This is a genomic window from Pseudomonas sp. Root562, assembly GCF_001427125.1.
Classification (GTDB): Bacteria; Pseudomonadota; Gammaproteobacteria; order Pseudomonadales; family Pseudomonadaceae; genus Aquipseudomonas.
In genome coordinates this window covers 112,146-169,816 of the sequence record NZ_LMGK01000020.1, presented here as the reverse complement: position 1 = coordinate 169,816, position 57,671 = coordinate 112,146, and the positions used below count along the sequence as shown (strand labels likewise).

The following is a 57,671-nucleotide window of genomic DNA, read 5'->3' as shown; positions in this document are numbered from 1 at the left end:
CACGGTGAATTTTGGCACCTTGGCGCAAGCCACGGCCGTCACCAGCTTCGCACCGTGCTTGGCGATGCCTCCCGCCTCGTATTTCTGGCCGACCATGAAGCCGGTGATGTTTTGCAGGAACAGCAACGGAATGCCGCGCTGGCAGGCCAGCTCAATGAAATGCGCGCCTTTTTGCGCGGCTTCAGCGAACAGAATGCCGTTGTTGGCCAGGATTGCGATCGGGTAACCGTGCAGATAAGCGAAACCGCAGACCAGGGTCGTCCCGAACAGCGCCTTGAATTCGTCGAATACCGAACCGTCCACCAGTCGCGCGATGACTTCTCGCACGTCGAACGGCTGCTTGGCATCGGCCGGCACCACGCCGTACAACTCGTCACTGCTGTAGAGCGGGGCGATTGGCGTGCGCTGCTGAACTTCGCCTTGCTTGCGCCAGTTTAGGTTGGCGATGCTGCGGCGGGCGATTGCCAGAGCGTGTTCGTCGCTTTCGGCGTAATGGTCGGCCACACCGGAAATCTTGCAGTGCACATCGGCACCGCCGAGATCCTCGGCGCTGACCACCTCACCGGTCGCGGCTTTCACCAGCGGCGGGCCGGCGAGGAAAATTGTTGCCTGTTCGCGGACCATGATCGCTTCATCGGCCATGGCCGGTACATAGGCGCCGCCAGCGGTGCATGAGCCCATGACCACGGCAATCTGCGGGATGCCCATGGCGCTCATGTTGGCCTGGTTGAAAAAGATCCGGCCAAAGTGCTCGCGGTCGGGAAACACTTCATCCTGGCGGGGCAGGTTGGCGCCGCCAGAGTCCACCAGGTAAATGCACGGCAGGCGGTTCTGTTGGGCGATGGTCTGCGCGCGCAGGTGTTTTTTCACGGTCAGCGGGTAGTAGGAGCCACCTTTAACCGTGGCGTCGTTGGCGACGATCATGCATTCGACGCCCTCCACACGGCCGATCCCGGCAATCACGCCAGCGGCGGGAACGTCTTCGCCATACACCTCGTAAGCCGCCAGTTGGCTGATTTCAAGAAACGGCGAACCCGGATCGAGCAGGCGATTGATGCGCTCGCGAGGCAGCAGTTTGCCCCGCGAGGTGTGGCGTTCTTGCGCTTTCGGACCGCCACCTTGCGCGACTTGGGCGAGCAGGGTGTGCAGTGCGTCGACCTGTTTGAGCATCGCCGCGCTGTTGGTCGCGAACTCCGCTGAACGGGGGTTGAGCTGGGTATGCAGGATAGCCATGGACAGCTCCGTTTAGCGGGTTTCGTTGAACAGTTCGCGACCGATCAGCATGCGACGGATCTCACTGGTGCCCGCGCCGATTTCGTACAGCTTGGCGTCACGCAATAGACGACCGGCGGGGAATTCGTTGATGTAACCGTTGCCGCCGAGAATCTGGATCGCGTCGAGGGCCATTTGCGTAGCACGCTCGGCGCTGTAGAGGATCACGCCGGCGGCGTCCTTGCGCGTGGTTTCGCCGCGCTCGCAAGCTTGTGCTACCGCATAAAGGTAGGCGCGGCTGGCGTTGAGCTGGGTGTACATGTCGGCAACCTTGCCCTGGATCAGCTGGAACTCGCCGATGCTTTGACCGAACTGCTTGCGGTCATGGATGTACGGCACGATCAGGTCCATGCAGGCTTGCATGATCCCGGTCGGGCCACCCGAGAGCACCACGCGCTCGTAGTCGAGGCCGCTCATCAGCACCTTCACGCCGCCATTGAGTACGCCGAGGATGTTTTCTTGCGGCACTTCGACGTCATCGAAGAACAGCTCGCAAGTGTTCGAACCACGCATGCCGAGCTTGTCGAACTTGTTGCTGCGGCTGAAGCCTTTCCAGTCGCGCTCGACGATGAACGCGGTGATGCCGTGAGGGCCTTTTTCCAGGTCGGTCTTGGCGTAGATCACGTAGGTGTTGGCGTCCGGGCCGTTGGTGATCCAGGTCTTGCTGCCGTTGAGCACGTACTTGTCACCGCGTTTGTCGGCACGCAGCTTCATAGAGACCACATCGGAACCGGCGTTCGGCTCGCTCATGGCCAGGGCGCCGATGTGCTCGCCACTGATCAGCTTCGGCAGGTATTTGGATTTCTGTTCGTGGTTACCGTTGCGGTTGATCTGGTTGACGCAAAGGTTGGAGTGGGCGCCATAAGACAGGGCCACCGAAGCCGAGCCACGGCTGATTTCTTCCATGGCGACCACATGGGCCAGGTAACCCAGTCCCGCACCGCCGTACTCTTCCGGGACGGTAATGCCCAGCAGGCCCATGTCGCCGAATTTGCGCCACAGGTCCGCGGGGAACAGGTTGTCGATGTCGATCTGAGCGGCGCGCGGGGCGATCTCCTTGGCGACGAAGGACTGAACCTGATCGCGCAGCATGTCGATGGTTTCACCGAGGGCGAAGTTCAGGGATGGGTAGCTCATGGGTCACCTTTTGGCTTTTTTGTCGGTTGATGAGACTGTCATTTGGTTCTCACCTTTACGTTAACGTAAGCCTGTGACGAAAGGCTGTCAATCACCCTTTACGTTAACGTCAACTTGAGCGAGAGTAGAGGCAGTTCTGAAAAGACCGGCGTCGCTTTTCCGTGGCGAGGGAGCTTGCTCCCGCTCGGGCGCCAAGCGGTCGCAAATCGGCAGGCAAGGTGTGTCAGAAAGCACCGGGTTGCAGATTTCACGACTGCTGCGCAGCCGAACGGGAGCAAGCTCCTTCGCCGCATGAGCCTCGCTCCTACAATAAAGACAATAGGGGTCGTCATGGATCAACCCAATGTAAGCCCGCAACGCAGTTACACTCGTGGTTCCCAGGACAAAGCCTTGCTGGCGATGACTATCGGCCAGGCGTTCGATAATACGGTCGCGCAGTACCCGGCCGGGGAGGCGCTGGTCGTGCGCCATCAACAGTTGCGCTACACCTGGCGACAACTGGCGGACGCCGCGGACCTGCACGCCAGGGCATTGCTGGCATTGGGGCTGAAGGTCGGTGACCGCCTCGGCATCTGGGCGCCGAACTGCGCACAATGGTGCATCACGCAGATCGCCACGGCGAAAATCGGCGTGATCCTGGTCAACATCAATCCTGCCTATCGCAGTTCCGAACTCGAATACGTATTAAAGCAATCAGGCTGCCAATGGCTGGTGTGTGCCGGCGCGTTCAAGACCTCCGACTACCACGCGATGTTGCAAGGTCTGGTGCCGGAACTGGCTGAACAATCCATCGGTAAGCTCAGCTGTGAAAAACTGCCGGAGCTGCGCGGCGTGATCAGTCTGGATGCTCAGCCGCCCAGCTGTTTCCTGCCGTGGTCGCAACTGGCTGATCTGGCGGGCAGTGTGTCGGCCGAGCAACTGCGCGAGCGCCAGGACAGCCTGCATTTCGATCAGGCGGTCAACATCCAGTACACCTCTGGCACGACGGGTTTTCCCAAGGGTGCGACTCTCAGTCACTACAACATTCTCAACAACGGTTACATGGTCGGCGAGAGCCTGGGCCTGACCGCCGCGGATCGCCTGGTGATCCCGGTGCCGTTGTATCACTGCTTCGGTATGGTCATGGGCAATCTCGGCTGCATCACCCATGGCAGCACGATGATCTACCCCAACGATGCGTTTGATCCGCTGTTGACGCTGCGCACCGTCGCGGATGAAAAAGCCACGGCGCTTTACGGCGTGCCGACCATGTTCATCGCCATGCTCGATCAGCCGCAGCGTGCCGAGTTCGACCTGTCGAGCCTGCGCACCGGGATCATGGCCGGGGCGACGTGCCCGATCGAAGTCATGCGCCGGGTCATCAGTGACATGCACATGAACGAAGTGCAGATTGCCTACGGCATGACGGAAACCAGCCCGGTGTCGTTGCAGACCGGCCCTGCAGATGACCTGGAACTGCGCGTCACTACCGTCGGCCGCACTCAACCGCAGCTGGAAAGCAAGATTATCGACGAAGCAGGCAACCTGGTTCCGCGCGGCACCATTGGCGAGTTGTGCACCCGTGGCTACAGCGTGATGCTGGGCTACTGGAACAATCCGCAAGGCACCGCTGAAGCCATCGATCAGGCGGGCTGGATGCACACCGGCGATCTGGCGAGCATGAATGACGAAGGTTACGTGTGCATCGCCGGACGTAACAAGGACATGATTATTCGCGGCGGCGAGAACATTTATCCGCGAGAACTGGAGGAATTTTTCTTCACTCATCCGGCTATCGCCGACGTGCAGGTCATCGGCATTCCTTGTTCCCGTTATGGCGAGGAGATAGTCGCCTGGGTCAAATTCCACCCCGGGCACAGCGCTACCGAAGAAGAGCTGAAAGACTGGTGCAAGACGCGCATCGCGCATTTCAAGACCCCGCGGTATTTCAAGTTTGTCGACGAATTCCCAATGACCGTGACCGGCAAAGTCCAGAAATTCCGCATGCGCGAAATCAGCATTGAGGAATTGGCCATTCCTTGAAAACGGGCGCATCAAATATTGCTGGAAACGTCATCGGTGCCGTTTGCCGATGACGTTTCGGGTTTCAAGTCCGTGGTTTTCGAGAGGGTGGTAACTATATATATTTCACATTCGATTAATGGTTTTTGTTCGAGGTTGTTTCTTCGGGTGCTTGCAGTTTTTTAGTCTTTTTTAGCGCCGTGAAGGCGCGTAGTTTTTCTGCCTGGGTATTTTATTCAAGGCGGAAATACGATGACACAAACATTGGCTGACGTGGGCAATTGGCAAGAAAAGCCCGAAGTAATTGGCGACAAGAGCATTCATATAGACTTTATAGAAAACAGTCTGCCGGAGTGGTTGGTGCGCAGCCCTCTGCACAGAATCGGCGCTCTGAAACACGCCCGATTGGAGATTCCGCAATGGTACAAGTCTGCATCTACGGACCAGCATCAGGCAGTGGCCAGCGCTCTGAAAGAAAGCTGGGATTCACAAAACGCTATCGATGAAATCGTCACCAGCCAAGAGAATGTCTATGCATTCGGTAAACGATTACTCCAAACCAGGTTGAAATCCAGATACGGTATTGAAGAAGACGTCGAACAGACGTTTGTACGTCTTTATTGGCGCAAAGGACACATCGTCCACGGCTTCAAGATTCGTACAGTTTCCTTGTTGGATGCGGCACTGCATAACTTCGCAAGTTCCGAAGTTTTTCATTCTGATTCGATGTTCATCACTTCTCCCGACGCCCGTGGTCATTTTGATGTAAAGGGCGCGACGCTTGGGGCGATGGGGATTGCGCAGTTTGTGGAACTTTGCCGAAATCTGGATATTGGCGCCAGGCACAGTCGATATCTCAGAAGTTTGTTACTTCCTCTGGATGGCTTGGGTGAGCGAATACTTCAACGGAAAATCATCAAAAGTCAAAAAGCCGCAATGAGCACTGCGGCGCACCTCGCGTTGATGAAACGGGACATTGATGAGAGTGCCCACGCGGTGGTCATGGGCATCATCAACGAACAGCGCAATGTGTATTGGGCTGGCAAGAGAATAAGCACTTACAACTTGGAAATGCTCGGCGTAGTGCTGAGCCAGATTGTCGTCATTAGCGCCACAGAGCGTTCCTCAAACCATCTTGATCCTGTCATTGCCTACGTTCCCCATGATCCCGAACATCCGCTGAAAATGTATGCATCGGGAGCAGACTTTACCGGCGAGTTGATTCGCCAGTTTCGCGACAAACCTGCACCTGGACGGCAAGGCACTGCGCTCAGCGTGACCTCCGCCATACAGCAACCTGCCCGGGCTGAAAGTTATCAACATTTCTTCACTCAATTTGTTCCGCACAAGCAGCGAGGGCATTTTCTCGCACTGCTCAATTATCGCCTGCGCGGGATTAAATGGCATGAAGTGCAACCGGGTGAGGGGCAGCCTGCCTGGCGCGAAGAGGACATCGCTCAACCTAATCTGGAATATAAATTTCACCCGTTCGAGGCCGACACCGAAAATCGCTTTGATGGCAATGTCTGGCCATACCTCTATCGGATGTCGATCAACCGGGTTCTCAACGACGCCCGCGAAATTGCGATATCCACGGCCTACGCTGACCGGATGGCGCGCTGGGACTGGTGGGACAACCTGGAAAAGTTAGCTTCCCAGGCGCTCAATGTGGCGCTGCTGGTGGTAACGCCGTTTGTGCCGTTTCTAGGCGAGTTGATGATGGCGTATACCGCCTATCAACTGACCAGCGACATCATCGAAGGCGTCATGGACCTGGCGCTGGGACTGGGCACCGAGGCCGCCGAACATTTGGTCGGGGTGGTGGAAAGTGTCGTTCAACTGGGGATGTTTGCCGCGGGAGCAGAGATCGGGAAGTTGATCCTCCCCAAGCTTTCGCCTGTCATCGAACAGGCCATTGTTGTCGAGTCGCCGAAAGGTAAAAAGTTGTGGTATCCAGATCTGGATCCCTATACCCAGCGCAACCTGGCGCTGCCGGAAAATTCCACACCGGACGAATTGGGGATGCATCGTCACCAAAACAAGAAAATCCTGCCCCTCGATGGCAAGCATTTTGAACTCAAGGATGAGCCCCAGACAGGACACTACCGATTGCAGCACCCTGATCGAGCCGAGGCTTATCAACCGGTCGTCAGGCATAACGCGAACGGTGCACTGGTCATCGAGGGCGAAAAGCCCAGGTCCTGGGATGAGCAAACCCTGATGCGGCGACTCGGGCCAACGGTTGCGCCATTCAGCGACAGCGAGCTAGCGGACATTCGTGCCATCAGCGGCACCGATGAAGGAGAATTGCGCAGGATCTACACCCGGAATGAGCCCGCGCCGCCTCTGCTGGAAGACACCATCAAACGCTACAAGGTGCTGGAAGACATCGATCTGACCAAAGATCGAATTCGCGCGGGGCAACCCATGGATCCTTCGTCTAACTGGTTTGCACAGTTGGTGACCGATTTTGACGGATGGCCGAGTGACAGAGCGTTGGAGGTCTTTCAACAATCCGACCTGAACGGACCCTCGCACAAATACGGAAAAGCCGATGCCAATGCGGACAATACCCTCAGGATCAGCCTGGCCGATGTCATGAATGGAAAGTTGCCGGAACGCGTGGTGAATTTTCTCCAAGAGGGCGAACTGAGGGCGCTGCTGGGAGGGGAGTTCTCCCGGGACCAACAGGTGCAACAACTGCGCAATCAACTGGCTGATCACGTTGAGGGGAGGCGAGGCAGTGTGTTCAATAATATCTATCGTTTTCGCGAGCGACCTGGCAATACGAATTCCCGGCTTGTGCAACGTGAGTTTCCGAACCTTCCGCGCAGCGTCGTCGAGCAAGTGCTGGCGCGTGCCGACGCGACCGAGCAAGCGGTGATGACCAACGAAGGCCGGATGCCGTTGCGGTTGAAGAACCTCGCTCGCGAACTCGAATTTGAAGCCCGTGCCGTCCGTGCTTACGAAGGCTTTTATCAGGATGCGTTGTTCACGCCAGAAACCGAAAAGCTGAACCTCAGGGCGCTCGCCGTCTACAGCGATGCATTGGCTGATTTGCGAATCGAAATTCACTCCGGCACCTGGGATGGACCTTTGCGCAACAGCGTGGGGGCTGAAAAGGCTTCCACACTCAAGCATTTGGTGCGCGACGAGAACGGCCTTTACGAAGTCTGTGATGCGCAAGGTCGCAAGCTGCGGGACGCCACTGATTTTTTTGAGGCGATTTTATATGCGCTGCCGGCACAAGAAAGGGCTCAGTTGGGCTTGCGTCCGGGCCAGGGGCCGCGGCTCAAACAATGGCTGATGGAAAAGTTGCTGCCGCCCACTGAGCGTCGAATCGCTCTGGCTGAACCCCCTGTGCGCATCACGCCAGACCTGGAGGACGCCAGCTTACTCAAGGGACCGGTCTACAGCAAAATCAGTAAATGGCATCAGGACCGGGTCAGGGAGCAACGACTGCGGGCGCTGTATCCGGGTCATAGCCCTGAGGAATTGAACGCGGTCGTGCAGGCCTTGAGCACCGATACGTCAATCACCCTGGAAATGCTCGAACAGGAGAAGCTGCAGTTGGCAAGCCAATTGAACGGGTGGGAAAGATCATTCCGGGACAGCGGTTTCTGGCCTGAAACGCGTCGCCGGTTTTGCGCCGAACTGCTCAAGGCCTGGGAGTCGCCGTCCAGAGTGTTCAGGGACGAAACCGGTGATCGGCGATTCGGTGTCAGGCTGCAGGTGCCGAATGTTGAGATGGATTTACTGTTGCTGGAGTTTCCGCAGTTGACGGCTAACTTCCGTAAGGTGACCAGCCTGAATCTGTCGGGTCGCAATTTCAATCAGGCTCACAACGCTTTTCTGGAGTTGTTTCCCAAACTCGAGGCGCTCGGTTTGGCGGGCAATGAACTCGAACGGGTGCCCGATGCCGTCGGAAAACTGCGTAACCTGCAACATCTGGATCTTTCCTCAAACCAAATTGCACTGTCTGCGCAAGACGTGGCTCAGCTCAGGGAATTGCGGCGTTTACGGGAGTTGCGCCTCAACGGCAACCCGCAGTTGACGGCTGTGCCGGACATCAGCCAGATGCCGGATCTGCGAGAACTCGACCTCAGTGGCACCGGTGTACAAGACTGGCCGGTCGGTCTCTTTGCCAGTCCCCGTGATCAGTCATTCCGATTGGAATTGAACAACACCGCGATCAAACACATACCCGAAGTTGCACCGGGCTCCGCCAAAGCAGAAACCATTGCTCGCACCAGGCTCGATCGTAAAAAGCTCGAGTTCGATGATCAGGCGCGTTTTGCAGACTACAGGGAATCAGTCGGGCTGGACCCTGAACGCACTTACGAGCCCAAGGGGGACAGCAGTTTCTGGCTGGAGGAGGTCGACGTCGCCGAACAGCCAGAACTTCAGGAACTCTGGGATAGCGTTGAACGTGAGCATGGCTCCCAAGGTTTTTTCGAGGTGATCAAGCAGCTGGAGGAATCCGAGCATTTCGAGACGATCGAAGACCAAGAGGCTTATGAGGACAATCGGCACGACCTTACTCGTCGCGTCTGGCGCATGCTCGAAGCCGTTTCCTATGATGATGTGTTACGCGATCGATTGTTCAAGAACGCGAGCTTTCCAGGGCTGTGTGCGGATGGGGGCGCGGGAATCTTCAATGATATGGGGATCGAGGTGCTGGCGTCGGAGCACAATCGATACTTCCTGCCCGAGCAACGGGAGCTCAAGCAGGCGGTGTTGGCCAAAGGCGCAGCGCGTCGTAAACATCTCGACGAAGTCATCAAGGGCGATATTGCCCACCGCATCAAGCCGGTTGCAGAAGGCGGTTTGGGGCAGCACTTCAGAGGGCAGATGGTCGATGGCGTGCCTGAAAGACGAGGTTTGCTTGAGGTGGAAATCTATCTCGCCTATCACACCCGGCTCGCAGACGCTCTGGATTTGCCCTGGTTATCCGAGCACATGACATACCGCCGACAGGCGTTGGTCACCCAAGCCCAGATTGATGCTGCCCAAGAGACGGTGCTGGTCATGGGGGAGGGTGACGGCCTGGTCAACAAGATGTTGCTTGAACCCTACTGGGAAAACTGTTTGAAGGAACAGTACAGCACTCAATTACAGGCTTACAGTGAACGTTATGACCAACAGTACGAATCGCTTGATGATTTGCTGTCGGCTCATGACGATTGGATAAACGCACAGCATCAGGCGCCTGAAAGCAACGCGCAACTCAAGAGCCGTCTGGAGACGCTGGCCCTGGAGCTGAGTGATCTTGGTGTTACCCAAGCCGAGATATTGAGCACTGAGCCCATCTCGCAAACGCGCTCCAGCGAACTTCTCAACAAGCTGGGTTATCAACGCGACGAACTGCTGCGCCAGTTGACACGCGACGCATTAACGCGCGCCAAAGGGGTCAGGAATCGCGACTAGGCAATAAAGATTCAAGTGATGGATTGTTCGAAGTGAGCCCGGGCGTGTTTTGCCGGTGCTTCAGACAAGGTTGCATTGTGCTGAAAAGCACAAAGGGGAGCCGAAGCTCCCCTTTAATTTTCGTTGCGCGTGCTCTTTTTTTATTATTGAGGGGCGGTCTGTTTTTGTTTTTGGCAACCGTTGCCCTTTACCGCTGTTTTTGGCGATCCCCATCCGGGATCAAGAGCAAACGTATTTTTTTGAGCGCTGATCTACTTTCTCGCCAAGCGATCCAACCAGTTCGGGAGCTACCTGAAGGTAGTTTTATTTTTCTCTGCCCGGTTGCGGGTTACTCCGAAAAGCACCCTGAAAAGCACATCTTCTCCAAAAAAATCTGTTAGCTGCGTCTCTGCCGTGTTGTTTTTGTTATGTCAGAGTCGTTACGTCTTGTTTTTATTAGGGTTGCCGCAATTTTTTTATTCTTGTTGTGCGATAGAGATAGCAGGAGCCGTGCCAACTTTTGAAAACCCTTTAAAATCAATAGTTTGAGTTGTATGTAAGATTTTTCGCTTCAGGCTGATCCCTACATTTTGTTTCCGTGTTACTCGAATGTGCCCACGCTTCAGCTGTTGCGGTAACACCCGGACACATTCCCCCCACTCATTGTGCGCTGCGAGCTTTGGCCACTCGCGAACCTGTAGGGCGCCCAAGCACAGAGCAAATCTGCTGGCCGGCCAGGATCAACGCGTCCAGGTCAATTCCGGTTTCGATACCCAAGCCATTGAGCAGGTACACCACATCCTCGGTAGCGACGTTACCGCTGGCGCCCTTGGCATACGGGCAGCCACCGAGACCGGCGATGGAGCTGTCGAACACCGAGATGCCTTCCAGCAGGCTGGCGTATATGTTGGCCATGGCCTGGCCGTAAGTGTCGTGGAAATGCCCGGCCAGTCTGTCCCTTGGCACATCGGCCGACACCACTTCGAACATTCGGCGAGTCGCGCCAGCGGTGCCGGTGCCGATGGTGTCGCCCAGCGATACTTCATAGCAGCCCATGGCGTAGAGCTCGCGGGCTACCAAAGCGACCTGCTCCGGCGCCACGTGGCCTTCATAGGGGCAGCCCAGCACGCAGGACACGTATCCGCGCACGGTCACGCCGTGTTGCCTGGCCGCCTCCATGATCGGCACGAAACGCTCCAGGCTTTCGCTGATCGAGCAATTGATGTTGCGTTGGGAAAACGCTTCGGAGGCTGCCGCGAACACCGCGACTTCCTTCACTCCGCTGGCCATGGCGTCTTCAAAACCGCGCAGGTTGGGCGCGAGGGCGCCGTAGGTAACGCCCGGCTTGCGCTGGATCCGGGCGAAAACCTCAGCGGAACCGGCCATCTGTGGCACCCACTTGGGTGAAACGAAACTGCCGACTTCTATATAGCCCAGGCCTGCAGCCGTGAGGGCGTCGACCAGTTGCACCTTGTCGGCGACGCTGATGGGTTGGGCTTCGTTTTGCAGACCGTCGCGGGGGCCGACTTCGACCAGGCGTACGTTGGAGGGAAGGGACATGGGGATTCGACCTGTTGTATTTGTTTTGAGGCTACAACGATCCTGTGGGAGCGGGCTTGCCCGCGATGACGGAGGATCAGTCAGCATCAATGTTTAATGTCATGCCCTTATCGCGGGCAAGCCCGCTCCCACAGGGAATTGTGGCGGGTTATTGAATCGATTCCTGGCTTTTGAGGGTTTGCTCCAACGCCTGCACGCAGCGTTCTTCGGCGGTATCAAGCTCCAGCTTCATCTGTTCGATGTCCAGTAACTGCTGCTCCAGCTGTTCCCGACGCTCGCTGATTTTCGCCAGCATGCTGTGCAATTGCTTGGTGTTACCGCTGGACGGGTCGTAGAGCTCGATCAGTTCGCGGCATTCGGCCAGCGAGAAACCGATACGCTTGCCCCGCAGGATCAGTTTCAGGCTGACCTTGTCACGGGGCGAATAAATGCGTTCCTGGCCACGGCGCTCGGGACTGAGCAGGCCTTGCTCTTCATAAAAGCGAATGGCGCGGGTGGTGATATCGAGCTCACGGGCGAGATCGGAAATGCTGTAGGTCTGGCTGCTCATGGAGGCGCTCGCAAAAGGTCATGGCGCTAAGCTAATGGCAGGTTGACGTTTACGTCAAGGGGCAGGTTTTTTCACTGTCCTTGCTGGCCCCATCGCGAGCAGGCTCGCTCCTACAGGGTGATCTGTGTTGAGCACGAGAATTGTGTCCAATGAAAATCAAATGTAGGAGCGAGCCTGCTCGCGATGAGGCACCTAGGTATCAAGCCCTACACTTTTTCAAGCTTTTTCTCCTGCGCCGTCACCTGCTGGCACAACTCGATCATCTGCTCGCGCATCCAGCGGTTGGCCGGGTCCTGGTCGGTGCTTTCGTGCCAATAGAGGTGGGTTTCCACTGGCGGTACACCGTTGACCGGCAAGTTGAAGGCCTGCAGATCGTTACGTCGGGCGAAGCGTTCCGGCACCGTCATGACCATGTCGGTCTGCTGCATCACCTGTGATGCCATCAGGTAATGTTGCGAGCGCAGGGCGATTTTTCGCTGGATGCCCATTTTGCCGAGGGCCAGGTCGACATAGCCCAGGCCGCTGCGACGGCTGGAGATATGGATATGGGTCAGGCCCAGATACTCATCGAGCGTCAGTTTTTCCTTGCCAGCCAGTGGGTGGCCCTTGCGCATGGCGCAGACGTAGTGATCTTCCATCAACTTGACGTGGCGTACCTGGGGGTCGGTGTTCAGTGGGGCGTCCACCGCGAAATCAAGACGACCGGCCGCCAGTTCCTTGGTGGTTTCCCGGCGTTTGGACAGGAAGCTTTCGATGATCACCGTTGGTGCCAGGCGACGCAGGCGCTGGAACAGCGGTGGCAGGATCACCGCTTCGGTGAGGTCGGTCATGCTGATGCGGTAGGTCTTGTTCGCCTGCTGCGGGTTGAAGATGCGACTTTCCTGTACGGAGATGCGCAGCAGCGACAGGGCGTTGCGCACCGGCCCGATGATGTTCTGCGCCATCGGCGTGGGCACCATGCCCTGGGCGGTGCGCACGAACAGCGGGTCATTGAAGGTCTCGCGCAACCGCGCCAGTGCGTTCGACACCGCCGGTTGGGTAATGCCGACGATCTGCCCGGCACGGGTCAGGTTGGCTTCGGTGTAGATCGCGTCGAAGACGATGAAAAGGTTGAGGTCGACCTTGCTCAGATTCATTACGCGGCTCTCTTATTGTGTTGGCGGACTGACCGTGAAGATCAGCCGATCATATATCGGTGATGAATGTTTATACACGCCGAGAATAGGCTAGGTAAATTATCGACGCTGTTCTAGCATCGATACATGACTTAAAACAACCTCCCCCAAGAAGGTATCTCGCTCATGGATTTCGCTTATTCGCCCAAGGTTCAGGAACTGCGTGAGCGCGTAACAGCGTTCATGGACACCTACGTCTATCCCGCCGAAGCCGTGTTCGAGCGTCAGGTCGCCGAAGGCGATCGCTGGCAGCCGACGGCGATCATGGAAGAACTCAAACTCAAGGCCAAGGCTGAAGGCCTGTGGAATCTGTTTCTGCCTGAGTCCGAGCTCGGTGCCGGCCTGACCAACCTCGAATACGCGCCATTGGCGGAGATCATGGGCCGCTCGCTGCTGGGGCCGGAGCCATTCAACTGTTCGGCGCCGGACACCGGCAACATGGAAGTGCTGGTGCGTTATGCCAGCGAAGAGCAAAAGCAGCATTGGCTTGAACCGTTGTTGCGAGGCGAGATCCGCTCGGCGTTCGCCATGACCGAACCGGACGTCGCGTCCTCCGATGCCACCAACATGGCAGCCCGTGCCGTGCGCGATGGTGACCAATGGGTGATCAATGGCAAGAAATGGTGGACGTCGGGTGCCTGCGATCCGCGCTGCAAGATCCTGATCTTCATGGGCCTGAGCAACCCCGATGCGCCGCGTCATGCCCAGCACTCGATGATTCTGGTGCCGATCGATACCCCCGGTGTGAAGATCGTGCGCCCGCTGCCGGTGTTCGGTTACGACGATGCGCCTCACGGTCACGCCGAGGTGCATTTCGAAAACGTGCGGGTGCCGTACGAAAACGTCTTGTTGGGCGAAGGACGCGGCTTCGAAATCGCTCAAGGTCGCCTTGGCCCGGGCCGAATTCACCACTGCATGCGTTCGATCGGCATGGCTGAACGTGCGCTGGAACTGATGTGCAAACGTTCGGTGAACCGCACCGCGTTCGGCAAGCCGCTGGCCCGTCTGGGCGGCAATATCGACAAGATCGCCGACTCGCGGATGGAAATCGACATGGCGCGTCTGCTGACCTTGAAAGCGGCGTACATGATGGACACCGTCGGCAACAAAGTGGCGAAAAGCGAGATCGCGCAGATCAAGGTCGTGGCGCCGAACGTGGCTTTGCGGGTCATCGACCGGGCGATCCAGATGCATGGCGGGGCAGGGGTTTCCAACGATTTCCCGTTGGCTTACATGTACGCCATGCAACGCACCCTGCGCCTGGCCGACGGCCCGGACGAAGTGCACCGTGCAGCAATCGGCAAGTTCGAAATCGGCAAGTACGTGCCGAAAGAGATGCTGCGTAGCGGGCAGTAAGACCGCGGCGCCCTCAATCGCCAGCAGGCTGGCTCCCACAGGTTCAGTGTGATCCCTGTGGGAGCCAGCCTGCTGGCGATGGCGTCAGCCCATTCAGCACATCACCATCGGATTCAATACACCCAAACCTCAACCCGCCGATTCTTGATCCGCCCTTCATCCGCATTGTTGGCTGCTACCGGCATCTCGGCGCCAAAGCCGCGAACCTCGCGCAGTACCACGCCACTCTTCACCAGCTCCCGGCGTACCGCCATGGCGCGCAGTTTCGACAACAGGTCGGCACGCGCCGGATCGTCCTTGGCATCGCCAAACCCTACGAGTGTTACCTGGCGATCAGTTTTGTCGTGCTGCTCTATATAGTCGAGTACCCGGGACAAGTCCTGCCTGGCCTTGCTGTCGAGATTGGCGCTGCCTTCGTCGAAGCGGAAATTCACCGACAGCCGTTGGGCGTGGCGGCTGAGTGCCTGATAACCCTCGGGCATCAAGGCATTCGGCGAGACGGCCATGGCTTGGACGGTCTGGGCGATAAAACCGTTGGCAGCGACAATCGCCTGGCCTTTGCTGCTTTGAGCGAACGTCACCAGCGCTTGCGCCCAAGGATTTTCTCCAGTGGGTGGCAAGTAAAAGAACAAGCGGCGCGACAACGGATAGTCTTCCGTGGCGATCAGGTTATTGAGCGGCAGCATGGCCTGGGATTGACCATCGACAATCGCCACCGCTTTGGCTGATCGCACGGAGGGCAGGCCAATGAAACCGATACCTTGTGGGTCCGCACTGACCGCATCGGACAGCTGTTCACTGGATTCAAAGCGTTTCGCCGTACTGCTGAGTTTTTTCCCACGACTGCTCAGGAGCAATTCCTTGAAGGTGTCGTAGGTGCCCGACTGATCATCGCGGGCATATAGATGAATCGTCCCGCCGCTGCCGCCGAGTTCTTCCCAGGTTTTCACTTCGCCACTGAAAATCCGCGCCAGTTGCCCGGTGTCCAGTTGATTCAACGGGTTTTGCGGATGAAGGATAATCGCCAGGCCATCGATGGCGATGACTTGCTCGGCGCCGGGACTTTTCAGGTCGCCGAAAGATTCGAGGCTCAGCCATTCACTGTCCTTGATCGGTCGCGAAGAGGCCGCAAGGTTGGCGCTGCCGTTTTTCAGTGCAGCAAAACCGGTGCTGGAACCATGGGCCGCCAGTTCGACTTCGACCCGGTGCCCTTGAATGGTTTCACCGACGATGCGCAATTCATTGGCATTGTCCGGCGTTTCGCGGTGAATCTTGAGCAAGCCCTGTTCGCGCAGCAGCCCTTCGACCAGCGCCGGCCCCAATGCCGCACCAATGGTGTTGGAACCCTGGATGCGCAACACCGGGCCATGGTCGGGGACCGGCAACGCGCCGGCCATGGCCGTGTGCGGCAAGCCGATGCACAGCATCAACAGGAACAATACGCGCAGCGTCATGCCGGCACCTTATATAGCCGAAGGAGGTGCCGGGAGATTAAGTCAGAAAGGTTTCTGAAATATGACGCTTTCCAGTGTGGGAGCGGGCTTTGCCTGGATTTCAGGGATCAGCTCAGCTCAAGCCAGATCGGCGCATGGTCCGAAGGTTTTTCCATGCCGCGCAGTTCGTAGTCGACGCCCGCGGCCTTGACCCGTGGCAACAGGCCATGGGACGCGAGGATCACGTCGATACGCAGGCCACGCTTGGGTTCGTCTTCAAAACCGCGGCTGCGGTAGTCGAACCAGCTGAAGACATCCGCCACATCCGGGTTCAGGTGACGGAAGCTATCGGTCAGGCCCCAGTTTTTCAGGCGGGCCATCCACTCGCGTTCTTCTGGCAGAAAGCTGCATTTTCCGGTTTTCAGCCAACGCTTCATGTTGTCCGGGCCAATGCCGATGTCGCAGTCTTCCGGAGAAATGTTCACGTCCCCCATGACCACCAGCGGCTGCTCATTCTTGAACTGGTTTTCCAGCAGTAGCTGCAAATCGCTGTAGAAACGTTGCTTGGCCGGAAACTTGGTCGGGTGGTCGCGGCTTTCTCCCTGCGGGAAATAGCCGTTCATGATCGTCACCGGCACGCCATTGGTGTCGGCGAAGGTGCCCCAGATAAAACGCCGTTGCGCGTCTTCTTCGTCGGTGGCGAAACCTTTATGCAGGGCCAGCGGCGCCTGGCGCGAGAGCAGGGCGACACCGTAATGACCCTTTTGGCCGTGGAAATACACGTGATAGCCCAGGGCTTTGACTTCTTCAAGCGGGAACTGGTCGTCGTGGACCTTGGTTTCCTGCAGCCCGATCACATCCGGCTGATGCTTTTCGATCAGCGCCGCCAGCTGATGGGGACGGGCGCGCAGCCCGTTGATGTTGAAGGAGACAATCTTCATGGTCGGCAGTCCTGGCAAAAGGGCGATGCTAGCTGACCTGTAGGAATCGGGCCAGTGGCAGGGAAGGGGATTTACCGTGTTCTGTCAGATCTTCGTCGGCAGTTCTGGCCCCATCGCGGGCAAGCCCGCTCCCACAGGTTTCGTGGCTGACGCAAATTTTGTGGGCGACAAAACCCACTGTGGGAGCGGGCTCGCCCGCGATGGGGCCGGTACAGTTCCCACAATGAACGAGTCTGGTCTATACCTGTGGGGGAACTGTGTCGTCGCCCAAAGGCTCGTACCAATAAGAGCGCAGCCATCCGAGCTGTGCCGGGGAGAACAACCGTCATGCCCGAAACCGCCACCGCCATCGCCGATATCCACATGCTCGACAGCGGCTATTCCCGCGAAGCGCGATCCCTGTTGTATCAGGCTTACCGGCACGAGCCGACCTTTGGCTACCTGTTCGAGGCCGAGCGCCCCGGTTATGAACAGCGGGTTCGTGCGACCGTACGCGAACTGGTCAAGCAACACTTTCTGCAGGATTTGCCGGCCATCGGCCTGCTGGTCAATGACCGCTTGATCGGTATCGCCCTGATCGCACCGCCCCAGCGACGGCTGGGCATCACCGAGAGTTGGGCCTGGCGCTTGCGCATGGTGCTCAGCACCGGATTCCGTTGCACCCGGCGCTACCTCGAATATCACGATGCCGTGGCAGCGTGTTCACCGTCCGATTCGGTTCACGTCTTGCCGTTGCTGGGGATTCACCCGCAATTCCAGGGCAAACACTTCGGTGAGCAATTGCTGCAAGCAGTGCACAACTGGTGCGCGGTGGATGAAAACTCCCAGGGTGTGATCCTCGACACCGGCAACCCGCGTTATCTGGAGTTCTACAAGCGTCAGGGTTATGAGGAAATTGGCGAGGTGGCCGTTGGGCCGATTCGCGAACATGTGTTTTTTCACGCCAACCCACAGGTGGTGCAGAGCGCAACCGCGTAAGGTCGAACTTTGCGCGACCTCCAGGCTCTATCACGCTCCCAAGCTCGTGATAGCATCCGCGCCTATGAAGTTTCCAGGAAGAATTACCAGTGGCGTGCTGATGCTGATCACCAGCTGCGCGGCGCTGGCGCAAAGTGAATTGGATGTGCGGATCAAACCGTCCAACGATGAACTCAAAGCCAATATAGAGGGCTATATCGGCAGCCTCGGCGATCGTGACGAAGAAGCCTTGTTGCGCTTCAGTCGCGGCGCCGAGGAGCAGGCGCGCAAGGCCGCCCAGGCTTTGGGTTATTACCAGCCGCAGATCGACAGCGACGTGAAGGGCGGCGACAAACCGCGCCTGATACTCAACATCGACCCCGGCGAGCCGGTGCATTTGCGTAATGTGACCATCCGCATAGACGGCCCGGCGGCCTCGCTGAAATCCTTTCGCGTTCCGCAAAACCATGCGCTGCAAACCGGCGCCGTGCTCAATCATGGTCAGTACGACAACGCCAAGCGACTGATCCAGAATCAGGCTTCGCGGTACGGCTTTTTCAGCGGCCATTTCACCCGTTCGAAACTGTCGGTCGACCCGCGTGCCGGCGTGGCCGATATCGAATTGATCTATGACAGCGGCCCGCGCTACTCGCTGGGCAAGGTCAAGTTTGAAGGCGACACGCCGTTCGATGAAGATCTGCTGCAACGCATGGTGCCGTTCAAGGCCGGAACGCCCTACGATTCCGAACTGATCGCCGAGCTTAACCAGGCACTGCAATCGAGCGGCTATTTCGAGGGCGTGCGGGTCGATGCGGCGCCGACAGCGTCCAGGAATGAAGTGATTCCAGTGGACGTCAAACTGGAAACCCGCAAGCCACGCACCATGGGCCTGGGCCTGGGTTATTCCACGGACGTTGGTCCGCGAGTGAAGGCCAACTGGACCCGGCACTGGGTCAACCCACAAGGCCACAGCTACGGTTGGGAAGCAGAAGTTTCGGCGCCTCGGCAAAACGTCGGCTTGTTCTACGACATTCCGCTGGACCCGCCGCTGACCGACAAACTGCGTTTCGCCGGTGGTTACCAGAGCGAAGAAATCGCCGACAAGGACAGCCTCAGCAAGTTGCTGACCGTCGGCCCGGAATGGCACAGCAAGCTGCCCAGTGGTTGGCAACGAGTGGTTTCGCTCAAGTGGCAGCGCGAGGAATACCGGCTCGGTGACGACTCCGGCCTCAGTACCCTGTTGATGCCGGGCGTCAGCTATTCGTACCTCAAAAGCGACAACCGCATCGACCCGCACAACGGCTATCGCCTGCAATTCGAAAGCAAAGTGGCCAAGGAAGGCCTGGGCTCGGACAACAACTTGCTGTACGGCACCGCACTGGTCAAAGGCCTGACCACCGTCTTCGACAAGCACCGCTTGCTCGGTCGGGTGCAAGTCGGTGGCAGCGCCACCAATGGCTATAAGTCGATACCGCCGTCGCTGCGCTTTTTCGCCGGTGGCGACCAGAGTGTGCGGGGTTACGACTACCAGAGCCTGTCCCCGGAAAACAATGAAGGCGACCGCATCGGCGGCCGTTACATGCTCGCCGCCAGCGCCGAGTACCAATATTCCGTCGCTGAAAAATGGCGGGTCGCAACCTTCGTCGATCAGGGTAACTCCTTCAATACACTCGAACTGCCAAACCTCAAGACCGGGGTCGGTATCGGCGTGCGCTGGGTGTCTCCGGTGGGGCCGATTCGCCTCGACCTGGCCCATGCGCTGGACGACGATGGCGGTATCCGATTGCACTTCTCCATGGGGCCTGAGCTGTGAAGCGTGTGTTTGTGAAGCGTGGCTTGAAAGTCACGCTGCTGGCCGTTCTGGCGCTGCTCATGTTGCTGGTTTTGACCCTGGGCACAGTGCTGGGTACGGCGACGGGCAGCCGCTGGGCGCTCGATTTTGTGCCGGGGTTGACCCTGGATAATTTCCACGGGCGCCTGGGCGGACAGTGGAGCGCCGATCGTGTGTCATGGCAGCAAGACACCAGCCGGGTTGAACTGAGTAAAGTCATCTTCGCCTGGTCGCCGCTGTGCCTGACCCGCATGACCTTGTGCATCGATCAACTGCAGGCTGATCAGGTGAGCCTGCAGTTCCCGCCGGGTGAGCAAGAGCAGGGCAGCGGGCCGATCAGCCTTCCGGATCTGAAACTGCCGGTGGCGCTCGAACTGGGAGATATCCAAGTCGGCAGCCTGCTGTTCAACGGCAGTGAGCAACTCAAGGGGTTGCAGCTCGCGGCGCACTGGACCGAAAAGGGCATGCAGATCGACTCGGTGAAAGTGCAGCGTGACGATCTGAGCCTGAACCTCTCGGGGCATCTGCAGCCCGGTGGAAACTGGCCGCTCAACGCCGAAGGCCAGTTGACCCTGTCGACCCCGGCGCCCTGGACATTGGCGTTGAAGATTGATGGCGACCTGCTGAAAACCCTGAACCTGAAAGCCGACAGCAGCGGCTATCTCAACGGGCAGCTGTCCGGCGAGCTGCAACCTCTGGTGGAAAACCTGCCGGCCAAGGTACGCATCACCGCCGATGGCTTCAAACCGAGTGCCGATCTGCCGGACACCTTGCAACTCAACCAACTGGAACTCACCGGCGCGGGTGACCTGAAAAACGGCTATGCGTTGATTGGCCACGCGACGCTGCCCGCCGAACAGGGCCCGGTCGCGCTGGCGCTGCAGGGCAAGGTCGACGCCAACGGCGCGCAGATCGCTGCACTGGACCTGACGGCCAGCGACAAGCAAAGCCTAAAGCTCACAGGGCAACTGGACTGGAGCAAAGGCCTGAGTGCCGAGGCCAAAATCGACTGGCTGGATTTCCCCTGGCACCGCCTCTACCCGCTGATCGACGAGCCGCAAGTCACCCTGCGCAGCTTCAACGGTGAAGTCTCCTATACCGATGGCAAGTATCTCGGCCACTTCAAGGCGGCGCTCGACGGACCGGCCGGTGCGTTCAGCCTGACCAGTCCGTTCGCGGGCGACCTGACGAAAATCTATCTGCAGCAACTGCAACTCACCGCCGGGCAGGGCAAGGCCGAAGGGCACCTGAACCTGCAATTTGCCGATGGCATCGCTTGGGACACTGCGCTGGACCTGTCGGCGATCAACCCGGCGTACTGGGTCGCGGAGTTGCCGGGAACATTGGCCGGGCCGCTGCGCAGCAAAGGCGAGATGAAAGATGAAAAGCTCAGCCTCAGCGCTGACCTCGATCTGAAAGGCAAATTGCGCGGCCAACCGGCGGTGCTGCAAGCCAAGGCTGACGGCGCCGGCGAGCAATGGAACCTCAACGCCCTGCAGATTCGCCTCGGCGACAACAGCATCAATGGCAAAGGCAGTCTGCAACAGAAGCTCAGTGGCCAGATCGATATCAAGCTGCTGCGCCTGGCCCAGTTGTGGCCGCAATTGCGCGGGCAGCTCAATGGCCGGGTCGATGTCGCCGGCACGCTCAAGGCGCCGCAGGGCAAGCTCGGATTACAGGGCTCGCAACTGGCTTTCGAGGACAACCGCCTGCAAAGCCTGAATCTCGATGCAACCCTAGACAGCGCCCAGCGGGCGAAAATCGACCTCAAGGGCAGCGGCATCCAGGCGGGCGATACGTCGCTGGGCACCCTGGTTGCCAGCGGTCAGGGCGATATCAGGAACCAGAAACTGAGCCTCGACTTGCAGGGGCCGAAACTGAAGCTGGCCCTCGGCCTCGACGGTGCGCTGGACAAAGGCAACTGGCGCGGACGCCTGGCCAGTGGCGATATCCAGGCCGGTGGTCAGGACTGGAAGCTGCAAGGTCCGGCGAAACTGGAGCGCCTGGCGGACGGCAAAATCAACTTCGGCGCTCATTGCTGGGCGTCCGGCCCGGCCAGCCTGTGCGGCGAAGACCAGCGTCTGATGCCTGAACCGAAGCTGCGTTATCACCTCAAGCAGTTTCCAATCGAAAGTCTCGCGCAATGGCTGCCCAAAGACTTTGCCTGGCAAGGGCGGCTTAACGCTGACGTGCAACTGGACCTGCCCGCCAGCGGCCCGAATGGCGAGATCAGCATCGATGCCAGTGGCGGCAACCTGCGTGTGCGCGAGAAAGACCAATGGCTGGACTTCCCTTACCAGACCCTCAAGCTCACCAGCAAACTCACACCCAAACGCATCGACACCGACCTCAATTTCGTCGGCGGCAAGCTCGGTGAATTGATGGTGCAGGCTCAGATCAATCCGTTGCCGAAGAACAAGCCGCTGACCGGTTCGTTCCGCTTGAGTGGCCTGGACTTGTCGGTGGCGCGTCCCTTCGTGCCGATGGTCGAGAAACTGACCGGGCGCCTCAATGGCAGCGGCACGATTTCCGGGGGGCTGCTGACACCGCTGGTCAATGGCAGCTTGTTGCTCAGCGACGGCGAGGTGTCCGGCCCCGAGTTGCCGCTGGAAATTCAAGCCTTGCGGTTGCAGGCGGTGATCGCCGGTGAAACCGTTCAGCTCGACGGCGGCTGGAAAAGTGGCAAGACCGGGCAGGGCAGTCTGAACGGCAACATCGCCTGGGGGCAGGCGCTGGAAGTGGATCTGGCGCTCAAGGGTTCGCGATTGCCGGTCAGCATCGAACCTTACGCCAAGGTCGAAGTGGCGCCGGATCTGACCATCTCGATGAAGGGGGACGAACTGGCCATCGCCGGTAAAGTGCAGGTGCCCAAGGGCGACATCACCATTCGCGAATTGCCGCCGTCGACGGTCAAGGTTTCCGATGACACGGTGATCGTCGGTCAACAGACGGAAGAGGGCAAACCGCCGCTGGCGATGAAAATGGACATCGATGTGGTGGTCGGTGAAGAAAAACTCAGTTTTTCCGGGTTCGGCCTGACCGCGAATGTTCAGGGGCACGTGCACATCGGCGACAACATGGACACCCGTGGCGAGCTATGGCTCAACGACGGCCGCTACCGCGCCTACGGCCAGCGCCTGTCGGTGCGTCGGGCGCGGCTGTTGTTTGCCGGTCCGATCGACCAGCCGTATCTGGATGTCGAAGCGATTCGCCAGACTGACGACGTGATCGCTGGCATTCGCTTGAGCGGCAGCGCTGAACAGCCGACCACTCAGATTTTTTCCGAGCCGGCCATGAGCCAGGAGCAGGCGCTTTCCTATCTGGTGCTGGGGCGTCCGCTGAGTACCAACGGTGAAGACAACAACATGCTTGCCCAGGCGGCGCTTGGTCTGGGTCTGATGGGCAGTTCGGGCGTCACTGGCAGTCTGGCGAAGAATCTGGGTATCGAGGATTTCCAGCTCGATACTCAGGGCAGCGGTAACGCCACCAGCGTTGTGGCCAGCGGGAATCTTTCGGAGAAGCTCAGTTTGCGCTATGGGGTTGGGGTGTTTGAGCCGGCTAATACCATTGCCTTGCGTTACAAGCTGAGCAAGAAGGTTTATCTGGAAGCGGCGGGTGGGGTGGCGAGTTCGCTGGATATCTTTTATAAGCGGGATTTTTAGACTAGGCGGCCTAGTAGCCGACCTGGTTCTTGGTTGGTTGAGTACATATCCGTTTCTTCGGTAACGGCTGCTGGCGGTTTCGCCCTTACGGCGAGTCCCTTTTTCAAACGCCAAAAAGGAACCAAAAGGCTCGCCCCTTACGTACGGCCCCTCGCTAGGGCTCGGGGTACCTTCGTTCCGGCATTCATCCGGGGGCATCGCCTCCGGTCTGCTTCGCGACGACCTCCTCTCGATGTGTGCGGCTGCGCCGCACGGCGCTACGCGCCCACCCCCGGATAAACGCCTCCACTCAGCCTGCCGAGGGGGCGGGTGGATCAAGATCAAAAGCGGCAGGCGAGCTAACGCTCGGCCTGTTGAGTGGTGAGAAGCAACGGTGGTTGTATGGCGTTTTGCTTTTGCTTTTGCTCTCCTGTGGGAGCTGGCTTGTCGGGTCGCCGCATCGCAGCGATGGCGGCCTGCCAGCCAACCAATTTCTGCCAGATGTCCTCTGTCCCTGTGGGAGCTGGCTTGCCAGCGATGACGGCCTGCCAGCCAACCACTTTCTATCAGATGCCCTCTGTCCCTGTGGGAGCTGGCTTGCCAGCGATGACGGCCTGCCAGCCAACCACTTTCTATCAGATGCCCCCCATCCCATTGTAGGAGCGAGCCTGCTCGCGAAAAACGTCCAGACACCGCAATCATCCAGACAGGGCTCCTTGTTGTTGACGATCATCGCCAGCAGGGCTGGCCGGCATTGGGTTTGGGCACCTCGAATTGACTGGTCGAAACAGCCAAAACTCTCCACCACTTGTCAATAATTTACAAAGCAACCTAACTATTACGTTGACATTCACTGTCTAGGCAGTAACATCTCGACATACATTCACTGCCTAGGCAGCTAATCGGTGTTCAGATGAAACATTTCGCGCCAGACGACTTTCACAACTGCCATCTCGGTCTCCTGCTGGGGCGTGCCGCATTGCTCAAGGACCGGATCATTGACACGCACATGGAACCTCACGGCATCACCGCCGCGCAGTTCAAGGTGCTGATCATCATGGCCCAGTACGGTGTCGATTCACCGGGTGAGTTGTGTCGGCACCTGTCGCTGGACAGCGGCTCGATGACTCGCATGCTCGATCGTCTGGAACAGAAAGGCTTCCTCACGCGCCAACGCTCCGAGGCGGATCGCCGGCAAGTGCAGTTGGTGCTGACGGAACAAGGCCAGGCCTTGGCGAATCGTCTGCCGAACATCGGTGCCGAGGCCATGAACGAACTGGCGGGCGCCATCAGCCCGGAAGAACTGAAAACCCTGGAACTGATCCTGAAGAAAATTCTGCTGGCAGCCGGTGACTCAATCACCGTGCTGCGCTTGGGTGGTAACAATGAACAGTAAAACCCTGCGCACCGGCCTGAGTCTGGTGCTGTTTGCCATGAGCCTGGCCGGTTGCGCCAGCTACAGCGGGCTGCACACCGAAGGCGTCAGCCTCGAGGCAAAAAACCTCAAGGCCGGGCAATCCCTCAGCGGCGTGACGCTATCGCCCGCAGCCTGGCCGAAAAGCGATTGGTGGAAGAGCCTGGGTGATCCGCAACTCGATGGCCTGATCCGCGAAGCACTGCGCGACAGCCCCGACATGCAGATCGCCGACGCCCGCACCCATCAGGCCAGCGCCGCCGCCTACGCCGCCGATGCCGCACGCATGCCGACCCTCGATGCCAGCGCCGGTGTCAGCCGTTCGCGCCTGGCGCGGGATCAGGACCCGCTGGGGCAGGGTGGCAACTATTCCACCGTGCGTAACATCGCTGCCAGTTTCAATTACAACTTCGATCTCTGGGGTGGTCAGCGCGACGCCTGGGAAGCCGCGCTGGGCCAGGCTCGCGCCGCTGAAATCGACCAGCAGGCGGCGCAACTGACCTTGTCCGCCGATGTTGCGCGTGCCTATAGCGATCTGGGGCAGGCACACATCGTCTACGACCTGTCCGCCGAAGACCTCAAGCGCACTCGGCAAATGCTCGACCTGAGCCAGCGCCGCCTGAGCTCCGGGATCGACAGCCAGTATCAGTTCCAGCAGACCGAAAGCCTGGAAGCGACCTCCGAAGCCAATCTGATCGACGCCGAAAAACGCCTGCAATCCGCCAAGATCGCCTTGGCGGTGTTGCTGGGCAAAGGTCCTGACCGCGGCAATGAAATCGCCCGGCCGAACATTCTCAAGCCGGGTGCCGTGGCGTTGCCGTCGGTGCTGCCGGCCGAGTTGCTGGGTCGCCGCCCTGACCTGGTGGCCGCGCGCTGGCGGGTCGAGGCGGCGAGCAAAAACATCGACGCCGGCAAGACGCAGTTCTATCCGAACCTGAACCTCAGCGCTGCGGCCGGTGCCGAATCGTTGTTGGGCGATGCAATGTTCGGTTCGGCCAGCCGTTTCTTCAATGTGGCGCCGACCATTTCCGTACCGATTTTCGACGGTGGCCGGTTGCGTGCCGACCTCGACTCCCGCGACGCCGACTACGACCTGGCGGTGGCGCAGTACAACAAAAACCTGGTGAAAGCGCTGGGGGATGTCAGTGACAGCATCAACCAGTTGCGCGATGTCGGCCGGCAGATTGCCGCCCAGCAACACGCCACCGACATCGCCCAGGATTCCTACAACACCGTGGTCCAGCGTTACGGTTCCGGCATCGGTAACTACCTGGACGTGCTCAGCATCGAGCAGCAACTGCTCCAGGCCCAGCGGCAGCTGGCCAACCTGAATGCCGAGCAGATCGATCTGTCGATCCAACTGATACAGGCGCTGGGTGGCGGGTTTCAGCCTGAGGCCATTGCCTCGGCCAACACTGCTCCAGCCACGCTGACTCACTAATTCAAGGTACTTGTCATGGCCACTGCCGATACAACTCAATCCCCGCAAACCACCCCGGCCAATCCCAACGCGGGCAAGCGCAAGTTCCTGTTGCTGGTGCTTGCCATGGTCGTCGTGCTCGGCGGTGCGGGCGTCTGGGCTTACCACGAATTCTTCGGGCGCTGGAGTGAAAGCACCGATGATGCCTATGTGAATGGCAACGTGGTGGAAATCACTCCGCTGGTCACCGGCACCGTCGTGAGCATCGGTGCCGATGACGGCGATCTGGTCCAGGAAGGTCAGGTGCTGGTGAATTTCGACCCCAACGACGCCGAAGTCGGGTTGCAAAGTGCCCAGGCCAATCTGGCGCGCACGGTGCGTCAGGTGCGCGGCTTGTACAGCGACGTCGACGGCATGAAAGCGCAGGTCAACGCCCAGCAAGCCGAAGTGCAGAAAGCCCAGGACAACTTCAACCGCCGGAAAAACCTCGCCGTCGGCGGGGCGATTTCCCAGGAAGAACTGTCCCACGCTCGTGACGACCTGACCTCTGCGCAAAACGCCTTGGCCAACGCGCAGCAGAAGCTCAAGACCACCAGTGCTCTGGTCGATGACACCGTGGTGTCCTCGCACCCGGACGTGATGGCCGCTGCCGCACAGTTGCGTCAGGCTTACCTGAACAATGCCCGCAGCACGTTGATCGCGCCGGTGACCGGTTACGTGGCCAAACGCACCGTGCAGCTGGGCCAGCGGGTGCAGCCGGGTGAAGCGCTGATGGCGGTTATCCCCCTGAATCAGTTGTGGATCGACGCCAATTTCAAGGAAACCCAGCTGCGTGACATGCGCATCGGTCAGCCCGTGGAAATCGAAACCGACCTCTACGGCAGTGACGTGAAATACAGCGGCACCATCGACAGCCTCGGCGCCGGTACCGGTAGCGCGTTTGCCTTGCTGCCCGCGCAGAATGCCACGGGTAACTGGATCAAGATCGTGCAACGGGTGCCGGTACGGATTCACGTCAACGCCGAAGAACTGGCCAAACACCCCTTGCGGGTCGGCCTGTCGACTGTGGTGGATGTGGACTTGCACGACCAGAGCGGCCCGGTGCTGGCGCAACAGCCCCCGCAAAAAGCTTCGTTCAGCACTGGCATTTATGACCGTCAACTGGCCGAAGCCGACGCCATGATCACGCAGCTGATCCACGACAACAGCGCCGCGGTCAGCAAGACCGCCCACCGCTGAGATCACACTTCTCAGGTGCGGGCCTTTGTGGCGAGGGAGCTTGCTCCCGCTCGGCTGCGAAGCAGTCGTAAAGCTTTTAGGGCCGCTTCGCGCCCCGGCGGGAGCAAGCTTCCTCGCCACAAAGGCCCGCTCCAAAGCGTCAATCAGGTGTCAAAGGATTCGCAATGAGCAATAACGCGTCTTTCACCCCGCCCAGTCTGCTGCTCAGCACCATCGGCCTGTCGCTGGCGACCTTCATGCAAGTGCTCGACACCACTATCGCCAACGTGGCGTTGCCGACGATTTCCGGCAACCTCGGGGTGAGTGCGGAGCAGGGCACCTGGGTGATCACTTCGTTTGCGGTGAGCAACGCCATCGCCCTGCCGCTGACCGGTTGGCTGAGCCGCCGTTTTGGTGAAGTGAAGCTGTTCGTCTGGGCCACGCTGCTGTTCGTGATCGCGTCGTTTCTGTGCGGGATCTCGACGTCCATGCCGGAACTTGTAGGGTTCCGGGTCCTGCAAGGGGTGGTCGCGGGGCCGTTGTATCCGATGACCCAAACGCTGCTGATTGCGGTCTATCCCCCGGCAAAACGGGGGATGGCCCTGGCGCTTTTGGCGATGGTCACGGTGGTGGCACCGATTGCCGGGCCGATCCTCGGCGGCTGGATCACCGACAGTTACAGCTGGCCGTGGATCTTCTTCATCAACGTGCCGATCGGCCTGTTCGCCGCGTGGGTGGTGACCCAACAGATGAAGAAGCGTCCGGTGGTCACCAGCCGCCAGCCGATGGATTACGTCGGCCTGATCGCCTTGATCATTGGCGTCGGTGCCTTGCAGATTGTGTTGGATAAAGGCAACGACGCCGACTGGTTCGAATCGAGCTTCATCGTCATCGGTTCGGTGATTTCGGTGGTTGCTCTGGCATTTTTCGTGATCTGGGAAATGACCGACGAGCACCCGGTGGTCAACCTGCGGCTGTTCGCTCACCGCAACTTCCGCTACGGCACCATCGTGTTGATTCTGGGGTATGCCGGGTTCTTCGGGATCAACCTGATCCTGCCGCAATGGTTGCAGACGCGACTGGGCTACACCGCAACCTGGGCCGGTTTTGCCGTGGCGCCGTTGGGCATCTTGCCGGTGCTGCTGTCACCTTTTGTCGGTAAATACGCGCCGAGGTTCGATATGCGCTTGCTGGCAGGGCTGGCGTTCCTGGCCATCGGCCTGAGCTGTTTCATGCGCGCCGGGTTCACCAACGAAGTGGATTTCCAGCACATCGCCATGGTGCAGCTGTTCATGGGCATTGGCGTGGCGCTGTTCTTCATGCCGACCCTGACCATCCTGCTCTCGGACCTGCCGCCGCAGCAGATTGCCGATGGCTCCGGGCTGGCAACGTTCTTGCGCACGCTGGGCGGCAGTTTTGCGGCATCGTTGACCACCTGGATCTGGATTCGCCGGGCGGACCAGCACCATGCGTATCTGACCGAAAGCATCACCCAGTTCGACCCGGTAACCCGCGAGACGCTGACGCAGCTGGGCGGGGCAGGGGCCAAGGCCTACACGCAGCTGGATCAGATGGTGATCAGCCAGGCGTACATCATGTCCACGGTGGATTACTTCACCCTGCTGGGCTGGATGTTCATGGGGCTGATACTCATCGTGTGGCTGGCCAAGCCGCCGTTTACCGCCAAGGCCGGGCCTGCGGCGTCTGCCGGGCATTGAGTCAAACACGAAACAGATCGTTCCCACGCTCTGCGTGGGAACGCCTCTACGGACGCTCCGCGTTCGGCTTTTGATCGGGGACGCGGAGCGTCCCGGGCTGCATTCCCACGCAGAGCGTGGGAACGATCATTGCGCTGGCGGGGTGAAATCAAACGGCGCCAATGCAAAGCCTTGCTCATCGACCTGCAACGCCCAACCCTGACGATCCCAATCCCCCAGCACAATGCGCCGTGCCGCCTGGTCGCCCAGTTGCAGCTTGTGGATGGCGGGCCGGTGGGTATGGCCGTGGATCAGCGTTTTCACGCCGTACTGCTGCATGATCCGCGGAATCTCCAGGGGCGTGACATCGACGATGTCATTGGCCTTCATTCGGGTTTGTGCGCGGCTTTCACTGCGCAGCTTGCGCGCCAGCTTATGCCGGGTGCTCAAGGGCAGATGACGCAGGATGAACAGGGTGATCGGGTTGCGCAGGTAGCGACGCAGCTTCATGTAGGCTTCGTCGCGGGTGCAGAGGCTGTCACCGTGCATCAACAGCACCGGCTCGCCGTTGAACTGCACGACGCTCGGGTCCTTCAGCAAGGTGCAGCCAGCCTGTTTGCAAAAGGCCTGGCCCAGCATGAAGTCGCGATTGCCGTGCATCAGAAAAATCGCCGTGCCGCTGTCGCTCAATTCGCGCAGGGCCTGGCATATGGAACGCTGGAAAGGGCTCATGGCGTCGTCGCCAATCCACGCCTCGAAAAAGTCGCCCAGGATGTACAGCGCACTCGCCGAGCGGGCGCGTCCGGCGAGCAAATCCAGAAACGCCCGGGTAATGTCCGGGCGCTCCTCTTCCAGATGCAAGTCTGAAATCAGCAATATCACTCAATGATCTCGGCTTTCTCGATGATCACGTCGTCTGCTGGTACGTCCTGATGGCCGGCCTTGGAAGTGGTGGCCACGCCTTTGATCTTGTCGACGACGTCGGTGCCGGCGGTCACTTTGCCGAATACCGCGTAACCCCAGCCCTGAACGTTCTTGCCGCTGTGGTTGAGGAAGCTGTTGTCAGCCACGTTGATGAAGAACTGCGCGGAAGCCGAATGCGGCTCCATGGTACGGGCCATGGCGACGGTGTACTTGTCGTTGGAAAGACCGTTGTCAGCTTCGTTCTGGATGCTTGGACGCTTGTCTTTCTTTTCTTTCATGCCTGGCTCGAAACCGCCGCCCTGGATCATGAAGTTACCGATGACACGGTGGAAAACGGTGTTTTCGTAGTGACCGGCTTTGACGTACTCGATGAAGTTGGCAACGGTGATCGGTGCCTTCTCAGCGTTCAGTTCCAGGACGATGTCGCCATGGTTGGTGGTCAGTTTGACTTGGGTCATGATTACTACTCTTTCAAGGAATTCGTGGATTTTGGGACTTCAACGTCCCGTCACCGGTTCAGCCTTTTGCGGCCGAGACGCGCAGTTTAGCGTGACAGACGCGAATTTCGAGGCTGTTTTTCATTTACGGTTCATTAAATGCGACCGTTTGCAGGTGCGCTCTGTCAGGTGCTTGACGGCATCGGCTATGATAGCGGCTTTGTTTTGTCCGGCCTTCATTACGGCCACGCACTTGTACGTTCAAGGATCCTATGAGCAAGCCCACTGTCGACCCTACCTCGAATGCCAAGACCGGCCCAGCCGTGCCGGTCAACTTCCTGCGGCCGATCATCCAGGCAGACCTGGACTCGGGCAAGCACACGCAGATCGTCACCCGTTTCCCGCCTGAGCCCAACGGCTACCTGCACATCGGTCACGCCAAGTCGATCTGCGTGAACTTCGGCCTGGCCCAGGAGTTCGGCGGCGTCACGCACCTGCGTTTCGACGACACCAACCCGGCCAAGGAAGACCAGGAATACATCGACGCAATCGAAAGCGACGTCAAATGGCTGGGTTTCGAATGGTCCGGCGAAGTGCGCTACGCCTCGCAGTATTTCGACCAGTTGCACGACTGGGCGGTGGAACTGATCAAGTCCGGCAAGGCCTATGTCGACGACCTGACCCCTGAGCAAGCCAAGGAATACCGTGGCAGCCTGACCGAGCCGGGCAAGAACAGCCCGTTCCGCGACCGCAGCGTCGAAGAGAACCTGGACCTGTTCGCCCGCATGAAGGCCGGCGAATTCCCGGACGGCGCACGTGTGCTGCGGGCCAAGATCGACATGGCGTCGCCGAACATGAACCTGCGTGATCCAATCATGTATCGCATCCGTCACGCGCACCACCACCAGACCGGTGACAAGTGGTGCATCTACCCGAACTACGACTTCACCCACGGTCAGTCGGACGCCATCGAAGGCATCACCCATTCGATCTGCACCCTGGAGTTCGAAAGCCACCGTCCGCTGTACGAGTGGTTCCTCGAAAACCTGCCGGTACCGGCCAACCCGCGCCAGTACGAGTTCAGCCGCCTGAACCTGAACTACACCATCACCAGCAAGCGCAAGCTCAAGCAACTGGTCGATGAAAAGCACGTCAATGGCTGGGACGACCCGCGCATGTCCACGCTGTCGGGCTTCCGCCGCCGTGGTTACACGCCGAAATCGATCCGCAACTTCTGCGAAATGATCGGCACCAACCGTTCCGACGGCGTGGTCGACTTCGGCATGCTCGAGTTCAGCATCCGTGACGACCTCGACCAGAGCGCGCCGCGTGCCATGTGCGTGTTGCGTCCGCTGAAAGTCGTGATCACCAATTACCCGGAAGGCCAGGTCGAGAACCTCGAACTGCCGCGTCATCCGAAGGAAGACATGGGCGTGCGCGCCTTGCCGTTCGCCCGCGAAATCTACATCGACCGCGAAGACTTCATGGAAGAGCCGCCGAAGGGCTACAAGCGCCTGGAACCGGCTGGTGAAGTGCGTCTGCGTGGCAGCTACGTGATACGCGCCGACGAAGCGATCAAGGACGCCGACGGCAACATCGTCGAGCTGCGTTGCTCGTACGACCCGGACACCCTGGGCAAGAACCCGGAAGGCCGCAAGGTCAAAGGCGTGATCCACTGGGTGCCGGCCGCTGCCAGCGTCGAGTGCGAAGTGCGTCTGTACGATCGTCTGTTCCGTTCTCCGAACCCGGAGAAGGCCGAAGACAGCGCCAGTTTCCTGGACAACATCAACCCTGATTCGCTGCAGGTACTCACCGGTTGTCGTGCTGAACCCTCGCTGGGCAACGCACAGCCGGAAGACCGTTTCCAGTTCGAGCGCGAAGGCTACTTCGTCGCGGACATCAAGGACTCGAAACCAGGTCAGCCGGTATTCAACCGTACCGTGACCCTGCGTGATTCGTGGGGCCAGTGATTCAAGGAAGTTAACGTGCTAACGATTTACAACACGCTCACCAAGAGCAAAGAAGTCTTCAAGCCGCTCGATGGCAACAAGGTGCGCATGTACGTGTGCGGCATGACCGTGTACGACTACTGCCACCTCGGCCACGGCCGCAGCATGGTCGCGTTCGACCTGGTGACCCGCTGGCTGCGGTTCAGCGGTTACGACCTGACCTACGTGCGCAACATCACCGACATCGACGACAAGATCATCAACCGGGCCAACGAGAACGGCGAGTCGTTCGAAGCCTTGACCGAGCGCATGATCGCGGCGATGCACGAAGATGAAGCGCGCCTGAACATCAAGAAGCCGGACATGGAACCGCGCGCCACGGATCACATCCCGGGCATGCACGCGATGATCCAGACCCTGATCGACAAGGGTTACGCCTACGCCCCGGGCAATGGCGACGTGTACTACCGCGTCGGCAAATTCATGGGCTATGGCAAGCTGTCGCGCAAGAAGATCGAAGACCTGCGTATCGGCGCCCGCATCGAAGTCGACGAGTCCAAGCAGGACCCGCTGGACTTCGTGCTGTGGAAGGCCGCCAAGCCGGGCGAGCCGAGCTGGGAATCGCCGTGGGGCGCCGGGCGTCCGGGCTGGCACATCGAATGCTCGGTGATGTCGACCTGCTGCCTCGGTGAGACGTTCGACATTCATGGTGGCGGCAGCGACCTCGAGTTCCCGCACCACGAAAACGAAATCGCCCAGAGTGAAGCGGCCACCGGCAAGACCTACGCCAACGCGTGGATGCATTGCGGCATGATTCGCATCAATGGCGAGAAGATGTCCAAGTCCTTGAACAACTTCTTCACCATCCGCGACGTGCTCGACAAGTACCACCCGGAAGTCGTGCGTTACCTGCTGGTGTCGAGCCATTACCGCAGCGCCATCAACTATTCGGAAGACAACCTCAAGGACGCCAAAGGCGCTCTGGAGCGTTTCTACCATGCGTTGAAAGGCCTGCCGAGCGTAGCCCCGGCCGGCGGCGAAGCTTTCGTCGAGCGTTTCACTCAGGTGATGAACGACGACTTCGGCACGCCGGAAGCTTGTGCAGTGCTGTTCGAGATGGTTCGCGAGATCAACCGTCTGCGCGAGAGCGATCTCAATGCCGCGGCCGGTCTGGCAGCCCGTTTGAAAGAACTGGCCAGCGTGTTGGGCGTGTTGCAGCTTGAGGCTGATGACTTCCTGCAGGCCGGCGCCGAAGGGCGAGTGGACGCAGCCGAAGTCGAAGCGTTGATCGCTGCGCGTCTGGCGGCACGTGCCGGCAAGGACTGGGCCGAATCGGACCGCATCCGCGACCAGCTCACCGCCATGGGCGTGGTGCTGGAAGACGGCAAGGGCGGCACGACCTGGCGTCTGGCTGACTGATGGCTTGATCCGCTTCAAAACGAAACCCGCCTTGTGCGGGTTTTTGTTTTTTGGTGCTGTTCGCGAATTCGGCGCTGACAGGGCGGGCCCCATCGCTGGCAAGCCAGCTCCCACAGTGTCCGTATCGTATACAAAATCGTCGCAGCCCACAGAACCTGTGGGAGCTGGCTTTTTGATCGTTCCCACGCTCCGCGTGGGAATGCATCCAGGGACGCTCCGCGTCCCATTTAGAGCCGAACGCGGAGCGTCCGTTCAGGCATTCCCACGCGGAGCGTGGGAACGATCCCTTGTCACTCAGTCTGGCGCAGTCTTTTGTAAAGGGTGTTGCGGCTAACCCCCAGCCTGCGCGCCAGATAGGAAATATTGCCCCCGGCCGCCTGCAATTGCCGGTTCAAATCTTCGACGTCATTCAGATCCACGGCCAGCGGCTCGGGTGTCTCCACCGGCTCCATCTCCAGATCGACGAAAAAATCATCCGGCAAATGCTCTGGCCGCACCGGCTGTTCCTCGGCCATGGCCAGCGCCACCTGCATTACGCTGCTGACCTGACGTAAGTTTCCCGGCCACGGATGGCGCCCGAACAACTCCAGTACCTCGCGACTCAGGCCGGCCCACTGGCTCGGTTCGCGGTGCTGTTCCCACAAACGCTTGAACAGTGCCTCTTTATCACTGCGCTCTCTCAAGGGCGGCAGCTCTAAAGTCAGGCCGCCGATGCGGTAGTACAAGTCCTCACGGAAACGCCCCAACTGCACCTGCTCGCGCAATGAGCGGTTGGTCGCGGAAATGATGCGGATGTCCACCGGGAACAACTCACTGCTGCCCACCGGTTGCACGCAGCGCTCCTGCAGCACTCGCAGCAGGCGGGCCTGGGTCGGTAGCGGCATGTCGCCGATTTCGTCGAGGAACAGTGTGCCTTTATTCGCCTTGCGGATCAGGCCGATACTGCCTTTCTGGTTGGCACCGGTAAACGCGCCTTTCTCGTAACCGAACAGCTCTGATTCGACCAGTTCAGCGGGGATGGCCGCACAGTTCACCGCAATGAACGCCTGTTTGCTGCGCGAGCTGGCCTGATGCAAAGCCTTGACGAACACTTCCTTGCCAACGCCGGTTTCACCGTGGATCAACAGTGGAATGTCTTTTTCCAGCAAGCGCTCGGCCTGGCGCACAGCTTTTTCTACACGGCTGTCGCCGAAGTGCAGGGTGTTGAGGCTGATAACGGCCGGTGTGGGTACAGTCACAGCCGGTTCGGCGAATACTCGCGGTTGAATCGCAACCTGTTTCGGTCTTTTCAGCAAACACTGGAAACGGTTGCGCCCGGAAGCCTGCAGCGAGAAGGGCAGCCCTTCGGGTTGATTCAGCAGTTCCAGCAGCGAAACCTTGAACAGGCTTTCGACACTGACCCGCGACAGGCGCACGCCCAGCAAATTATCGGCGCGGCGGTTGGCCGAGAGTACTTGGCCGCTCTCATCGAAAATCAGCAAGCCGGCCCATTGGCTGTCGAGGTTGTTCAGGCCGGTGTTGAAGGTCAATTGGAAATGCTGGCCATGGAACAGGTTGAGGATCAGCCGGTTTTCCACGGTCTGGCTCATCATCTTGACCATGCCCAGGGTGTGGGACGGTGGCAGGTAGCTGTCGCTGGACACGTCGAGCACCGCGATGATCTTGCGCTCGGCATCGAAAATCGGCGCGGCGGAACCGGTCATGAAGCGGTTGGCCTTGAGAAAGTGTTCGTCGTGTTCGATGTGTACCGCCTGCTCGCAGACCAGCGCCGTGCCGATAGCGTTGGTGCCGCTGCAGCGCTCCATCCAGCTGGCGCCAGCGCTGAAGCCTCGGGTCAGGCCAGGTTCGATAAAACGCTGGGTGCCCCAGGTCGTCAGCACCTGGCCCTGATTGTCGGCGAGCATGATCAGGCAGTTGGAGTTGCTGAGAATGTTTTCGTAGTACGGCAGCACTTCCTGGTGGGTGGTTTGCACCAATGAATGCTGGCTCTCGAGCAATTGCTTGATGCTCTGCGCCGGAAGTTGATCGAAGGCCGGAGCGCTCTGGTGATCAAGGCCAAACGCACGGCACCGGGACCAGGAATCCTGGATGATGGTGTCGTGGGACAGCGGCGAGGCAGGTGCGGCCATGGCAGTTGATCTCTGAACAGGCTTTTATTGTTTTTATGGGTGTTGCGTTGACATTCAAACACTACAAACCTGTAGGAGCACGGCTTGCCGGCGATGGCGATTTCGAGGGCGCCATCGCCGGCAAGCCGTGCTCCTACAGAGGGAAAAAGCATCCATAGAGTGTTGTTCACTATTGTTCACTGTCAATGGGTGAACTGTTCAATTGTTCATTTGTGATTGTTCATTTGTGTTCAGCAACGAACTTTGGGTTAACGCTTTTTCCATGGTTTTTCAGGTAAATCAACAGGTTGAAATTTCTGGCACGAAAGTCGCTCTAGTGCTCCGGTCGCTTGACTCCAAAAAATAAAAAAGGCCGAGCCATGTCATTAACCCTGGAGCATGTCAGCCGCACCGTCGAGGGCCAGACCTGGATTGACGATGCGTGTCTGCGTTTCGAACCTGGATCCTTCAACGTTTTGCTTGGGCGCACGCTGTCCGGCAAAACCAGTCTCATGCGTCTGATGGCCGGGCTGGACAAGCCGGACACCGGCCGTATCCTGATGAATGGCGTCGATGTCACGCAACGGCCCGTGCGACTGCGCAATGTGTCGATGGTGTATCAGCAGTTCATCAATTACCCGACCATGACCGTCTTTGAGAACATCGCCTCGCCACTGCGTCAGGCCGGTGTATCCAACGAGCTGATCCAGAGCAAAGTGCTGGAAACCGCGAAGATGCTGCGCATCGAGAAGTTTCTGCAGCGCTATCCGCTCGAACTCTCCGGCGGTCAGCAACAACGCACAGCCATGGCTCGGGCGCTGGTCAAGGACGCCGAGCTGATCCTGTTCGATGAGCCGCTGGTCAACCTCGACTACAAACTGCGCGAAGAGCTACGCCAGGAAATGCGCGAGCTGTTCAAGGCGCGCCATACCATTGCGATTTACGCCACCACCGAACCCAACGAAGCCCTGGCATTGGGCGGCACCACGACCATTCTTCATGAAGGCCGGGTGATCCAGAGCGGCAAGTCCTCCGAGGTCTATCACCAGCCGCAGACGGTGCTGGCGGCGGAATTGTTTTCCGAACCGCCGATCAACCTGATGCCGGGCCGCATCGCTGGCAACGAAGTGAGTTTCGCCAATTTCGTGCACTTTCCGTTGAACGTTGACCTGCGCCCGGTGGGCGAGGGCGAGTTTCGCTTCGGCGTTCGTCCCAGCCACATCTCGCTGGTGCCGAGCAACGACGATGACCTCGAACTGGCAGTGACCGTCGAAGTCGCCGAGATCAGCGGCTCGGAAACCTTCCTGCATGTGCGCAACGAACACTTCCTGCTGGTGCTGCACTTGCCCGGTGTTCACGAATACGACGTCGATGCGCCGATCCGCATCTACATTCCGACCCATAAACTGTTTGTGTTCGATGCGCAGGGGCGGCTGGTCCAGGCGCCGGGCCGGCGTGTCGCGAGGGTTGCCTGATGGCCGAAATCCGTTTGCAGAACCTCGCCCACAGCTACACCAAAACCCCGGCTGGGCCGGAAGACTATGCGATCCGGGAAATGGACCACATTTGGGAGCAGGGTGGTGCGTTCGCCTTGCTCGGCCCGTCGGGTTGCGGCAAATCGACGTTGCTCAACATCATTTCCGGGTTGCTCAGCCCGTCACAGGGGCATGTGCTGTTCGACGGCAAAGCGGTCAATGACCTGACCCCGGAAAAGCGCAACATCGCCCAGGTTTTCCAGTTCCCGGTGGTCTACGACACCATGACGGTATTCGACAACCTGGCGTTCCCGTTGCGCAACCAGGGCATGGCAGAGGCGAAAATTCACACCAAGGTGCAGGAAATTGCTGAAGTCCTCGACCTGCAGAACCTGCTGAGCAAAAAAGCCCGCAACCTCACCGCCGACGAGAAACAGAAAGTCTCCATGGGCCGTGGGTTGGTGCGCGACGACGTGTCGGCGATCCTCTTCGATGAACCGCTGACAGTGATCGACCCGCACCTGAAGTGGAAGCTGCGGCGCAAACTCAAGCAGATCCACGAGCAGTTCAACATCACCATGGTCTACGTCACCCACGATCAGCTGGAGGCATCGACCTTCGCCGACAAGATCGCGGTGATGTACGGCGGGCAGATCGTGCAGTTCGGCACTCCAAGGGAATTGTTCGAACGGCCGAGCCACACCTTTGTCGGCTATTTCATCGGCAGTCCAGGCATGAACCTGATCGATGTGCAGCCGCAACCGGGCGGCGTCGGTTTCGCTTCAACGCATTTGCCGCTGTCCGAGGCCATGCAGCAACGCATTGCCGAGTCCGAGTGGAAAACCCTGAAAATCGGCATTCGCCCCGAGTTCGTGCACGTCTGGGACGAGCCTTTTGATGAGGCGATGCGGGCACAGGTCGTACACGTCGAAGACCTCGGCACCTACAAGATCATGACCCTGAACCTCGACGGCGCACCGCTGAAAGTACGCCTGGCCGAAGATAAACCGGTGCCGGAAGGCATGGCCTACATCAGTTTTCCGGCGCAATGGTTGATGGTCTATGCCGACGAATTCCTGCTCGAAGCACAGGCCAACAATGAGGTGCAGCCATGAACAAGGTGCAGAACAACAAGGCCTGGTGGCTGGTGCTGCCGGTGTTCCTGCTGGTGGCGTTCAGTGCGGTGATCCCGATGATGACCGTGGTCAACTATTCGGTGCAGGATATCTTCGATCAATCCAGCCGCTACTTCGTCGGTGCCGACTGGTACAAGCAGGTGCTGCTCGATCCACGACTGCATGATTCGCTGTTGCGTCAGTTCATTTATTCGGCCTGCGTGCTGCTGATCGAAATCCCGCTGGGGATCGCGATTGCACTGACCATGCCGACCAAGGGCCGCTGGTCGTCGGTGGTGCTGATCATCCTGGCGATTCCGCTGCTGATCCCGTGGAACGTGGTCGGCACCATCTGGCAAATCTTTGGCCGGGCCGACATCGGCCTGCTGGGCTCCAGCCTCAACGCCATGGGTATCAGCTACAACTATGCAGCGAACACCATGGACGCCTGGGTCACGGTGCTGGTGATGGACGTCTGGCACTGGACTTCGTTGGTGGCGCTGTTGTGCTTCTCCGGTCTGCGGGCGATTCCGGATGTGTACTACCAGGCTGCGCGAATTGACCGGGCCTCTGCCTGGGCGGTGTTCCGGCACATCCAGTTGCCCAAGCTCAAAAGTGTGTTGCTGATCGCCGTGATGCTGCGCTTCATGGACAGTTTCATGATCTACACCGAGCCGTTCGTACTGACCGGCGGCGGGCCGGGCAATGCCACGACGTTTCTCAGCCAGACCCTGACGCAGATGGCGATCGGGCAGTTCGACCTGGGGCCGGCGGCGGCGTTTTCGTTGGTGTATTTCCTGATCATCCTGTTGGTGTCCTGGCTGTTTTACACCGCCATGACTCACTCTGACGCCAACCGCTGAGGCCATCATGAGCAAGAGAAAGCTGATCCCACTGCTGATCTACATCCTGTTCCTGCTGGTGCCGATCTACTGGCTGCTGAACATGTCGTTCAAGAGCAACACCGAAATCCTCGGCGGGCTGACCCTTTTCCCACAGGACTTTACGCTGGCGAACTACAAGGTGATTTTCACCGACCCGAGTTGGTACACCGGCTACATCAACTCGCTGTATTACGTGAGCCTGAACACGATCATTTCCCTGACCGTGGCTTTGCCGGCGGCGTATGCGTTTTCGCGCTACCGCTTCCTCGGTGACAAGCACCTGTTCTTCTGGTTGCTGACCAACCGTATGGCGCCACCGGCGGTGTTCCTGTTGCCGTTCTTCCAGCTGTATTCGTCGATTGGCCTGTTCGACACGCACATCGCGGTGGCCCTGGCTCACTGTCTGTTCAACGTGCCGCTGGCGGTGTGGATTCTGGAAGGCTTCATGTCTGGCGTGCCGAAGGAAATCGACGAAACCGCCTACATTGACGGCTACAGTTTCCCCAAGTTCTTCGTGAAGATTTTCATCCCGTTGATCGGCTCCGGCATCGGCGTCACGGCGTTTTTCTGCTTCATGTTTTCCTGGGTCGAACTGCTGCTGGCGCGAACCCTCACTTCGGTGAACGCCAAGCCCATCGCGGCAGTCATGACGCGCACGGTTTCGGCGTCGGGTATCGACTGGGGTGTGCTGGCGGCAGCGGGGGTACTGACTATTCTTCCGGGCATGCTGGTGATCTGGTTTGTTCGCAACCACGTGGCCAAGGGCTTTGCCCTGGGCCGGGTATGAGGAACTGATGATGGAATGGATGAGCTGGACCGTCCCGACGGCGGCGTTTTTCGGTGTTATCGGTTTGATCCTGGTGGGTATGACCACTTGGGAATTGCGTTCGCCAAGTGTCCTTCGGCGTGGTTTTTTACCGATTGCCACCACCCGTGGCGATCGTTTGTTTATCGGTCTTCTCGGCAGCGCCTACCTGCATTTGCTGGTAATCGGCGTCACCGACTGGAGCATCTGGGTAGCGTTCGCGTTGTCCCTGGTGTGGCTGTTGGCTGTGATGCGTTGGGGCTAGTCGAATCGCTCGGCAATGTTGCTCCGAAACTTAAACAGGAGGTCTCTATGTTCGACAAAAACAATAAGCTGCGACATAGCATTTCATTGGCAGCCATGCTGGCACTCAGCGGTTTGAGCGCTTCGGCCTGGGCCGATGCCTACGAAGATGCCGCAAAGAAATGGATCGGCAGTGAATTCAAGCCGTCCACCCTGACGGCCGATCAACAACTCGAAGAACTGAAGTGGTTCATCAAGGCCGCGGAGCCGTTTCGCGGGATGAGCATCAAAGTGGTATCGGAAACCATCGCCACTCACGAGTATGAGTCCAAAGTGCTGGCCAAGGCTTTCAGTGAGATCACCGGGATCAAGCTGACCCACGACTTGCTGCAGGAAGGCGACGTGGTGGAAAAGCTGCAGACCCAGATGCAGTCGGACAAGAACATCTATGACGGCTGGGTCAACGACTCGGACTTGATCGGTACGCACTTCCGCTACGGCAAGACTGAATCGATCACCGACCTGATGGCCAACGAAGGCAAGAACTTCACTTCGCCGACCCTGGATATCAAGGACTTCATCGGCATCTCCTTCACCACCGCACCGGACGGCAAAATCTACCAATTGCCTGACCAGCAATTCGCCAACCTGTACTGGTTCCGCGCCGACTGGTTCGAACGTGCGGACCTCAAAGCCAAGTTCAAGGAAAAGTACGGCTACGAATTGGGCGTGCCGGTGAACTGGTCAGCCTATGAAGACATCGCCAAGTTCTTCACTGAAGACGTCAAGGAAATCGACGGCAAACGCGTCTACGGGCACATGGACTACGGCAAGAAAGACCCGTCCCTGGGCTGGCGCTTCACCGATGCCTGGTTCTCCATGGCCGGTGGTGGCGACAAGGGTATTCCGAACGGATTGCCGGTGGACGAGTGGGGTATCCGCGTCGAGAATTGCCATCCGGTCGGTTCCAGCGTGACTCGTGGCGGCGACACCAACGGCCCGGCGGCGGTGTTCGCGACCACCAAATACGTGGACTGGATGAAGAAGTACGCGCCACCGGAAGCGGCGGGCATGACCTTCTCCGAGTCCGGGCCGGTGCCATCCCAAGGCAACATCGCCCAGCAGATTTTCTGGTACACCGCATTTACCGCCGACATGACCAAACCGGGTCTGGCGGTGATGAACGCCGATGGCACGCCGAAATGGCGCATGGCGCCGTCGCCACGCGGACCGTACTGGGAAGAGGGCATGAAGCTGGGCTATCAGGACGTGGGTTCGTGGACGTTCATGAAATCCACGCCTGAGAAGCAAAAACTGGCGGCCTGGCTGTATGCGCAGTTCGTGACTTCGAAAACCGTCTCTCTGAAGAAAACCATCGTCGGCCTGACGCCGATCCGCGAGTCGGACATCAACTCGCAGGCCATGACCGATCTGGCACCGAAACTCGGCGGTCTGGTGGAGTTCTATCGCAGCCCGGCCCGCGTGCAATGGACGCCGACCGGAACCAACGTGCCGGACTATCCGCGTCTCGCACAGTTGTGGTGGAGCCACATTGCTGAAGCCGCCAGCGGCGAGAAAACCCCGCAACAGGCACTCGACGGTCTGGCCAAGGATCAGGACGCCATCATGTCCCGCCTGGAACGCTCGAAAGCCCAAGCCACCTGCGCCCCGAAAATGAACCCCGAGCGCGACGCGCAATACTGGTTCGACCAACCGGGCGCTCCGAAACCGAAACTGGAAAACGAGAAGCCGAAAGGCGAGACCGTGAGCTACGCCGAACTGTTGAAATCATGGGAGGCGGCGCGTAAGTAACATGCCTGGACTGTGAAAGGCGAACGGCACCGTAAGGTGCCGTTTTTGTTGGTGCCTGACCCAGCGCTATCGCCAGCAAGCCGGCTCCTACAGTGTGAACACATAACCTGTGGCGAGGGAGCTTGCTCCCGCTCGGCTGCGCAGCAGACGCCAGATTTTCAGGCCAATGAAGTTCATCAGGTACGCCGGATTTAATGGGATTGGGCCTGCTGCGCAGTCCAGCGGGAGCAATAACACATAACCTGTGGCGAGGGAGCTTGCTCCCGCTCGGCTGCGCAGCAGACGCCAGATTTTCAGGCCAATGAAGTTCATCAGGTACGCCGGATTTAATGGGATTGGGCCTGCTGCGCAGTCCAGCGGGAGCAAGCTCCCTCRCCACAAAAGCGAAGCCTGAAAACTTTTCAGTCTTTAAACCYCMAACGCAAAAACAGCACCCGAAGGTGCMGTTTTTTTGTTGGTGCCTGACCCAGYGCTATCGCCAGCAAGCCGGCTCCTACAGTGTGACCAAAACTCTGTGCACAACACATAACCTGTGGCGAGGGAGCTTGCTCCCGCTCGGCTGCGCAGCAGACGCCAGATTTTCAGGCCAATGAAGTTCATCAGGTACGCCGGATTTAATGGGATTGGGCCTGCTGCGCAGTCCAGCGGGAGCAAGCTCCCTCRCCACAAAAGCGAAGCCTGAAAACTTTTCAGTCTTTAAACCCCGAGGGAGCTTGCTCCCGCTCGGCTGCGCAGCAGACGCCAGATTTTCAGGCCAATGAAGTTCATCAGGTACGCCGGATTTAATGGGATTGGGCCTGCTGCGCAGTCCAGCGGGAGCAAACTCCCCCGCCACAAAAGCGAAGCCTGAAAACTTTTCAGTCTTTAAACCCCCCACGAAAAAACGGCACCCGAAGGTGCCGTTTCTGTTTTCTACCGAGTGTCGCTCAAGCGATCAACCCACCAGCCCCGATTGCTGAACCAGGTTCAGCAGCGGTTGTGGGTAGACGCCGAGGAAGAACGCGACCAGAGCGATGGCCAGCAGCATCACGCCGCCTGCTTTCTGTTCCCAGTGCAGTTGCGCATCGTGGCGACGCAGGTTCGGTTCGATCAGGTACAGGGTGACCATGACACGCAGGTAGTAGAACACGCCGATGGCGCTGCCCAGTACCAGCGAGCCAACCAGCCACCATTGATGCGACTCGACGCCAGTAGCGATGATGTAGAACTTGCCGATGAAGCCCGCGGTCAGCGGAATACCGGCCAGGGACAGCATCATCACGGTCAGTACGGCGGTCAGGTACGGACGACGCCAGAACAGGCCGCGGTATTCGTACAGGGCGTCGGCGTCACGGCCGTTGTACGGCGAGGACATCAGGGTGATCACGCCGAAGGCGCCGAGGCTGGTGATCACGTAGGTGACCAGGTACACGCCGATGGCTTCCACGGCCAGGCCTTTGCTCGCCACCAGGGCGATCAGCAGGTAACCGAAGTGAGCGATGGACGAGTAACCCAGCAGACGCTTGAGGTTGCTCTGGGTCAGTGCCAGCAGGTTACCGAACAGGATCGACGCGATGGCGATGATGGTCAGCACATCGCTCAGGATGCCGCTGCTTGCCGCTGGCGAGATCTGGAACAGACGCACCATCACCGCGAACACGGCAACCTTGGAAGCGGTAGCGAGGAACGCTGCGACCGGCGCCGGAGCACCTTCGTAAACGTCCGGAGTCCAGAGGTGGAACGGGACCAGCGACAGCTTGAATGCCAGGCCGATCAGCATCATGCCCAGGCCCAGTTGTGCCAGCGAGCTTGGCAGACCGGTAGCCGCCAATGCCTGACCGATGCCGACGAAGCTCAGGGAACCCGAGTCTGCGTACAGCAGCGCCATACCGAACAACAGGAATGCAGAACCGGCGGCCGACAGCACCATGTACTTGATGCCGGCTTCCAGCGAGCGCTTGTTGAAGAAGGCATAGGCCACCAGACCATAGACCGGCACCGACAGCAGTTCCAGGCCGATGAACAACCCGGCCAGGTGCTGCGCGCTGACCAGAACCAGGCCACCGGCGGCAGCCATCAGGATCAGCAGGTACAGTTCTTCACGGTTGCCCGGGTAACCCGAACCGCCATCGCCGAGGTAGGCGTGGGCGAGGGTGACACAGGCGAGGGTGGCGACCAGGATCAGCGCCATGTACAGGCAGGCGAAGGTGTCGATTTGCAGCAATGGGGTCACGGCCAGAGGCGCAACCTTCAGAGCCGGCAGGATCGATAGCAAAGCCAGGTTCAGACCCGCCACGGAAATCAGGAAGGTCTGCGAGTGGTTGCGGCGCCAGGCGATCGCCAGCATCACCACGATGATCGTGGCGCTGGTGATCAACAACGGCGCAAGCGCGATAAAGTGTTGAGTCGTGAATTCCATAGCGCTCTTACCGGGCCGAAGCGAGTTGAGTGAAGGCGGTGCCGAGCCATTGCTGCACGCCATGCATCGTAGCGGCAGAGGTATCGAGGAACGGTTGTGGGTACACGCCGAGGTAGATCAGCAGTGCAGCCAGACCGACCACCATGATCAGTTCGCGACCGTCCATGCCATGCAGTACCGCGTCCGATTTGGCCGGACCGAAGTACGCACGGTGGATCATGATCAGCGAGTAGACCGAACCGAACACCAGACCGGTGGTGGCGATGATGGTTACCCATGGAGCGATCGGGAAACTGCCGATCAGGATCAGGAACTCACCGACGAAGTTACCGGTACCCGGCAGACCCAACGACGCTGCTGCAAAGAACAGGCTGAGGGCCGGCAGGTAAGCGATCTTCGACCACAGGCCACCCATTTCACGCATGTCGCGGGTGTGGGTGCGTTCGTACAGTTGGCCACTCAGGATAAAGAGTGCCGCGGCCGACAGACCGTGCGCCAGCATCTGCATCACTGCACCTTGCAGTGCCAGTTGGCTGCCGGAGTAGATGCCGATCAGTACGAAGCCCATGTGGGAAACGGACGAGAAGGCGATCAGGCGCTTGATGTCGGTTTGTGCGAAAGCCAGGAACGCGCCGTAGAAAATCCCGATCAGACCCAGGGTCATGGCGATCGGCGCGAACTCGGCCGAGGCATTCGGGAACAGCGGCAGGGCGAAACGCAACAGGCCGTAGGCAGCGGTCTTCAGCAAGATACCGGCGAGGTCGACAGAACCTGCGGTCGGTGCCTGGGCGTGAGCATCAGGCAGCCAGGAGTGGAACGGTACGACTGGTAGCTTGACCGCGAAGGCGATGAAGAAGCCGAGCATCAGGATGTACTCGGTGGTCATCGACATCTTGGTTTTCAACAGGTCGGCGTAGTTAAAAGTAATCACGCCGGTTTCGTTGAAGTTGACCAGCACCAGGCCGAGGATCGCCACCAACATGATCAGGCCGGAAGCCTGAGTGAAGATGAAGAACTTGGTCGCCGCGTAGATCCGGGTTTTCTTGCCGTCCGAAGAACTGTGACCCCAGAGCGCGATGAGGAAGTACATCGGCACCAGCATCATTTCCCAGAAGAAGAAGAACATGAACAGGTCGAGGGCGAGGAACACGCCGACGACACCGCCCAGGATCCACATCAGGTTCAGGTGGAAAAAGCCAACGTGACGCTGGATCTCTTTCCACGAGCAGAGTACCGAAAGTACACCCAGCAGACCGGTCAGCATGATCATCAACAGCGACAGGCCATCGAGGGCCAGGTGCACGTTGATGCCAAACCGCTGGATCCAGACGTGCTTGAACTCAAGCGCCCAGGTCGGGTCGGCGCCAGGCGCCGGGGCAAATGAATAATCACCGTTGGCCCACAGCCAGAGGCCGAGGCAAAGCAACAGGGACATGGTGATCAGCGCAATCCAGCGGGGGAGGGTGGCGCCGAAGCGCTCACCCATCCAGCACAGCAGGCCGCCGATGAAGGGGATCAGGATTAGCCAAGGCAGAATCATGACGGGCTCGTTTCCTTTCGCAAATTCGCAAGGTTCATATCAGACCGCTACCAGCACGACGGCGCCAATAACCAGCACGGCACCAGCAGCCATCGAGGCGGCATACCAACGCAGTTGACCGGTCTCGGTACGGCTCAGGGCGGTGTGACCGCCTTTGGCCATGCGCGGGATCAAACCGATGGTCTGATCGAGCGGGTCTTTGCGCAGGATGTGGCTGATCGCCAGGTAAGGCTTGACGAACAGTTTGTCGTAGATCCAGTCGAAGCCCCAGGCAGCGAACCACCAGGCCGAAAGGAAACGGCCGATGCCGCTGTTGGCGATGGCGGTGACGAAGCGACGCTTGCCGAGGAACAGCAGCGCGGCCAGCAGGATACCGGCCAGGGCGATGGCGCCCGAAGCGATTTCCAGGCTGTGCTTGGCTTCGCCGCCGGCATGGCCGACGCTTTGCGGCAGCACGCCGTGCAGCGGTGGAACGATCATTGCGCCGATGAAAGTCGACAGTACGATCAGAACCGACAGTGGCAGCCAGTGGGCAATGCCGTGACCGGCGTGGGCTTCGGTCTTCGCTTCACCGTGGAACGCGATGAAGATCAGGCGGAAGGTGTACAACGAGGTCATGAACGCGCCGACCAGACCTGCATACAGTAGACCTTCGTTACCGCTGGCGAACGCTTCCCAGAGGATTTCGTCCTTGGAGTAGAAGCCCGCGGTGACCAGAGGCAGGGCCGCCAGGGCCGCGCCGCCGACGATGAAGCTGGCGTAGGCCAGTGGCAGCTTCTTCCACAGACCACCCATCTTGAAGATGTTCTGCTCGTGGTGGCAGGCAACGATCACCGCACCGGAAGCAAGGAACAGCAGGGCCTTGAAGAAGGCGTGGGTCATCAGGTGGAAGATCGCGCCATCCCAGGCGCCGACACCCAGGGCAAGGAACATGTAGCCGATCTGGCTCATGGTCGAGTAGGCGAGGATACGCTTGATGTCGGTCTGGACCAGGGCTGCGAAGCCAGCCAGAACCAGGGTCACGCCACCAACGATGCCCACCAGGTGCAGGATTTCCGGCGCCAGGGTGAACAGGCCGTGGGTACGGGCAATCAGGTAAACGCCCGCGGTCACCATGGTGGCAGCGTGGATCAGTGCCGAAACCGGGGTAGGACCGGCCATCGCGTCCGCCAGCCAGGTTTGCAGCGGCAGTTGCGCGGATTTACCGACAGCGCCACCGAGCAGCATCAGGGTGGCCATGACCATCCAGAAGTCGCCGGCCTGGAATTTCTGCGGTGCCAGCACCAGCAGTTCCTGGACGTTCAGCGTGCCCAGTTGGGCAAACAGAATGAACAGGCCGATGGCCATGAACACGTCACCGATTCGGGTCACGATGAAGGCTTTGAGTGCAGCGTTACCGTTGTTGCGGTTGCTGTAGTAGAAACCGATCAACAAGTACGAGCACAGGCCCACGCCTTCCCAACCGAAGTACAGGAACAACAGGTTATCGCCCAGCACCAGGAACAGCATGCTGGCGATAAACAGGTTGGTGTAGGCGAAGAAGCGCGAGTAACCGGCTTCACCGCGCATGTACCAGGATGCGAACAGGTGGATCAGGAAGCCGACGCCGACAACCACGCCGAGCATGGTCACGGACAGGCCGTCCAGATACAGCGCGAAGTTCGGCGTGAAGCCTTCCACCGCCATCCACTGCCACAACACCTGGGTGTAATGGCCGCCTTCTGGCGGGGCGACGTTGAATTGCCAGATCACGTAGGCGGTAACGATTGCCGACAGACCGATGGAACCCACGCCGATCAGCGCGGCCAGGTTTTCCGAGAGGCGTCCACGGGAGAACGACAGCAGCAGAAAACCAATGAGAGGGAATACGAAAGTCAGAAAGAGTAGGTTCATCCGCGCATCTCACTGGCAGCGTCGATATCGAGCGTGTGGAAGCGGCGATACAGTTGCAACAGGATCGCCAGGCCAATACTGGCCTCGGCGGCTGCCAGGCTGATCACCAGGATGAACATGATCTGTCCATCCGGCTGCGCCCAGCGGCTACCGGCAACGATGAACGCCAGTGCAGAGGCGTTCATCATCACTTCAAGACTCATCAACACGAACAAAATGTTGCGACGGACCATCAGGCCGACCAGGCCGAGGCAGAACAGGATGCCGGCGACCGCCAGACCATGCTCCATGGGGATAGCAGGCATCGTCATTGCTCCTTGGCTTCGTTGCGGCCCAAGTGGAACGCCGTGACGGCTGCGGCGAGCAGCAGCATCGAGGCGAGTTCGACCACCAGCAGGTAAGGACCGAACAGGCTGATGCCCACGGCCTTGGCGTCTACGGTGGTGTGGCCGATGGCTTCACCGCTCTGGTGGGAGAACAGCACGTACAGCAGTTCAACCAGCAGCAGCGCGGCGAGGGCGACGGGGCCGCCCCAGATACCGGGCTTGAGCCAGACGCGCTCTTGCTGAACCGAGGCCGGGCCAAGGTTCAGCATCATCACCACGAACACGAACAGCACCATGATGGCGCCAGCGTAGGCGATCACTTCCAGGACACCGGCAAACGGTGCGCCGAGGGCGAAGAACGTCATGGCCACGGCGATCAGCGAAATGATCAGGTAGAGCAGGGCGTGCACAGGGTTGGTGTTGGTGATCACGCGGAGCGTGGACACCACAGCGATACCCGATGCGAAATAGAAAGCGAATTCCATCTTTCTTCCTTAAGGCAGCAAGCTCTTCACGTTGATCGGTTCGGCTTCATTCTGCGCGGAGCCTTTCGGCTTCCCGGCAATCGCCATACCTGCAACACGATAGAAGTTGTAATCAGGGTTTTTGCCGGGGCCGGAGATCAGCAGATCTTCTTTCTCGTAAACCAGGTCCTGACGTTTGAACTCGGCCATTTCGAAATCCGGCGTGAGCTGGATCGCGGTGGTCGGGCAGGCTTCCTCGCAGAGGCCGCAGAAAATGCAGCGCGAGAAGTTGATGCGGAAGAAGTCCGGGTACCAGCGACCGTCTTCGGTTTCAGCTTTCTGCAGCGAGATGCAGCCGACCGGGCACGCCACGGCGCACAGGTTGCAGGCTACACAACGCTCTTCACCGTCGGGGTCGCGGGTCAGGACGATTCGGCCACGGTAGCGCGGCGGCAGGTAGACCGGTTCTTCCGGGTACTGCAGCGTGTCGCGCTTGCGAAAGGCGTGGCCGAAGATCATCACCAGGCTGCGAAGCTGGGTGTAGAGGCCATGCACGATGTCAAATATGTACTTCATGATTCTCTATCCTCACTGAGCCGCGACGGCGGGCGTGTTGAGCAACACGATCGCAGCGGTCACCAGCATGTTGACGAGGGTCAGCGGCAAGCAGAACTTCCAGCTGAAATCCATCACTTGGTCATACCGTGGGCGCGGAATCGAAGCGCGCAACAGGATGAAGATCATGATGAAGAACGCGGTTTTCAGTGCAAACCAGATGAACGGGATCTGCGGCAGAATGCCGAACGGACCGTGCCAGCCACCGAAGAACAGGGTCACCAGCAGCGCCGAGATCAGCACGATGCCGATGTACTCGCCGACGAAGAACATGCCCCATTTCATGCCGGCGTATTCAATGTGGTAACCGTCGGCCAGTTCCTGCTCCGCTTCCGGCTGGTCGAACGGGTGACGGTGAGTCACGGCCACGCCAGCGATGAAGAAGGTCAGGAAACCGAAGATCTGCGGAATGATGAACCACAGGTTCTGCGCTTGATATTCAACGATGTCGCGCATGTTGAACGAGCCGACCTGGATCACGATACCCATCAGCGACAGGCCCATGAACACTTCGTACGACACGGTCTGGGCCGAGGCACGCAAGCTGCCCAACAGGGCGAACTTGTTGTTGCTCGACCAGCCGGCGAACAGCACCGCATAGACCGACAGGCCAGCCATGGCGAAGAAGAACAGGATGCCGATGTTGATGTCCGCCACGCCCCAGGTCGGGGTGATCGGGATGATCGCGAAGGCAATCAGCAGGGCGCTCATGGCGACTACCGGGGCCAGGGTGAAGATCATCTTGTCGGCGAATGGAGGCGTCCAGTCTTCCTTGAAGAACATCTTGATCATGTCGGCGGCGATCTGGAACGCGCCGAACGGACCGACGCGGTTCGGACCGTAACGGTCTTGCCAGAGGGCGAGCAAGCGACGCTCGACCCAGCTCAGCAGTGCGCCGCAAACCACCACGGCGAGCAGGATCACCACGGCCTTGAGGACCGCGATGATCACGTCGATCACTTCAGGAGTGAACAAGGTCATTGCGCTGCCTCCTGCAGACCGTCAACGGATTTGCCAAAGATCGCTGGCGGAATGCCGGCGATGCCCGCAGGCAATGCAACCAGACCAGCGCCCAGCTCTTCATTGATGCGCAGCGGCAGACGCAAGGTCTGGCCCGCCACGTTCAGGCTCAGCATGGCACCGTCGTTGACACCCAGGCGGTCGGCTTCGGACTTGGCCAGTGCAACGTAGGCTGCTGGAATACGTTCCTGAACCGGCGCGGCTTTCGAAGAGTTTTCTTCGCTGCCGAACAGGTGGAAGAACGGTACAACCTGCCAGGTACCCTGGGCCGGGTTGAAGGCGCGCGGAACACTGGCGAACCAGTTCAGCGAGTCACCGGTGCTTTCGATCAGGCGGGTGCCCGGGTCGCCAGCGCGGATGTGACCACCGACTTCGTCCTGGAACTTGTTCCAGGCCTGCGGCGAGTTCCAGCCCGGAGACCAGGCGAACGGCACTTGCTGACGCGGTTCGGCGGAGCCCGAGTAACCTTCCATCGAGAAGGCGAATGCGGTGTCCTTGTCCTGCGGGGTACGCGGTTCGTGCACGCTGATGTCGGCGCGCATGGCGGTACGACCGGAGTAACGCAGCGGTTCACGGGCCAGTTTCATGCCCTTGATGCGGAACGCGGCGGACGGTGCGGCGTCGACGATGCGGTTCAGGATCGAAGTGCTGGAAGCGACAGCGGCGGTGACGTGGTCCAGTTGGGTCCAGTCGATCGGCTGGTTCAGCAGGGTCGCGCGCAGGGCATGCAGCCAGCGCCAGCCTTCGTGAACCAGGATGCTCGCGTCCATGTACTTCGGATCGAAGACCTGGAAGAAGCGCTGGGCGCGGCCTTCCTGGCTGACCAGGGTACCGTCGCCTTCAGCGAAGCTGGCGGCTGGCAGCACCAGGTGCGCGCGATCGCTGGTGGCGGTCTTCTGATGGTCGGCAACGATGACCACTTTCGCGGCAGTCAGCGCGGCATCGACACGGGCCTTGTCGGTACGGGTGTACAGATCGTTTTCCAGCACGACGATGGCGTCGGCCTTGCCATCGATCACCGCTTGCAGCGCGGCGTCGACCGATTCGCCACCGAGCATGGCCAGGCCGAGGCTGTTGGCTTCAGGCACGATCAGGCTGATGGAACCGTTCTTCTCACGCAGCTTCAAGGCCTTGGCGATGTTCGCGGCGGCTTCGATCAGGGCTTTGGAGCCCAGGGAAGTACCGGCGATGATCAGCGGGCGCTTGGCCGCGAGCAGGGCATCGGCGATGCGCTGGGCCAGTTCGAGCGCTTCAGCGTCCAGGCCTTCAACGGCTGGAGCGCTGGTGTCGAGGGCGTGAGCCACGGCGAAACCGATACGGGCCAGATCGTCCGGAGCGGCGTGAACGCACTCTTCGGCGATGTCGTCGAGCTTGGTTTCAGCCAGGCTGGCGATGAACAGCGGGTTCAGCGCGTGCTGGCCGATGTTCTTCACGGCGGCGTCGAGCCAAGGCTGAACGCGCATGGCGTCGGCCATGTCTTCGGCCTTGCCTTTGACCGACTGACGCAGCGACAGCGCAACACGGGCGGCAGTCTGGGTCAGGTCTTCACCGAGGACGAAAATCGCATCGTGGTCTTCGATGTCACGCATGTTCGGCACTGGCAACGGACTGTCTTTCAGCACTTGCAGGACCAGACGGATGCGCTCCAGTTCGCCGGCTTCGATACCCGAATAGAAGTGCTCGGCACCGACCAGTTCGCGCAACGCGTAGTTGCTTTCGAGGCTGGCGCGAGGCGAGCCGATACCGACGATGTTGCGACCGCGCAGCAGGTCGGCGGCTTTATCCAGCGCTTCGTCGAGGCTCAGTTTGGTGCCGTTGGCCAGCAGTGGCTGACGTGGGCGGTCTTCGCGGTTGACGTAGCCATAGCCGAAACGGCCACGGTCGCACAGGAAGTACTGGTTCACCGAACCGTTGTAACGGTTTTCGATGCGACGCAGTTCACCGTAACGCTCGCCCGGGGAAATGTTGCAACCGCTGGAGCAGCCATGACAGATGCTCGGCGAGAACTGCATGTCCCATTTACGGTTGTAGCGCTCGGAGTGAGTCTTGTCGGTGAACACACCGGTCGGGCAGACCTCGGTGAGGTTGCCGGAGAACTCGCTTTCCAGGGTGCCGTCTTCAACGCGACCGAAGTAAACGTTGTCGTGGGCGCCGAATACACCGAGGTCGGTGCCGCCGGCGTAGTCCTTGTAGAAGCGCACGCAGCGGTAGCAAGCGATGCAGCGGTTCATTTCGTGGGAAATGAACGGGCCCAGTTGCTGGTTCTGGTGGGTACGCTTGGTGAAGCGGTAACGGCGCTCGTTGTGGCCGGTCATTACCGTCATGTCTTGCAGGTGGCAGTGACCGCCTTCTTCACAGACCGGGCAGTCGTGAGGGTGGTTGGTCATCAGCCATTCGACAACACTGGCGCGGAACGCCTTGGACTCTTCATCTTCGATGGAGATCCAGGTGTTGTCGGTGGCAGGGGTCATGCAGGACATGACGATACGACCACGGGTGTCGTTCTCGTCGGTGTACTGCTTGACCGCGCACTGGCGGCAAGCGCCAACGCTGCCGAGGGCAGGGTGCCAGCAGAAATAAGGGATATCGAGGCCTAGCGACAGACATGCCTGTAACAGGTTGTCTGCCCCATCGACTTCGAGCTCTTTGCCGTCTACGTGGATAGTGGCCATGGTTCAAAGTTCTTCGTTGGCCCGGTGTCAGCGGGCGTGGCTAATGGAATCTTGTTGTCCGCGTGAATCAACACAGCCGCTTACGGCGTCATCACACGAAAAGCGAAGGGCACGGACCCTTCGCTTCTTTAAGCGTTTACGCGCCGACTACGATCGGCCTTGCCAGAGGCGGGACGGCGGCGCTGACAGGCGCGATACCGGCTTCGAACTCATGGCGGAAGTATTTGATTGCGCTGCCCAACGGCTCCACGGCGCCCGGTGCGTGAGCACAGAACGTCTTGCCCGGGCCGAGGAAACCGACCAGACCCAGCAGGGTCTCGATGTCGCCTGGCTGGCCTTCGCCGTTCTCGATGGCCATCAGGAGCTTGACGCTCCAAGGCAAACCATCCCGGCAAGGGGTGCAGAAACCGCAGGATTCGCGAGCGAAGAACTGCTCCATGTTGCGCAGCAGGGACACCATGTTGACGCTGTCGTCCACCGCCATGGCCAGGCCGGTACCCATACGGGTGCCCACTTTGGCGATGCCGCCGGCGTACATTTGGGCGTCCAGGTGTTCCGGCAACAGGAAGCCGGTACCGGCGCCGCCTGGCTGCCAGCACTTGAGCTTGTAACCGTCGCGCATGCCGCCGGCGTAGTCTTCGAACAGCTCGCGACCGGTGACGCCGAACGGCAATTCCCACAGGCCCGGGTTCTTGACCTTGCCGGAGAAGCCCATGAGCTTGGTGCCCATGTCTTCACTGCCTTCGCGAGCCAACGATTTGTACCAGTCCACGCCATCGGCAATGATTGCCGGCACGTTGCACAGGGTCTCGACGTTATTCACGCAAGTCGGCTTGCCCCACACGCCAACGGCGGCAGGGAAGGGCGGCTTGGAGCGCGGGTTGGCGCGGCGGCCTTCCAGGGAGTTGATCAGTGCGGTTTCTTCACCGCAGATATAACGCCCGGCACCGGTGTGGACGAACAGTTCGAAATCAAAACCCGAACCCAGAATGTTCTTGCCCAGCAGGCCCGCTGCCTTGGCTTCTTCCACGGCACGGTTCAGGTGCTTGGCGGCAGTGGTGTATTCGCCACGCAGGAAGATGTATCCGCGGTAGGTTTTCAGTGCGCGGGCACTGATCAGCATGCCTTCGATCAGCAGATGGGGCAGTTGCTCCATCAGCATGCGGTCTTTCCAGGTGTTGGGCTCCATTTCATCCGCGTTGCACAGCAGGTAGCGGATGTTGATGGATTCGTCCTTGGGCATCAGGCCCCACTTCACGCCAGTGGGGAAGCCTGCACCGCCGCGACCCTTGAGGCCGGAATCTTTCACGGTCTGGACGATGTCGTCCTGAGCCATGTCGGCGAAGGCCTTGCGCGCAGCGGCGTAGCCGTTCTTGGCCTGGTACTCGTCGAGCCATACGGCTTCGCCGTCGTCACGCAGACGCCAGGTGAGCGGGTGAGTCTCGGCCGAACGCTTGATGCGGTTGGCCGGGCCGAAAGAAGTCAGGGTCATACGTAGCCCTCGAGCAATTTGGCAACGCCTGCTGGCTGCACATCACCGAACGTGTCGTCGTCGATCATCAACGCCGGCGCCTTGTCGCAGTTGCCGAGGCAGCAGACCGGCAGCAGGGTGAAACGACCGTCGGCGGTGGTTTGACCCAGGCCGATGCCGAGCTTGCTCTGGATTTCGCTGACCACCGACTCGTGGCCACCGATGTAGCAGACCATGCTGTCGCAGACGCGAATGATGTGACGGCCCACCGGCTGACGGAAGATCTGGCTATAGAACGTCGCCACGCCTTCAACGTCGCTCGCCGGGATACCGAGGATCTCGCCAATGGCGTACAGAGCGCCGTCCGGCACCCAGCCACGCTCCTTCTGGACGATCTTCAGGGCTTCGATCGACGCCGCGCGCGGGTCTTCGTAGTGATGCAACTCGTGCTCGATGGCCGAGCGCTCGGTTTCACTCAAGGTGAAACGGTCTGTCTGGATAAGCGTGCTGTTCATGCTTAGCGGTCCACGTCGGCCATAACGAAATCGATACTACCCAGGTACGCGATCAAGTCCGCGACCATGCTGCCTTTGATCACCGAAGGGATCTGCTGCAGGTGCGGGAAGCTTGGGGTACGAATCCGGGTGCGGTAGCTCATGGTGCCGCCATCGCTCGTCAGGTAATAACTGTTGATGCCCTTGGTCGCTTCGATCATCTGGAAGGATTCGTTGGCCGGCATGACCGGGCCCCACGAAACTTGCAGGAAGTGCGTGATCAGGGTTTCGATGTGCTGCAGGGTGCGCTCTTTCGGCGGCGGCGTGGTCAGCGGGTGATCCGCCTTGTACGGGCCTTCCGGCATGTTGCGCATGCACTGCTCGATGATCTTGATGCTCTGGCGCATTTCTTCGACGCGCACGATGCAGCGGTCGTAGGCATCGCCATTGGCAGCCAGCGGCACTTCGAATTCGAAGTTCTCGTAACCCGAGTACGGACGCGCTTTACGCAGGTCGAAGTCGCACCCGGTGGCACGCAGGCCGGCACCGGTGACGCCCCATTCCAGGGCTTGTTTGGTGTTGTAGTCGGCGACGCCGATGGTCCGGCCACGCAGGATGCTGTTGTCCAGTGCGGCTTTCTGGTATTCGTCCAGACGCTTGGGCATCCACTCGACGAAATCCTTCACCAGTTTTTCCCAGCCGCGCGGCAGGTCGTGGGCGACGCCACCGATGCGGTACCAGGCCGGGTGCAGACGGAAACCGGTGATGGCTTCGATCACCGTGTACGCCTTCTGGCGGTCGGTGAAGGTGAAGAACACCGGGGTCATGGCGCCGACGTCCTGGATGTAGGTACCCAGGAACAGCAGGTGGCTGGTGATCCGGAAGAACTCGGCCATCATGATGCGGATGACGTCGACTTTCTCCGGCACCTTGATGCCGGCCAGCTTCTCGACCGAGAGCACGTACGGCAGGTTGTTCATCACGCCGCCGAGGTAGTCGATACGGTCGGTGTACGGGATGAAGCTGTGCCAGGACTGACGCTCGGCCATTTTTTCGGCGCCACGGTGGTGGTAACCGATGTCCGGAACGCAATCGACGATTTCTTCACCGTCCAGCTGCAGGATGATGCGGAACGCACCGTGCGCCGAAGGGTGGTTCGGACCGAGGTTGAGGAACATGTAGTCCTCGTTCGGGCCGGAACGTTTCATGCCCCAGTCTTCTGGCTTGAAGCGCGCGGCTTCTTCCTCGAGCTGTTGCTTGGCCAGGGTCAGGCTGAACGGATCGAATTCGGTGGCGCGCGCCGGGAAGTCCTTGCGCAGCGGGTGACCTTCCCAGGTCGGCGGCATCATGATGCGCGACAGGTGAGGGTGGCCTTTGAAGTCGATGCCGTACATGTCCCAGACTTCACGCTCGTACCAGTTGGCGTTCGGCCAGATGCTGGTGACGGTCGGCAAGCTGAGGTCGCTCTCGGACAAGGCGACCTTGATCATCACGTCACTATTACGTTCGATCGACAGCAAGTGGTAGAACACGGAGAAATCGGCGCCGCTTGGCAACCCTTGACGCTTGGTGCGCAGACGCTCGTCCACGCCGTGCAGGTCATAAAGCATGACGTACGGCTTGGGCAGGTTACGCAGGAACGTCAGGACTTCGACGAGTTTGGCGCGGGCAACCCAAAGCACCGGCATGCCGGTGCGGGTAGGCTGGGCGGTGAACGCCTCCGGGCCAAAACGGTTGTTCAGTTCGACGACCACATCCTGGTCGTCTGCCTTGTAAGGCGGGATGTACAGAGCACTGCCTGTAGTCATGGTTATTTATCGCTTTCGGTCAACGTAAAGAATGAAGCCAGTTTCTCGTTCTATAAAAGAAGCAGATCTGGATCAGACTTCGTCGGGGCTGCGCAGGTTGGTGACTGCGATTCGCTGTTCGCGGCGCTTGTCCTTCTCGGAAGGCATCTCGGCGCGGTATACGCCTTGATCACCAACGACCCAGGAAAGCGGACGACGCTCCTGTCCAATCGACTCCTGCAACAGCATCAGGCCTTGCAGGAAAGCTTCAGGACGGGGCGGGCAGCCAGGCACGTAGACGTCCACGGGCAGGAACTTGTCCACCCCTTGAACGACAGAGTAGATGTCGTACATGCCACCGGAGTTGGCGCACGAACCCATGGAAATGACCCATTTGGGTTCGAGCATTTGCTCGTAGAGACGCTGAATGATCGGCGCCATCTTGATGAAGCAGGTACCGGCGATAACCATGAAATCCGCCTGACGCGGCGATGCCCGGATAACTTCGGCGCCAAAGCGCGCGATGTCGTGGGGCGCCGTGAAGGCGGTGGTCATTTCCACATAGCAGCACGAAAGGCCGAAGTTATACGGCCACAGGGAGTTCTTGCGCCCCCAGTTGATCGTGCCGTTAAGCACGTCTTCGAGCTTGCCCATGAAAATGTTTTTGTGGACTTGATCTTCTAACGGATCGGAAACGGTTTCCCGTTCGCCAATCGGATATTGCTCGTTAGGAGCATCGGGGTCGATCCTGGTGAGATTGTATTGCATTGCCAAAGCCTCATTGTTTCAGCTTCGCTTGCCGCTTGCGCCG

General features: G+C 59.4%; 42 protein-coding genes (2 of these 42 cut by a window edge). 18 read left to right on the top strand and 24 right to left on the bottom strand.

From position 1 onward, the window contains the following. Both ASD60_RS14460 and ASD60_RS14455 read right to left on the bottom strand, forming a co-directional pair. Positions 1-1,233, bottom strand: partial view of a carboxyl transferase domain-containing protein gene (locus tag ASD60_RS14460; protein WP_056854649.1) — the 5' portion only. Its footprint begins 375 nt before the window's first position; the window shows 1,233 of its 1,608 coding nt (coding positions 1-1,233); its start codon is at positions 1,231-1,233; the stop codon falls past the left edge of the window. Between the two features lie 12 nt (positions 1,234-1,245). Continuing rightward, a complete protein-coding gene (locus ASD60_RS14455) occupies positions 1,246-2,409 on the bottom strand; it encodes an isovaleryl-CoA dehydrogenase (protein WP_046815544.1) in 1,164 nt (387 codons plus the stop codon). 330 nt (positions 2,410-2,739) lie between these two features. Between ASD60_RS14455 and ASD60_RS14450 the strand changes: the two genes are divergently transcribed. After that, positions 2,740-4,431 (top strand): AMP-binding protein, encoded by a 1,692-nt coding sequence (locus ASD60_RS14450; RefSeq protein WP_056854648.1) that lies wholly within the window; start codon positions 2,740-2,742, stop codon positions 4,429-4,431. 231 nt (positions 4,432-4,662) lie between these two features. Next, entirely contained in the window at positions 4,663-9,837 is a 5,175-nt protein-coding gene (locus tag ASD60_RS14445) for a dermonecrotic toxin domain-containing protein (RefSeq protein WP_056854647.1), read from the top strand. A gap of 639 nt (positions 9,838-10,476) precedes the next feature. Here the strand turns inward: ASD60_RS14445 and ASD60_RS14440 are convergent. The 3 genes from ASD60_RS14440 to ASD60_RS14430 form a co-directional block, all read right to left on the bottom strand. Continuing rightward, positions 10,477-11,376 carry a hydroxymethylglutaryl-CoA lyase gene (locus tag ASD60_RS14440; protein WP_056854646.1) on the bottom strand — a complete coding sequence of 300 codons (900 nt, stop codon included), beginning with the start codon at positions 11,374-11,376 and terminating at the stop codon, positions 10,477-10,479. A 148-nt stretch (positions 11,377-11,524) separates the two neighbouring features. Further along, positions 11,525-11,926, bottom strand: coding sequence for a MerR family transcriptional regulator (locus ASD60_RS14435; RefSeq protein ID WP_007980992.1), 402 nt, complete (start codon positions 11,924-11,926; stop codon positions 11,525-11,527). Between the two features lie 206 nt (positions 11,927-12,132). Further along, positions 12,133-13,062 (bottom strand): LysR family transcriptional regulator, encoded by a 930-nt coding sequence (locus ASD60_RS14430; protein ID WP_056854645.1) that lies wholly within the window; start codon positions 13,060-13,062, stop codon positions 12,133-12,135. 165 nt (positions 13,063-13,227) lie between these two features. Between ASD60_RS14430 and ASD60_RS14425 the strand changes: the two genes are divergently transcribed. After that, on the top strand, positions 13,228-14,457 hold the full coding sequence (locus tag ASD60_RS14425; protein ID WP_056854644.1) for an acyl-CoA dehydrogenase: 1,230 nt from the start codon (positions 13,228-13,230) through the stop codon (positions 14,455-14,457). A gap of 113 nt (positions 14,458-14,570) precedes the next feature. On the opposite strand, the gene ASD60_RS14420 is transcribed toward ASD60_RS14425, so the two are convergent. After that, positions 14,571-15,911 (bottom strand): substrate-binding domain-containing protein, encoded by a 1,341-nt coding sequence (locus ASD60_RS14420; RefSeq protein WP_056854643.1) that lies wholly within the window; start codon positions 15,909-15,911, stop codon positions 14,571-14,573. Between the two features lie 107 nt (positions 15,912-16,018). Beyond that, complete coding sequence (xthA, locus tag ASD60_RS14415) at positions 16,019-16,831, bottom strand: exodeoxyribonuclease III (protein ID WP_056854642.1); 813 nt, start codon at positions 16,829-16,831, stop codon at positions 16,019-16,021. Between the two features lie 327 nt (positions 16,832-17,158). On the opposite strand from xthA, the gene ASD60_RS14410 reads away from it, so the two are divergent. The 7 genes from ASD60_RS14410 to ASD60_RS14375 all read left to right on the top strand — a co-directional run bounded on the left by ASD60_RS14410 (position 17,159) and on the right by ASD60_RS14375 (position 29,030). Continuing rightward, positions 17,159-17,809: a GNAT family N-acetyltransferase gene (locus ASD60_RS14410; RefSeq protein ID WP_056854641.1), complete on the top strand. Its 651-nt coding sequence runs from the start codon at positions 17,159-17,161 to the stop codon at positions 17,807-17,809. A gap of 64 nt (positions 17,810-17,873) precedes the next feature. Then, positions 17,874-19,601, top strand: a complete 1,728-nt coding sequence (locus ASD60_RS14405) for an autotransporter assembly complex protein TamA (protein WP_056854640.1) — start codon at positions 17,874-17,876, stop codon at positions 19,599-19,601. An 11-nt stretch (positions 19,602-19,612) separates the two neighbouring features. Next, entirely contained in the window at positions 19,613-23,281 is a 3,669-nt protein-coding gene (locus ASD60_RS14400; protein ID WP_056854890.1) for a translocation/assembly module TamB domain-containing protein, read from the top strand. Positions 23,282-24,173: 892 nt separating this feature from the next. Next, on the top strand, positions 24,174-24,656 hold the full coding sequence (locus ASD60_RS14390) for a MarR family winged helix-turn-helix transcriptional regulator (RefSeq protein WP_056854638.1): 483 nt from the start codon (positions 24,174-24,176) through the stop codon (positions 24,654-24,656). Continuing rightward, on the top strand, positions 24,646-26,115 hold the full coding sequence (locus ASD60_RS14385) for an efflux transporter outer membrane subunit (protein ID WP_056854637.1): 1,470 nt from the start codon (positions 24,646-24,648) through the stop codon (positions 26,113-26,115). Before ASD60_RS14390 ends, ASD60_RS14385 begins: the two co-directional genes overlap by 11 nt. A 15-nt stretch (positions 26,116-26,130) precedes the next feature. Next, entirely contained in the window at positions 26,131-27,333 is a 1,203-nt protein-coding gene (locus ASD60_RS14380) for an HlyD family secretion protein (protein ID WP_056854636.1), read from the top strand. 164 nt (positions 27,334-27,497) lie between these two features. After that, positions 27,498-29,030, top strand: coding sequence for a DHA2 family efflux MFS transporter permease subunit (locus tag ASD60_RS14375; protein ID WP_056854635.1), 1,533 nt, complete (start codon positions 27,498-27,500; stop codon positions 29,028-29,030). A 126-nt stretch (positions 29,031-29,156) separates the two neighbouring features. Here the strand turns inward: ASD60_RS14375 and lpxH are convergent, their stop codons facing one another. Next, positions 29,157-29,891, bottom strand: coding sequence for a UDP-2,3-diacylglucosamine diphosphatase (lpxH, locus tag ASD60_RS14370; RefSeq protein ID WP_056854634.1), 735 nt, complete (start codon positions 29,889-29,891; stop codon positions 29,157-29,159). Further along, on the bottom strand, positions 29,888-30,391 hold the full coding sequence (locus ASD60_RS14365; RefSeq protein WP_056854633.1) for a peptidylprolyl isomerase: 504 nt from the start codon (positions 30,389-30,391) through the stop codon (positions 29,888-29,890). Before ASD60_RS14365 ends, lpxH begins: the two co-directional genes overlap by 4 nt. Positions 30,392-30,642: 251 nt before the next feature. On the opposite strand from ASD60_RS14365, the gene ASD60_RS14360 reads away from it, so the two are divergent. Continuing rightward, positions 30,643-32,340, top strand: a complete 1,698-nt coding sequence (locus ASD60_RS14360; RefSeq protein ID WP_056854632.1) for a glutamine--tRNA ligase/YqeY domain fusion protein — start codon at positions 30,643-30,645, stop codon at positions 32,338-32,340. Between the two features lie 15 nt (positions 32,341-32,355). Continuing rightward, the gene (gene cysS, locus ASD60_RS14355) at positions 32,356-33,738 is read left to right on the top strand and encodes a cysteine--tRNA ligase (RefSeq protein ID WP_020801184.1); all 1,383 of its coding nucleotides are present in this window, start codon (positions 32,356-32,358) and stop codon (positions 33,736-33,738) included. 290 nt (positions 33,739-34,028) lie between these two features. Here cysS and ASD60_RS14350 read toward each other — a convergent pair whose 3' ends face one another. Next, entirely contained in the window at positions 34,029-35,867 is a 1,839-nt protein-coding gene (locus tag ASD60_RS14350; RefSeq protein ID WP_056854631.1) for a sigma-54-dependent Fis family transcriptional regulator, read from the bottom strand. Positions 35,868-36,226: 359 nt separating this feature from the next. On the opposite strand from ASD60_RS14350, the gene ASD60_RS14345 reads away from it, so the two are divergent. The 6 genes from ASD60_RS14345 to ASD60_RS14320 are packed head-to-tail and all read left to right on the top strand — an operon-like array spanning position 36,227 to position 42,180. Continuing rightward, the gene (locus tag ASD60_RS14345) at positions 36,227-37,321 is read left to right on the top strand and encodes an ABC transporter ATP-binding protein (protein ID WP_056854630.1); all 1,095 of its coding nucleotides are present in this window, start codon (positions 36,227-36,229) and stop codon (positions 37,319-37,321) included. Beyond that, positions 37,321-38,436, top strand: a complete 1,116-nt coding sequence (locus ASD60_RS14340) for an ABC transporter ATP-binding protein (protein ID WP_056854629.1) — start codon at positions 37,321-37,323, stop codon at positions 38,434-38,436. Before ASD60_RS14345 ends, ASD60_RS14340 begins: the two co-directional genes overlap by 1 nt. Next, on the top strand, positions 38,433-39,299 hold the full coding sequence (locus ASD60_RS14335; RefSeq protein ID WP_056854628.1) for a carbohydrate ABC transporter permease: 867 nt from the start codon (positions 38,433-38,435) through the stop codon (positions 39,297-39,299). The genes ASD60_RS14340 and ASD60_RS14335 overlap by 4 nt, the downstream gene beginning before the upstream one ends. A gap of 7 nt (positions 39,300-39,306) precedes the next feature. Then, positions 39,307-40,107 carry a carbohydrate ABC transporter permease gene (locus ASD60_RS14330; RefSeq protein ID WP_056854627.1) on the top strand — a complete coding sequence of 267 codons (801 nt, stop codon included), beginning with the start codon at positions 39,307-39,309 and terminating at the stop codon, positions 40,105-40,107. Positions 40,108-40,117: 10 nt separating this feature from the next. Then, on the top strand, positions 40,118-40,390 hold the full coding sequence (locus ASD60_RS14325; protein ID WP_056854889.1) for a DUF2160 domain-containing protein: 273 nt from the start codon (positions 40,118-40,120) through the stop codon (positions 40,388-40,390). A 47-nt stretch (positions 40,391-40,437) separates the two neighbouring features. After that, on the top strand, positions 40,438-42,180 hold the full coding sequence (locus ASD60_RS14320; RefSeq protein WP_056854626.1) for an ABC transporter substrate-binding protein: 1,743 nt from the start codon (positions 40,438-40,440) through the stop codon (positions 42,178-42,180). Between the two features lie 87 nt (positions 42,181-42,267). Here the strand turns inward: ASD60_RS14320 and ASD60_RS14315 are convergent, their stop codons facing one another. From ASD60_RS14315 to ASD60_RS14250, 14 genes are all read right to left on the bottom strand, one after another. Next, positions 42,268-42,492 (bottom strand): hypothetical protein, encoded by a 225-nt coding sequence (locus ASD60_RS14315; RefSeq protein ID WP_056854625.1) that lies wholly within the window; start codon positions 42,490-42,492, stop codon positions 42,268-42,270. Between the two features lie 622 nt (positions 42,493-43,114). Continuing rightward, positions 43,115-44,578, bottom strand: a complete 1,464-nt coding sequence (gene nuoN, locus ASD60_RS14310) for an NADH-quinone oxidoreductase subunit NuoN (protein ID WP_056854624.1) — start codon at positions 44,576-44,578, stop codon at positions 43,115-43,117. A 7-nt stretch (positions 44,579-44,585) separates the two neighbouring features. Further along, positions 44,586-46,118, bottom strand: coding sequence for an NADH-quinone oxidoreductase subunit M (gene nuoM, locus ASD60_RS14305; protein ID WP_056854623.1), 1,533 nt, complete (start codon positions 46,116-46,118; stop codon positions 44,586-44,588). A 39-nt stretch (positions 46,119-46,157) separates the two neighbouring features. Continuing rightward, positions 46,158-48,011: an NADH-quinone oxidoreductase subunit L gene (nuoL, locus tag ASD60_RS14300; RefSeq protein ID WP_056854622.1), complete on the bottom strand. Its 1,854-nt coding sequence runs from the start codon at positions 48,009-48,011 to the stop codon at positions 46,158-46,160. Further along, positions 48,008-48,316: an NADH-quinone oxidoreductase subunit NuoK gene (gene nuoK / locus ASD60_RS14295; protein WP_007946416.1), complete on the bottom strand. Its 309-nt coding sequence runs from the start codon at positions 48,314-48,316 to the stop codon at positions 48,008-48,010. The genes nuoL and nuoK overlap by 4 nt, the downstream gene beginning before the upstream one ends. Before the next feature lie 2 nt (positions 48,317-48,318). Then, positions 48,319-48,822 carry an NADH-quinone oxidoreductase subunit J gene (nuoJ, locus tag ASD60_RS14290; protein WP_056854621.1) on the bottom strand — a complete coding sequence of 168 codons (504 nt, stop codon included), beginning with the start codon at positions 48,820-48,822 and terminating at the stop codon, positions 48,319-48,321. A 9-nt stretch (positions 48,823-48,831) separates the two neighbouring features. Continuing rightward, entirely contained in the window at positions 48,832-49,377 is a 546-nt protein-coding gene (gene nuoI, locus ASD60_RS14285) for an NADH-quinone oxidoreductase subunit NuoI (RefSeq protein ID WP_178132024.1), read from the bottom strand. Between the two features lie 12 nt (positions 49,378-49,389). Continuing rightward, positions 49,390-50,397, bottom strand: coding sequence for an NADH-quinone oxidoreductase subunit NuoH (gene nuoH / locus ASD60_RS14280; protein WP_056723843.1), 1,008 nt, complete (start codon positions 50,395-50,397; stop codon positions 49,390-49,392). Further along, a complete protein-coding gene (gene nuoG / locus ASD60_RS14275) occupies positions 50,394-53,108 on the bottom strand; it encodes an NADH-quinone oxidoreductase subunit NuoG (protein ID WP_056854620.1) in 2,715 nt (904 codons plus the stop codon). The genes nuoH and nuoG overlap by 4 nt, the downstream gene beginning before the upstream one ends. A gap of 136 nt (positions 53,109-53,244) precedes the next feature. Then, a complete protein-coding gene (gene nuoF, locus ASD60_RS14270) occupies positions 53,245-54,600 on the bottom strand; it encodes an NADH-quinone oxidoreductase subunit NuoF (RefSeq protein ID WP_007970446.1) in 1,356 nt (451 codons plus the stop codon). Then, a complete protein-coding gene (gene nuoE, locus ASD60_RS14265) occupies positions 54,597-55,094 on the bottom strand; it encodes an NADH-quinone oxidoreductase subunit NuoE (protein ID WP_008020715.1) in 498 nt (165 codons plus the stop codon). The genes nuoF and nuoE overlap by 4 nt, the downstream gene beginning before the upstream one ends. A 2-nt stretch (positions 55,095-55,096) precedes the next feature. Next, complete coding sequence (gene nuoC / locus ASD60_RS14260; RefSeq protein ID WP_056854619.1) at positions 55,097-56,881, bottom strand: NADH-quinone oxidoreductase subunit C/D; 1,785 nt, start codon at positions 56,879-56,881, stop codon at positions 55,097-55,099. Positions 56,882-56,953: 72 nt separating this feature from the next. Continuing rightward, positions 56,954-57,628 carry a NuoB/complex I 20 kDa subunit family protein gene (locus ASD60_RS14255; protein WP_008032725.1) on the bottom strand — a complete coding sequence of 225 codons (675 nt, stop codon included), beginning with the start codon at positions 57,626-57,628 and terminating at the stop codon, positions 56,954-56,956. A gap of 10 nt (positions 57,629-57,638) precedes the next feature. Then, positions 57,639-57,671, bottom strand: partial view of an NADH-quinone oxidoreductase subunit A gene (locus ASD60_RS14250; RefSeq protein ID WP_003223812.1) — the end only. 381 nt of this gene lie beyond the right edge of the window; 33 of the gene's 414 nt are visible here — the last part of the coding sequence; the start codon falls outside the window, past its right edge; its stop codon occupies positions 57,639-57,641.

What these genes read in the sequence shown, in the direction of transcription:
- ASD60_RS14455 (WP_046815544.1), bottom strand. Translation starts at nt 2,409, where the DNA reads ATGAGCTACCCATCCCTGAACTTCGCCCTCGGTGAAACCATCGACATG.
- ASD60_RS14450 (WP_056854648.1), top strand. Translation starts at nt 2,740, where the DNA reads ATGGATCAACCCAATGTAAGCCCGCAACGCAGTTACACTCGTGGTTCC.
- ASD60_RS14445 (WP_056854647.1), top strand. Translation starts at nt 4,663, where the DNA reads ATGACACAAACATTGGCTGACGTGGGCAATTGGCAAGAAAAGCCCGAA.
- ASD60_RS14440 (WP_056854646.1), bottom strand. Translation starts at nt 11,376, where the DNA reads ATGTCCCTTCCCTCCAACGTACGCCTGGTCGAAGTCGGCCCCCGCGAC.
- ASD60_RS14435 (WP_007980992.1), bottom strand. Translation starts at nt 11,926, where the DNA reads ATGAGCAGCCAGACCTACAGCATTTCCGATCTCGCCCGTGAGCTCGAT.
- ASD60_RS14430 (WP_056854645.1), bottom strand. Translation starts at nt 13,062, where the DNA reads ATGAATCTGAGCAAGGTCGACCTCAACCTTTTCATCGTCTTCGACGCG.
- ASD60_RS14425 (WP_056854644.1), top strand. Translation starts at nt 13,228, where the DNA reads ATGGATTTCGCTTATTCGCCCAAGGTTCAGGAACTGCGTGAGCGCGTA.
- ASD60_RS14420 (WP_056854643.1), bottom strand. Translation starts at nt 15,911, where the DNA reads ATGACGCTGCGCGTATTGTTCCTGTTGATGCTGTGCATCGGCTTGCCG.
- xthA (WP_056854642.1), bottom strand. Translation starts at nt 16,831, where the DNA reads ATGAAGATTGTCTCCTTCAACATCAACGGGCTGCGCGCCCGTCCCCAT.
- ASD60_RS14410 (WP_056854641.1), top strand. Translation starts at nt 17,159, where the DNA reads ATGCCCGAAACCGCCACCGCCATCGCCGATATCCACATGCTCGACAGC.
- ASD60_RS14405 (WP_056854640.1), top strand. Translation starts at nt 17,874, where the DNA reads ATGAAGTTTCCAGGAAGAATTACCAGTGGCGTGCTGATGCTGATCACC.
- ASD60_RS14390 (WP_056854638.1), top strand. Translation starts at nt 24,174, where the DNA reads ATGAAACATTTCGCGCCAGACGACTTTCACAACTGCCATCTCGGTCTC.
- ASD60_RS14385 (WP_056854637.1), top strand. Translation starts at nt 24,646, where the DNA reads ATGAACAGTAAAACCCTGCGCACCGGCCTGAGTCTGGTGCTGTTTGCC.
- ASD60_RS14380 (WP_056854636.1), top strand. Translation starts at nt 26,131, where the DNA reads ATGGCCACTGCCGATACAACTCAATCCCCGCAAACCACCCCGGCCAAT.
- ASD60_RS14375 (WP_056854635.1), top strand. Translation starts at nt 27,498, where the DNA reads ATGAGCAATAACGCGTCTTTCACCCCGCCCAGTCTGCTGCTCAGCACC.
- ASD60_RS14365 (WP_056854633.1), bottom strand. Translation starts at nt 30,391, where the DNA reads ATGACCCAAGTCAAACTGACCACCAACCATGGCGACATCGTCCTGGAA.
- ASD60_RS14360 (WP_056854632.1), top strand. Translation starts at nt 30,643, where the DNA reads ATGAGCAAGCCCACTGTCGACCCTACCTCGAATGCCAAGACCGGCCCA.
- ASD60_RS14350 (WP_056854631.1), bottom strand. Translation starts at nt 35,867, where the DNA reads ATGGCCGCACCTGCCTCGCCGCTGTCCCACGACACCATCATCCAGGAT.
- ASD60_RS14345 (WP_056854630.1), top strand. Translation starts at nt 36,227, where the DNA reads ATGTCATTAACCCTGGAGCATGTCAGCCGCACCGTCGAGGGCCAGACC.
- ASD60_RS14340 (WP_056854629.1), top strand. Translation starts at nt 37,321, where the DNA reads ATGGCCGAAATCCGTTTGCAGAACCTCGCCCACAGCTACACCAAAACC.
- ASD60_RS14335 (WP_056854628.1), top strand. Translation starts at nt 38,433, where the DNA reads ATGAACAAGGTGCAGAACAACAAGGCCTGGTGGCTGGTGCTGCCGGTG.
- ASD60_RS14330 (WP_056854627.1), top strand. Translation starts at nt 39,307, where the DNA reads ATGAGCAAGAGAAAGCTGATCCCACTGCTGATCTACATCCTGTTCCTG.
- ASD60_RS14325 (WP_056854889.1), top strand. Translation starts at nt 40,118, where the DNA reads ATGGAATGGATGAGCTGGACCGTCCCGACGGCGGCGTTTTTCGGTGTT.
- ASD60_RS14320 (WP_056854626.1), top strand. Translation starts at nt 40,438, where the DNA reads ATGTTCGACAAAAACAATAAGCTGCGACATAGCATTTCATTGGCAGCC.
- ASD60_RS14315 (WP_056854625.1), bottom strand. Translation starts at nt 42,492, where the DNA reads ATGAACTTCATTGGCCTGAAAATCTGGCGTCTGCTGCGCAGCCGAGCG.
- nuoN (WP_056854624.1), bottom strand. Translation starts at nt 44,578, where the DNA reads ATGGAATTCACGACTCAACACTTTATCGCGCTTGCGCCGTTGTTGATC.
- nuoM (WP_056854623.1), bottom strand. Translation starts at nt 46,118, where the DNA reads ATGATTCTGCCTTGGCTAATCCTGATCCCCTTCATCGGCGGCCTGCTG.
- nuoL (WP_056854622.1), bottom strand. Translation starts at nt 48,011, where the DNA reads ATGAACCTACTCTTTCTGACTTTCGTATTCCCTCTCATTGGTTTTCTG.
- nuoK (WP_007946416.1), bottom strand. Translation starts at nt 48,316, where the DNA reads ATGCCTGCTATCCCCATGGAGCATGGTCTGGCGGTCGCCGGCATCCTG.
- nuoJ (WP_056854621.1), bottom strand. Translation starts at nt 48,822, where the DNA reads ATGGAATTCGCTTTCTATTTCGCATCGGGTATCGCTGTGGTGTCCACG.
- nuoI (WP_178132024.1), bottom strand. Translation starts at nt 49,377, where the DNA reads ATGAAGTACATATTTGACATCGTGCATGGCCTCTACACCCAGCTTCGC.
- nuoH (WP_056723843.1), bottom strand. Translation starts at nt 50,397, where the DNA reads ATGACCTTGTTCACTCCTGAAGTGATCGACGTGATCATCGCGGTCCTC.
- nuoG (WP_056854620.1), bottom strand. Translation starts at nt 53,108, where the DNA reads ATGGCCACTATCCACGTAGACGGCAAAGAGCTCGAAGTCGATGGGGCA.
- nuoF (WP_007970446.1), bottom strand. Translation starts at nt 54,600, where the DNA reads ATGACCCTGACTTCTTTCGGCCCGGCCAACCGCATCAAGCGTTCGGCC.
- nuoE (WP_008020715.1), bottom strand. Translation starts at nt 55,094, where the DNA reads ATGAACAGCACGCTTATCCAGACAGACCGTTTCACCTTGAGTGAAACC.
- nuoC (WP_056854619.1), bottom strand. Translation starts at nt 56,881, where the DNA reads ATGACTACAGGCAGTGCTCTGTACATCCCGCCTTACAAGGCAGACGAC.
- ASD60_RS14255 (WP_008032725.1), bottom strand. Translation starts at nt 57,628, where the DNA reads ATGCAATACAATCTCACCAGGATCGACCCCGATGCTCCTAACGAGCAA.